General features: G+C 43.0%; 33 protein-coding genes. 24 read left to right on the forward strand and 9 right to left on the reverse strand.

The features are described 5' to 3' along the window. Positions 1-183 precede the first annotated feature (183 nt). Positions 184-1,329 carry a TRAP transporter substrate-binding protein DctP gene (gene dctP / locus RDO37_RS05920; protein WP_308498433.1) on the reverse strand — a complete coding sequence of 382 codons (1,146 nt, stop codon included), beginning with the start codon at positions 1,327-1,329 and terminating at the stop codon, positions 184-186. Between the two features lie 1,272 nt (positions 1,330-2,601). Between dctP and RDO37_RS05925 the strand changes: the two genes are divergently transcribed. After that, on the forward strand, positions 2,602-3,453 hold the full coding sequence (locus RDO37_RS05925) for a hypothetical protein (RefSeq protein ID WP_273319648.1): 852 nt from the start codon (positions 2,602-2,604) through the stop codon (positions 3,451-3,453). 621 nt (positions 3,454-4,074) lie between these two features. Here RDO37_RS05925 and RDO37_RS05930 read toward each other — a convergent pair. Further along, positions 4,075-5,517 (reverse strand): carbon starvation protein A, encoded by a 1,443-nt coding sequence (locus RDO37_RS05930; RefSeq protein WP_308498434.1) that lies wholly within the window; start codon positions 5,515-5,517, stop codon positions 4,075-4,077. Between the two features lie 1,790 nt (positions 5,518-7,307). On the opposite strand from RDO37_RS05930, the gene RDO37_RS05935 reads away from it, so the two are divergent. The 14 genes from RDO37_RS05935 (at position 7,308) to pyrF (ending at position 30,221) form a co-directional block, all read left to right on the forward strand. Continuing rightward, entirely contained in the window at positions 7,308-7,535 is a 228-nt protein-coding gene (locus RDO37_RS05935; protein WP_044121528.1) for a FeoA family protein, read from the forward strand. Between the two features lie 21 nt (positions 7,536-7,556). Continuing rightward, on the forward strand, positions 7,557-9,692 hold the full coding sequence (gene feoB / locus RDO37_RS05940; protein WP_308498435.1) for a ferrous iron transport protein B: 2,136 nt from the start codon (positions 7,557-7,559) through the stop codon (positions 9,690-9,692). 419 nt (positions 9,693-10,111) lie between these two features. Further along, positions 10,112-10,438: a YbaB/EbfC family nucleoid-associated protein gene (locus RDO37_RS05945; protein WP_027939434.1), complete on the forward strand. Its 327-nt coding sequence runs from the start codon at positions 10,112-10,114 to the stop codon at positions 10,436-10,438. A 124-nt stretch (positions 10,439-10,562) separates the two neighbouring features. Further along, on the forward strand, positions 10,563-11,171 hold the full coding sequence (gene recR / locus RDO37_RS05950) for a recombination mediator RecR (protein ID WP_027939433.1): 609 nt from the start codon (positions 10,563-10,565) through the stop codon (positions 11,169-11,171). Positions 11,172-11,871: 700 nt separating this feature from the next. Continuing rightward, a complete protein-coding gene (gene htpG, locus RDO37_RS05955; RefSeq protein WP_308498436.1) occupies positions 11,872-13,824 on the forward strand; it encodes a molecular chaperone HtpG in 1,953 nt (650 codons plus the stop codon). Positions 13,825-14,231: 407 nt separating this feature from the next. Continuing rightward, positions 14,232-14,891: an adenylate kinase gene (gene adk / locus RDO37_RS05960; RefSeq protein WP_027939431.1), complete on the forward strand. Its 660-nt coding sequence runs from the start codon at positions 14,232-14,234 to the stop codon at positions 14,889-14,891. Between the two features lie 273 nt (positions 14,892-15,164). Continuing rightward, positions 15,165-15,680: a hypothetical protein gene (locus RDO37_RS05965; RefSeq protein WP_273324192.1), complete on the forward strand. Its 516-nt coding sequence runs from the start codon at positions 15,165-15,167 to the stop codon at positions 15,678-15,680. 1,162 nt (positions 15,681-16,842) lie between these two features. Then, positions 16,843-17,622: a response regulator gene (locus tag RDO37_RS05970; protein ID WP_308498437.1), complete on the forward strand. Its 780-nt coding sequence runs from the start codon at positions 16,843-16,845 to the stop codon at positions 17,620-17,622. Between the two features lie 1,188 nt (positions 17,623-18,810). Next, on the forward strand, positions 18,811-20,904 hold the full coding sequence (locus RDO37_RS05975; protein ID WP_308498438.1) for a fructose-1,6-bisphosphatase: 2,094 nt from the start codon (positions 18,811-18,813) through the stop codon (positions 20,902-20,904). Positions 20,905-22,931: 2,027 nt separating this feature from the next. Then, the gene (pflB, locus tag RDO37_RS05980; RefSeq protein WP_308498439.1) at positions 22,932-25,178 is read left to right on the forward strand and encodes a formate C-acetyltransferase; all 2,247 of its coding nucleotides are present in this window, start codon (positions 22,932-22,934) and stop codon (positions 25,176-25,178) included. 726 nt (positions 25,179-25,904) lie between these two features. Then, a complete protein-coding gene (gene pflA / locus RDO37_RS05985; protein WP_027939425.1) occupies positions 25,905-26,669 on the forward strand; it encodes a pyruvate formate-lyase-activating protein in 765 nt (254 codons plus the stop codon). Between the two features lie 358 nt (positions 26,670-27,027). Continuing rightward, positions 27,028-27,381, forward strand: coding sequence for a LapA family protein (locus tag RDO37_RS05990; RefSeq protein ID WP_281710198.1), 354 nt, complete (start codon positions 27,028-27,030; stop codon positions 27,379-27,381). 353 nt (positions 27,382-27,734) lie between these two features. Beyond that, the gene (locus RDO37_RS05995) at positions 27,735-28,856 is read left to right on the forward strand and encodes a hypothetical protein (RefSeq protein WP_027939423.1); all 1,122 of its coding nucleotides are present in this window, start codon (positions 27,735-27,737) and stop codon (positions 28,854-28,856) included. Positions 28,857-29,480: 624 nt separating this feature from the next. Continuing rightward, on the forward strand, positions 29,481-30,221 hold the full coding sequence (gene pyrF / locus RDO37_RS06000; RefSeq protein WP_044121526.1) for an orotidine-5'-phosphate decarboxylase: 741 nt from the start codon (positions 29,481-29,483) through the stop codon (positions 30,219-30,221). Positions 30,222-30,466: 245 nt separating this feature from the next. Here pyrF and RDO37_RS06005 read toward each other — a convergent pair whose 3' ends face one another. Next, the gene (locus tag RDO37_RS06005) at positions 30,467-31,654 is read right to left on the reverse strand and encodes an H-NS family nucleoid-associated regulatory protein (RefSeq protein WP_308498440.1); all 1,188 of its coding nucleotides are present in this window, start codon (positions 31,652-31,654) and stop codon (positions 30,467-30,469) included. A gap of 442 nt (positions 31,655-32,096) precedes the next feature. Here RDO37_RS06005 and RDO37_RS06010 point away from each other — a divergent pair, with 442 nt between their 5' ends. From RDO37_RS06010 to nfsA, 5 genes are all read left to right on the forward strand, one after another. After that, entirely contained in the window at positions 32,097-32,552 is a 456-nt protein-coding gene (locus RDO37_RS06010; protein WP_027939421.1) for a histidine phosphatase family protein, read from the forward strand. A 1,655-nt stretch (positions 32,553-34,207) separates the two neighbouring features. Next, positions 34,208-34,438 (forward strand): DUF1107 family protein, encoded by a 231-nt coding sequence (locus RDO37_RS06015; protein ID WP_052338920.1) that lies wholly within the window; start codon positions 34,208-34,210, stop codon positions 34,436-34,438. 772 nt (positions 34,439-35,210) lie between these two features. After that, positions 35,211-36,125 carry a 50S ribosomal protein L3 N(5)-glutamine methyltransferase gene (prmB, locus tag RDO37_RS06020; RefSeq protein ID WP_044121531.1) on the forward strand — a complete coding sequence of 305 codons (915 nt, stop codon included), beginning with the start codon at positions 35,211-35,213 and terminating at the stop codon, positions 36,123-36,125. A 338-nt stretch (positions 36,126-36,463) separates the two neighbouring features. Next, positions 36,464-37,567, forward strand: a complete 1,104-nt coding sequence (aroC, locus tag RDO37_RS06025) for a chorismate synthase (RefSeq protein ID WP_273323474.1) — start codon at positions 36,464-36,466, stop codon at positions 37,565-37,567. Positions 37,568-37,896: 329 nt separating this feature from the next. Then, the gene (gene nfsA, locus RDO37_RS06030) at positions 37,897-38,631 is read left to right on the forward strand and encodes an oxygen-insensitive NADPH nitroreductase (RefSeq protein ID WP_044121523.1); all 735 of its coding nucleotides are present in this window, start codon (positions 37,897-37,899) and stop codon (positions 38,629-38,631) included. Positions 38,632-39,142: 511 nt separating this feature from the next. Here the strand turns inward: nfsA and RDO37_RS06035 are convergent. After that, on the reverse strand, positions 39,143-39,910 hold the full coding sequence (locus tag RDO37_RS06035) for a hypothetical protein (protein ID WP_027939415.1): 768 nt from the start codon (positions 39,908-39,910) through the stop codon (positions 39,143-39,145). 1,407 nt (positions 39,911-41,317) lie between these two features. Between RDO37_RS06035 and RDO37_RS06040 the strand changes: the two genes are divergently transcribed. Continuing rightward, positions 41,318-42,841 carry a fumarate hydratase gene (locus tag RDO37_RS06040; protein ID WP_308498441.1) on the forward strand — a complete coding sequence of 508 codons (1,524 nt, stop codon included), beginning with the start codon at positions 41,318-41,320 and terminating at the stop codon, positions 42,839-42,841. 114 nt (positions 42,842-42,955) lie between these two features. On the opposite strand, the gene RDO37_RS06045 is transcribed toward RDO37_RS06040, so the two are convergent. The 4 genes from RDO37_RS06045 to RDO37_RS06060 all read right to left on the reverse strand — a co-directional run bounded on the left by RDO37_RS06045 (position 42,956) and on the right by RDO37_RS06060 (position 48,456). Next, a complete protein-coding gene (locus tag RDO37_RS06045) occupies positions 42,956-44,113 on the reverse strand; it encodes a ZIP family metal transporter (protein ID WP_308498442.1) in 1,158 nt (385 codons plus the stop codon). A gap of 424 nt (positions 44,114-44,537) precedes the next feature. Then, on the reverse strand, positions 44,538-45,386 hold the full coding sequence (gene folP / locus RDO37_RS06050) for a dihydropteroate synthase (RefSeq protein WP_308498443.1): 849 nt from the start codon (positions 45,384-45,386) through the stop codon (positions 44,538-44,540). A 125-nt stretch (positions 45,387-45,511) separates the two neighbouring features. After that, a complete protein-coding gene (locus RDO37_RS06055; RefSeq protein ID WP_308498444.1) occupies positions 45,512-47,089 on the reverse strand; it encodes a DnaT-like ssDNA-binding domain-containing protein in 1,578 nt (525 codons plus the stop codon). A gap of 410 nt (positions 47,090-47,499) precedes the next feature. Further along, on the reverse strand, positions 47,500-48,456 hold the full coding sequence (locus tag RDO37_RS06060) for a 2-hydroxyacid dehydrogenase (RefSeq protein ID WP_308498445.1): 957 nt from the start codon (positions 48,454-48,456) through the stop codon (positions 47,500-47,502). 600 nt (positions 48,457-49,056) lie between these two features. On the opposite strand from RDO37_RS06060, the gene RDO37_RS06065 reads away from it, so the two are divergent. The 3 genes from RDO37_RS06065 (at position 49,057) to RDO37_RS06075 (ending at position 55,703) form a co-directional block, all read left to right on the forward strand. Further along, positions 49,057-49,284 carry a cation transporter gene (locus RDO37_RS06065; RefSeq protein WP_281709464.1) on the forward strand — a complete coding sequence of 76 codons (228 nt, stop codon included), beginning with the start codon at positions 49,057-49,059 and terminating at the stop codon, positions 49,282-49,284. 95 nt (positions 49,285-49,379) lie between these two features. Further along, entirely contained in the window at positions 49,380-51,293 is a 1,914-nt protein-coding gene (locus RDO37_RS06070; protein ID WP_308498446.1) for a heavy metal translocating P-type ATPase, read from the forward strand. Between the two features lie 1,332 nt (positions 51,294-52,625). After that, positions 52,626-55,703 carry a heavy metal translocating P-type ATPase gene (locus tag RDO37_RS06075; protein WP_308498447.1) on the forward strand — a complete coding sequence of 1,026 codons (3,078 nt, stop codon included), beginning with the start codon at positions 52,626-52,628 and terminating at the stop codon, positions 55,701-55,703. Positions 55,704-55,804: 101 nt separating this feature from the next. On the opposite strand, the gene RDO37_RS06080 is transcribed toward RDO37_RS06075, so the two are convergent. Next, positions 55,805-57,019 (reverse strand): ATP-binding protein, encoded by a 1,215-nt coding sequence (locus tag RDO37_RS06080; protein WP_308498448.1) that lies wholly within the window; start codon positions 57,017-57,019, stop codon positions 55,805-55,807. Between the last annotated feature and the right edge of the window lie 255 nt (positions 57,020-57,274).

Raw genomic sequence — 57,274 nt, forward strand, 5'->3', positions numbered from 1 at the left:
ACATACTTAAAATACATACTATTCGAGCATCCTGTTTTCATATTGAATGCGATTAATAGGCTGTTTCTTAATTACTTAGGCAACTCCCCAATGTCAGTGAAATGCTTAAAAATGGAAGGTATCAAACAAAAAGGCCTTGCTAAAGGAAGGCCTGAGTTTGTTAAAAGGAAAGATTGAGATTTGTTATTTCTTTAGGCTGCCAGTTTCAGGGTCTAAGCCGTTACCGGTGTAGTAAGACCAAGGCACGGTCTTAGCGTTAACAGTTTGGTAGTAAAGACCAGGAGTCCAGTGCTCAGAAACGTCACGACGAGCATAGAAAGATCTTGCTGCAGTGTTGATATCTCTAAAGAACTGTGGAGATGGCTCGGTCACAGTTACACCAGCAGCAATCAGATGTTTAAGTGCAGCATGCTCCTCAGCCATTTGAACCACATTAAAGAATTTTGCAGCACGATCGCAGCTTTGTTTGAAGATCTCCTGATCTGAGGTGCTTAGTGACTGCCAGAATGCATTGGAAACAGCTACACCACTAAGATCATATACGTGGGCAGTTTTTAACAAATATGAAGCTGCTTTGTAAAAGCCACCTGCATAAATAGTAGCGATAGGTCGCTCTACAGCATCGATCTCTTTATTGCGCAGTGCGGCTAAAACCTTAGTTGCTGGCATCTTAGTAGGCTCAGTACCAAAGGTTTGCCAAGTCCTGTACTGAATGTCATTCATTGGGGTACGAATGCGCAGACCTTGTAATTCAGAGAATTTGGTAATTGGTCGAGTAGTTAAAAGATGGCGCACACCATAGCACCAGTCAAAGGATATAACTCTGATGTTGTGTTCTCTAGATAACTTATCAAATTGTGCTTTAGTCCACTTGCTGTCTACAAGACGTAAAGCTTCATCCCAGTTATTGAACAGATATGGGCCATACAGAACACCTAAGTCATAGGCCCCCATGGCATAGAGGCTGGCACCATCTACAACAGTAGCGAGATGCTCACCTTGCTGCATACGCTCTAAAATTGAGTTCTTTTCACCTAAAGATGCACTTGGATAAAGCTCAAGAGAAATTCTGCCATGAGTGCGGTTTTCAAGTTCTTCTTTCCAGCGCTGCATGCCGAGATCTAGAGGCTCACCAGCAACACCGTCGTAACCTACCTTAAGGACAATTTGAGCTTTAACTACATTAGTGCTACCGCTTTTGCCATCAACCTTAGCCACTTTTGATTCGTCAGAGCATGCGCTCAGACCGATAATCATGGCTAATGAAGCGAAAACCATAATTGCTCTACGTATTAAGTTACGTATAGAGCTATTGTGAGTGTAGAACATGATTACGTCCCAACTTGATCCAAGTCTTATTGGCTTACGCAGTTATCAATGCTACAGCTGAGCAGATACGTTAGTCCTGCATTCTTTAAAACATTTGAGTCTAGGTTTACCTTGTTCATGACAAGATCAATATAGGTTACTCACTTCAAAGTGCATGACTAATTAAGGTGCTTTGTAAATAGACTTCTAAGCTTGTTAGCTCGATGCCTGAACTTATGTGTTTGATTGATGCGCTGCTAAGTGAACAAGACGGATGCTTGATTCGACTTTAGACAAAACAAGAATATGCACATATGCATCTTGCCTTTGGCAAGTGCAATACACTTCATTAATAAAGGTTACTTGGACTTGTGTATAAACACGGTGTCTCTTAGGAGTATCCAAACTTTGGTTTTAAGCAAGATTACATCTCCTAACCACTATAAAATGAAGCATACCGAGGACTTGCTTATCAATCACTGCTACATTTTGTATTCAATTAATATAGAACTGATTGAGAAGCTATGTGAGTGTCTATATCTTCAATCTTTCATAGGCCAAGATAAAGCATGGCATGTGAATAATTAAAGCAGCGGCGTGCATGAAAAATAATATCAGTTTAAACAGCCCTGTGCACGTCAATCTTGATACAGCATACAACTCAGTTGATAGTTTTGCCATACTAGTCACATTAGTAACCAATATCTAAGAAAGAAATCAGATTTGTTTACATCATTACGGCAAAGTCGATCATCAAATAATCGAGCAAAAGTCGATCATTTTTTAGTGGAAATTACGACCAACTTCTCTAACCTTGATCGTCATTTTTAAGAAAAGTGTTAGTACATATCATAGATTACAGATACACATGTTTAATGTGTGGGCTTTTTTAGTCTGTCCCTAGATACTCTCAAACACATTAATATTGGCAGTTTAGAGTAAAAAATATTCGTTTTTACTGACAAACAAACTAATTTGGTAAAGTTTGAAAAATTATTACGTTGCTATAATCCCGCCGCTCATTAAGACATAAAACGCAGCATACATATATCTAACAAGCTTAGCGCTTTGTGTCCTTTCTTCTTTGTAGTCCATTGAGCTTTACTAATATTTGGTGCCCAAGGCAGTGTACTCAATTAATTGGTATGCAAAGAAGAAAGAGCAATGTCATAGCTAAGCAAGTAATTAAAGAGGTGCACCTCTTTATATGCAGTGCCATGCTGTATCTTGATGAGATTTTACATGCACTGTCATATACGTTAATTTGTGTTTTATCTTGAGGTAGATTCTTTTATGAAGCGTTCTTTAATATCTGCTGCATTAGCTACTGTAGCTGCCTGCGCTATTTCATCAGCTGCTATTGCTGCTCCTTTCTTTGTAAACCTGGATCTCGTTGGTACTGCTGATGCTGATATCAAGGGCTCAAATGCAGAGATGAAGACCACCAGCTATGGCATTAATGGTGGTACTGATTGGATTTCTGTTGGTGTAACTCGTACTGATTACGATTTTTCCAACCTCAACAACGCTCCATTTGATTCTCTTAACAAGGTATATGTAGACTTACGTTACGATGGCTACATTTCTTCCAACATCCGTTACTATGCAGGTTTAAACCTCGCTGCTTTATACGAGAGCGATCTGGATATCGGTAACAGCTACAACATTTCCCCACGTATTGCTGTAGGTTGGGAGTTCATGAACGGCATTACCGCATTTGCTGGTGCCTTTGCTAGTCTTAACGAAGCTGATAACATCTTCGAGCCTATCTTTGGTCTTGAGGTTGGCAAAAATCATGAGCTTGGCTGGACTGGTTCTATTGCTTACCCAAGCACCCGTATTCAGTATCGTTTCAACCCAACTTGGGCTGTTGATGCTAGCTTCATGACTGTACGTGATACCTACAACTTAGATGATGACTCATCAAAGCCAGCTAAGCTTAAGAATGGCTACATGCGTGAAGAGTCTTACGGTTTAGGTCTTGGCGTTTCATACACCCCAGTGCAGATGGTTACCATTTCTGCTGGCTTAGTTTCCTACTTCGACCGTGAGTTCAAGTTCTACGACCAAGGTGGCAACTCCATCGGTACCGTTGAGACTGACAACTCCAATGGCGCTTACGTACGCGCTGCTATCAACTTCTAAGATAGCTAAGCGGCTACGCTTCTTATGCCACGTTGAGTGAATGCAGCGATTACAAAGATCGCAGTGTCCCTCAGCTAAAAGAAAAGGTCGGTTACCCTATAAAAGGTGGCCGGCCTTTTCTTTTATCTACGCCCAAATGCAGTATGACTTTCCGTCAATGTACGCCTGAAAGTAGCATGGCTATCCGTATATCTACGCCTGAAAATGGCATTACTGTCCATCTGTCAACGCCCAAAGGCAGTAGGCCCTTTCGTTTATCTGTACCAAATAAGCAGACCTTTTGCTTGTATGGCTAAAAGTTAGCAAAAGTGTGAATGCTTGGTAAATCGCTAGTAGATTCTTTGTTTTATGCAGCCTATGTACACTCAAGCGCGGGCAATTAAGGCTAAACTGCTCTTTAACAAGGCAATGATGCGGGAAGTGGCAATTGCAGGGCAATTAACAGTATAGCTATGAGCTAGCTAAGATTGAGGTGGGGTTAGAGAGCTTGTGATGTTTTGGCAGACGAGGTATGGATAGGTTTTGTTGTAGCGCAGAAATAAAAATACCGCATCAAGTGCGGCATTTTTAAACTGGTAGCTAGTGTGCTACCAGCTTTAAGAAATATATTTAGGCTATGGATTAAACATCCATTGGAGCGCCTTCGATTTCGCTCTTGCCTAACATTAAGAAGACTACGAACATACCAACGGCTGCAACAAGACCGATAATCTGAGCGATAAAGATGTCAACGCCTAAGCCCATGTTTGGCTCGTAGATAATGTAGGTTACACATGCTGCAGAGATGAATGCTGCTGGAATAGAGCAGATTAAGTGCAGCTTGTTACGACGGTAGAGGTATGCAGCTGCAGTCCAGAGCATAATACCGGCGAGTACCTGGTTGGAGAAGCCGAAGTATCTCCAAATGATGTTGAAGTCGATGAATGACAGAGCAATACCAAGTGCGAATAATGGCACTGCAATGTACAGACGCTTAATTGGCTGGGTCTGGTCTAAGTTGAATACTTCAGCAATGGTAAGACGTGCAGCACGGAAAGCGGTATCACCAGAGGTAACTGGCAGAACAATAACACCTAAGATAGCTAAAAGACCACCGAATGAACCCATCAGAACGATAGATGCATCGTAAACAACGGCAGAAGCGGTACCGGCATTAATGGTTGCGCTTAATTCTTCTGGAGATACGTAGAAGGTCATACCTACGGTTGCCCATACGAGACCGATGAAGCCTTCAGCAATCATACCACCGTAGAATACCATGCGACCTTCGTTCTCAGACTCGATGCAGCGTGCCATCAGAGGAGACTGGGTTGCGTGGAAGCCAGATAATGCACCACAAGCAATGGTGATGAACATTAAAGGCCATAATGGCAGATCAGCAGGATGTGGATTTACGCCCCACTCAGCCCATGAGTAGAACTGCTCTGGCATCTTTAAGAATAATGCTGCAGTTACGCCCACGGCCATAACGATAAGGAGTGCACCGAAGATTGGGTAGATTCGGCCAATTAACTTATCGATTGGTACTAAGGTAGCAATGAAGTAGTAAACGAAGATAACGCCAAGCCAGAATAAGAAGTCCAGTGACTCAGGGGTCAGCTTAGCAAGCAGGTTTGCAGGAGAAGTTGCGAATACCACACCTACTAATAAGAGCAGGATAATGGCGAATACGCGCATCAGTTGCTTGAAGAACTTACCTAAGTTGTAGCCTACGATCTGAGGAACGTTAGCGCCCTGGTAACGGACGGATAACATACCACCGAAGTAATCGTGCACTGCACCGGCAAAGATGGAACCTAATACGATCCATAACAGAGCCTGTGGGCCGTATAAAGCACCCATGATAGGGCCGAATACAGGGCCTACGCCTGCAATGTTAAGCAGCTGAATTAACCACAGCTTCCACTTTGGCATGGAAACATAGTCAACACCGTCGAACTTGGTAACAGCTGGTGTCTTACGATTAGGATCAGGTTGGAAAACCTTTTCAACGAACTTGCCGTACAGCCAATAGCCTACTAAAAGGCCAATGGTTGCAATGATAAACCACATATACCTAGGCATTTGTGACTCCTTCCTTAACAAACCTCAACAAACCACAGTCAGGACATAGCAAGATGGTGGTGAGTGTTATATGAGCACTCTTGCCAAAGAAACACTTTGTATATCTTTGGTAAATTACTAAACAAGCGAGTAAAAGTACGCCTTAACTAAGGCGCTTTTAAAAGCTTGATAGCTGACTGTCATTGTTTTGTTTTGGATAGATACGAGATCATCTTATGGAGGGCAACTAAATAATTAACTGCGCTCTTGCCACAAGATCAAACTGTTCTTCTCTCACCATAGATTAACGCTTAGGTGCAAGCTGTACGCTAGATAGTGAGCAAAGAGCTCCTAAACGGAGGCTAGTCTTTGCTAGACAAAAGATCACCTAATGTCAGTCTAAACCGCATACGATTGTACTGGTTTAAGGAAGATTTGATGCTAAGTTTCTAAGCAAAATGAGTGTTCGCTCTCATTGCTAAAAAATTATCTGGATGTAGATCCCATTTTTCGCACCGTAATTGTCTGATTTGAGGAAATTTGTCAGACAAGCAAGAGTACGTTTTATGTTAACTATATCTCTCGAAAATTGGCATAAAAATCAGCATTTCTCTTTTGCTTGTACTGTAAAACTATCGCTCACAACATAATATGGTGCCAATGCAAAATTAGCAGTTTTAGAGACTTGGCTTATGTCTACACATATATGTATGCAAAAGGAAAAGAAACATATGCGCAGCCTTGCCACTATTGGGCAAATAAAAACTTAGGCATCATCTTGTCTGTATTGGGAAAACAAAACGTATTCATGGCCTTGCCTGTATTGGGCAAATAAATCATAGGCATGGCCTTGCCTGTATTGGGCAAACAAAACTTAGGCATCACCTTGTCTGTATTGGGTAAAAACTTAAGAGCTGCAAATGTTTGAGTTGAGATCTAAGAGGTTGTAGTTCAGCGTATGAAGCTATCAAATTGTGACGACAAGGTATTAATTGAGTAGTGCTATGAGGTTGTTATGAGCTATGGCCTGTTATAGCTATAGATAGTGGGTAAAAGTCTCTATCTGAAAGCTACAGTTTTATTCGTTGATCTGATTACTTGTGAGACAAGTTAAGTGTTTATTTTTATGTCCTCTTCGCAAAACTAGATACGTAAAGGGATTTATCAAAAATCCCATGGTTTAAGCATTTTGCTGTGGTTCATTTGTGATCAAAACTTAAGAAAGTCGTTGCAAATTCGTGTCAGTAAGCATAGACTAATTTGTGCAAGTGTAGGGTAACTATTGTTAGTCACTTCTAGCTTTGTAAGCTTGACCACAAAACTTAAGCAAGGTCAGGTGCAATCATGGTAGAAGAAACATTTATTTACAGTGCGCTTGTAAAGCCGAATGGCAAGAAGACCTGAACATATGGAGCTGCTAGTTACTTTTTCTTAGCAGTGTCATACATGAGGCTAGTCACAATAGGTTGAAGAAGCTCAAGTTAATACCACTTCTTTGGTGACTACTTTTTAACAAAATTGAACGCTCTACATCCTCAGGTAGTCATACAACCATGATATATACCTGATACAAATGGTTTTTTCTATCTCATTTGTCAGCTTAAGGTGATGTTTGGCGTACAATACTCAGACACATTTGGTGTAGCGCAGCACGCCGCTATAAGCGCAGTGCTACCTCGACAACAAGTCAGCTTGAACAAAGATAGTTAAAACATCTCTTTGCTCTGTTTTTAACTCTCTTGTGTCGTGTCAACCAGGTTTCTGGGTTTCTGCGGATTCTTTTGAGAAGCCAAAGCGCTTAAATACATATTATGAGTAAGACTTTAGATACTTTAGAGGTTGGTCAGAGTGGTACTGTGAGTGCAGTTAATGGCCATAATACCTCCCTGCGTCGCAGATTGCTTGATATGGGCTTGACCCCAAACACTCAGGTCAAGATTATGCGCCTTGCTCCTTTGGGTGACCCAATGGAGCTTGAGGTGCGCGGTTATGCCTTAACCATCCGTAAGGATGACGCTAAGCTGATTGAAATCGCCTAGTATCAAGGAGCACGAAAACAAATGAGCAAGACTATTGCTTTGATTGGCAATCAAAACTGCGGTAAGACTACCCTGTTTAATTGCATCACCGGTTCTAATCAGTATGTTGGCAACTGGCCTGGTGTAACCCTTGATAAGGTTGCTGGTTTCGTTTCATCACAGAATTTGAAGGTTGTTGACCTTCCTGGTCTTTACTCTCTTTCTCCATATTCACCAGAGGAAATTGTCTCCCGTAATTTCCTTATCGATGGTGATTATGATGTCATCGTTAACTTAGTCGATGCCACCCACCTTGAGCGTTCCTTATCTTTAACTTGTGAAGTCATGACCTTTAAAAGACCAATGGTTATTGCACTGAACATGATTGATAAGGCTGAAAAGTCGAGCATCAAGATAGATACTGCAGCTATGTCCAAGCGTTTTGGCGTACCTGTAGTTGCCATCTCAGCAGCTAATAGCTTTGGTATTGATAAGCTCTTTGAAGCTATTGAAAACGCCACTGTTCCATCAGCCATGATTTATGATGAGGCTTTAGAGCAGTCTATTGCGTCAGTTGCCTCAGAGCTTAAGAATGAATCTAATGAAGGTAACAGCCGCTTTGCTGCTATGTCTTTACTGCAAAATGATAAAGCCTTTATGCAGCAGTATAAGAACAATGAAGCTGAGCTAGGCATCATCAATCGTGAGATCTTAAACCTTGAGAAGAAGTATTCTACTGATGTTGAGTCTCTGATTGCTCAAGAGCGCTATAGCTTTATTGATAGCGTAATTGCTCAGTGCGTAGTAAAGGGTAAGGGTATCTACAATGACATCTCACGTAAGATCGATAATGTAGTAACTCACCGTTATTTAGGTATCCCAATCTTCATCGGCGTAGTATGGATGGTTTACTACTTAGCAGTAAGCACCATTGGTACTATGGGTACTGATTACGCCAACGACGTGCTCTTTGGAACTTATGCTACTGAAGCAGCTACTTCCTTGATGGAGAGTATCTCAGCTCCAGAATGGCTCTCTGGTTTAGTAGTTGACGGCATTATCGGTGGTGTTGGCGCTGTTTTAGGTTTCGTACCTCAAATGATCGTTCTCTTTGCTCTTTTATCTATTCTTGAGCAAAGCGGTTATATGACTCGTGTGGCATTCGTTCTTGACCGTGTCTTCCGTCACTTCGGTCTTTCTGGTCGTTGCTTCATTCCAATGGTAGTTGCCTCTGGTTGCGGTGTGCCAGCTATTATGGCTACTAATAACATTGATAATATCAATGAGAAGCGCATTACCATTATTACCACTACCTTTGTACCATGCTCAGCTAAGCTCCCAATCTTAGCTATGATTGCAGCTGCATTCTTCCCTGAGTCAACCTTCGTTGCTCCTGCAGTTTACTTCTTAGCTATCTTCAGCATTGGCTTTACTGCATACATCTTAAAGAAAGATACTGCTTTTAAAGAGGAAGTATCTCCATTTGTTCTTGAGATGCCAAACTACAATATGCCAAAGCTGCGTAACGTATTTCGTTCAACTTACGAGCGCTGCCGTGCATTCGTTATCAAGGCCGGTACCGTAATTTTTGCAACCGTAGTAGTAATCTGGTTCCTATCTAACTTCAACTTCACCTCTGAAGGTTTCGGTATGGTTGAGGTTAATGATTCCATTCTGGCTGCTATCGGTTCAGCTATCGCTTTTATCTTTATTCCACTTGGCTTTGCATCCTGGCAGGCTTCAGTATCCGTTATCACTGGTCTTCTTGCTAAGGAGAACGTGGTTGGTACTTTAGCTGTGCTGCTTGGCTTAGGCGAGGTTGCTGAGGATGATGCTTCATTAGGCGCTGCATTAAATGCTGAGTTCTCAACTTCAGCTGCAGCTATGGCTTTCTTAGCTTTTAACCTGTTCTCAACTCCATGTATCGCAGCTTTAGGTGCAATGCGTCGTCAGCTTAAGAGCCCACGTCTGTTTACCTTTGCTGTTGTTTACATGCTTGCCTTCGCTTATGGCCTTGCCATGGTAATCTACCAGCTTGGTGGCTTTATCACTGGTCAGGTAGGCTTTGGCCCAGGTACTGTGGTAGCAGGTGTGATTGTGCTACTTGCTCTGTATTTAGTGTTCCGTCCAGAGCGTAAGGCACGTACCTCCATTCAGATTCCTGTAAAGCAGATCTAGATGTTTAGGTAGTAAGCAAAAAACTGTTAGCTACCTAAAACAAAATTTAATCCCTCAGTAGAGTTTTTAATCAAAAGCTCATTGCTTAGGTTCCTCAAATGCCAGTACAGCACTAGGTTGTCCTGGCATTTTTTATGTGCAGTATCTTAGGTTTAAATGCTAAGAGCTATTAACAGATAGAGGCAACTAAATTTGGTGTGTACCACACAGCACGAGGGTAAGCTTGAGTAGTCTCATATGTAACCTCAAGCTTTGTTTTTAGACCACATACACAACATAAAGACTACCAATCTATCTTTGCAATTTGCCTTTTTATCTCATGCGTTTGTTGAGATTGTTCGTCGCTTTTATCTAAGACCCTTGTGTTTTGGTTCTAGCTTAGTCAAAATAGCAGCATTGAATTATTGGGAGTCGATTACATGTTTAACATGAACAATATGATGAAGCAGGCTCAAATGCTTCAGGAGCGTATGGCCAAGGCTCAAGAAGAGGCAGCAGCCTTAGAGTGCACCGGTGAGTCAGGAGCTGGTTTAGTTAAGGTTACCGTTAACGGTCGTCACGAAGTTCGTCGTGTTGAAATCGCCGATTCTTTATTTGAAGGCGAAATCGACAAGGAAATGATCGAAGATCTGATTGCTGCAGCTTGCAACGATGCTAGCCGTCGTGTTGAGGAAGAGAGCAAGGCTGTTATGTCAAAGGTTACCGCTGGTATCCCTCTGCCACCAGGCATGAAGCTTCCTTTCTAAAGTTTCGTCCATCATTTGATGTACGTACGGATACTGTTGTCATATAAGTAGACAGCATTGAGTATCATCAAGCCCGGTGATCCGTAATCAGGAAACCGGGTTTTGTTTTTTAAGAAGTTACAAGATGTCATCATCCGCTCAATTGGACAAACTGATCAAAGCACTGCAAATACAGCCAGGCATTGGTCATCGTTCAGCCACACGTATTGCCTATAATCTTCTCGACAGACGTAGACAGGCCGCAGTTGAATTAGGCCAGGTACTAATCGAGTCAATGAACAATATCAAGCTCTGTAGCTGTTGCCGTAATTACTCAGATAATGATCTGTGTAATTTATGCGCATCAGAGGAGCGTCATAAGGCAAGATCTCTGTGCGTGGTTGAAAGTCCATCTGATGTTGAGGCCATTGAGAATAGTAATAACTTCTTTGGTCTGTACTTCGTATTACACGGCCATTTATCTCCAATCGATGGAGTTGGTGCTAAAGAGTTAGGCTTATATCAGCTCGATCAGCTGCTTGCGCAAAACAAGTTTGATGAGATGATTTTAGCTACTAATCCAACTGTTGAGGGTGATGCAACTGCATCCTTTATTGCCTCGATGGCTAAGCACCACAACATACAAAAGATCTCCAAGATCGCATCAGGCGTTCCATTAGGCGGTGATCTTGATAACGTCGACCAAAAGACTCTCGGCTCAGCTCTTATGAACCGCCGCCCATACGAGTCCTAAAGATCGCACACGAGCCATGGCGATCTCATGCCATGGCCATAGCCATGCCATGCCATGATCTAGGCACATTCTCACTCCACTTATATGCTACAGCTATGCTGCGATCTTAAATAGACTATCAATGCATACACTAGCACTTGCTTAAGTCATGATCTTGCATAGGCAAATGCTCATGTCATGATCTTGCAAAGGCATATGCTCAAGTCATGATCTTTTGAGCTAGCAACACAATCAACTAGCTCATGTAAACTCAAGATCGTAGACACCTCGCCTGTTAATTGCTCTGCATGCGCCAAAGCATGCTTGTCTACAAAAGCCTAATAGCTACCTTAATCTATTAGCATGACTGCACATACAGTAGATCCGCGATCATTAGCTGAGCGGTGCGATTTTTGAATAAGATCAGACATTGGCCGCTCACCACCTTTAAGTTAATTGTTATTGGCATTAATTACTTCTATGAGGTGCTCGTCCATTTGATAAATTTGGCTGAAGGTGGGTATTTTGTGTGGCGTGAAGTGAAAAAAGTTTAGTGATGCACTTGAAAGTATAACAAGCTGTCCCCATATATCTTTCAAACAGCAAGAAACCGTTTGTTGATGGCGTTTGATGAGCGTTTTGCTGGTCTTTATGACACAAAAGCCGATCTTAAAAAACTAACGCTTATGACGGTTAGATGTGCTTTGGGAGAATTTTTTAAATGTCAGCTACTGTACACGGCTTTCAGACCGAAGTTACCAAGCTTTTAAACTTACTGGCCCACTCTCTTTACTCAAACAAAGAGGTATTCCTGCGCGAGCTTATTTCTAATGCATCTGATGCTATCGATAAGCTGCACTTCATGTCCCTGACAAATCCAGATCTCATCAAGGAAGATCCAGATTTTAAGATCCGTCTGCGTGCTGACAAGGACACCGGTACTTTAACCATTTCTGACAATGGTTTAGGTATGACCTTAGAAGAGGCTAATGCCAACTTAGGTACCATTGCTAAGTCTGGTACTGAAGAGTTCGTCAAGAACCTCTCTGGCGATCAAGCTAAGGACTCACAGTTAATCGGCCAGTTCGGTGTTGGTTTCTACTCTGCTTTCATCGTTGCAGATCAGGTTACCGTAATTTCACGTAGCGCTAATGCCTCTGCTGATGAGGGTGTTCGCTGGTTCTCTACTGGTAATGGCAGCTTTGAGTCAGAGAACATTAATGTACCTAACCGTGGTACCTCTATCGTTCTGCACTTAAAGGATAGCGAGAAAGAGTTCTTAGACTCTTGGACCTTACGTCAGGCTATCACTAAGTACTCTGACCACATCTCTACTCCTGTTGAGCTTTATGACAGTGTTTATGAAGAGAACAAGGATGAGGGTGAGAGCGCAGAGGGTGAGAAGAAAGAGCCTACTCAGACTTTCAAGTATGTTCAGGTTAATGATGCAAAGGCTCTGTGGACTCGTACTCCAAAAGACATCACTGATGAAGAGTATCAGAACTTCTACAAGCACTCCTTTACTGACTATGCAGATGCTTTAACCTGGTCTCACAACAAGGTAGAAGGTGAGCTTGAGTACACCTCATTACTCTACATCCCATCAGTAGCTCCAATGAACCTGATGATGCGTGACAATCACAGCTCCATCAAGCTGTATGTACAGCGTGTATTCATCATGGATGAGGATGAGCAGTTTATTCCTCAGTACTTACGCTTTATGCGCGGCTTAGTTGATACTAATGCACTGCCATTAAACGTAAGCCGTGAGCTCTTACAAGAGAGCAAGGTATCTCGCAAGTTAAAGAGCGCTATTACTAAGCGTTCCTTAAGCCTCATCGAGAAGTTAAGTGCAGACAAAGATAAGTATGCAAAGTTTGTTGCTGCTTTCAATGACGTACTTAAAGAGGGTGTTTCTGACGATCACGAGAACCGCAACAAGGTCTTAAAGCTGATTCGTTTTGCTTCTACCCATGACACTGCAGCAAGTTGCAATGTTTCCTTAGACGAGTACATCTCTCGTATGAAGGAAGGTCAGAAGAACATCTACTACCTGTGCGCTGATGATTATGATAAGGCCGTAAACTCTTCATACTTAGAGCGTTTAAAGGCTAAGGATATCGAAGTTCTGCTCTTATGGAAGCAGCCTATCGATCAGTGGATGTGCTCATTCTTAAATGAGTACGAGGGCAAGAAGTTCATCTCCGTAACTGCCGCCGATCTCGAGCTTGGCGATCTTGAAGATGCCGCTGAGAAGGAGAAGCAAGAGCAGTTCCGTAAGGACAACGAGGATCTCGTAAAGCGCTTTAAGGAAGCTTTAGGCGATAGCGTTGAAGATGTGCGTGTTGCTAGCTCCTTAACTGAGTCTCCTGCTTGCTTAGTTCAGTCTGCAGCCGGTGCTGGCTTTAGCCGTCAGATGCGTTTCATTGCTAAGATGCAGGGCACTGAGTTACCTGACGAGAAGTACATCATGGAGATCAATCCAGATCACGAGATCGTTAAGGAAGCTTATAGCGAGATTGATGAGACTGTATTTAAGGATTGGGCAAAGCTCATCTTTATGCAGGCAACTCTTGCTGATGAGGGCACCTTAAAGAACCCACGCGAGTTCGTATCTTTAATGAATAAGATGATGCTCAAGCGCAAGACTGTAGCTACTGGCTTAGAGGCTTAATGACTAGCTTAAGCTAAATACAGTTGCCTTTTGGCATCAAAAAATAAAGGCCATAAGTACCAATCTACTTATGGCCTTTGTCGTATTTATGGCCGCACTTGCCTCATCAAGCTCAAGCTATAGCGCTAGCGTCTGCTACGCTAATGGCTCAACGCTCTTATTTATAGACCAGCTTTGGGTATACAGCTATAAAGCCGCCATGCTTGTGCGGCTAAGATCTAGCAGGCCTCCATACTTTAGTGGCTAAGATCTAGCAAGCCGCCATACTCTAGCTGCTAAGAGCCAGCGGGCCTTCATGTTATTAGCTAGTGGCGTACGTATAGCGATGCAAGTTTCGTTTTGGTGCGTATGCAAGATATCTTGTATAATGCATGACTATCAGATTACTTTTAACAGCAGGAGCTATCATGCGCATTATTCTGTTAGGCCCACCAGGCGCTGGTAAGGGTACCCAAGCTCAGACTTTAACCAAGGCATTCTCCATTCCACAGATCTCCACTGGCGATATGCTGCGTGCTGCTATCAAGGAAGGCACTCCATTAGGTTTACAAGCTAAGGCTGTAATGGATGCAGGCAAGCTTGTATCTGATGAGATCATCATTGGCCTGGTAAAAGAGCGTATTGCTGCTGATGATTGCAAGAACGGTTTCTTATTTGACGGCTTCCCACGTACCATCCCACAGGCTGAGGCTTTAGTTGAGGCTGGCATCGAGATTGATGGCGTTGTAGAGCTGCAGGTTCCTGATGAGAAGATCGTTAAGCGTATGTCAGGCCGTCGCGTACACTTAGCCTCTGGCCGTACCTACCACATCGTCTACAACCCACCAAAGGTTGAGGGCAAGGATGACGTAACTGGTGAAGACCTCGTAATCCGTGCTGATGACGAAGAGGCAACTGTACGTTCACGTCTTGAGGTTTACCACAACCAGACCGAGCCTCTCGTAGCTTTTTACAAGAAGCTTGCATCTGAGGGTAAGACTTATTACTTAGCTTTAGACGGTGATCGCCCAGTTGAGACCATCGCTCAGGAAATGGTTGACTCTCTGAACGCTAACGCCAAGAAGTAATTGGTAATTAACGTTTTGTGCTCAAAGGTGATTACAAATAGCGCTGCTATATAAGAAAGTACTTAAGGTACAGCTTAATAGCGCATTATCGCCGACTTAAGAGCCATAAAATAGGGCTGCCACTATGGCAGCCTTATTGTTGCAAGCAGCTAATGTAAGTTTTACTAAAGTATTTAACGGCAGCCATGTTTATATTTGAGTATTGCTGCCGTTAGGTATTTGGCCATCGTACACAGCAAAGTTAAGATGTGTATGGGCAAAAGGAGTTTTTAGATGCATCACTCTCTATCATTATGGCGCTCTATTTGCGCAGCATCCGTATTAGCTACTGTTTGTGCAGGTGTATCCTATGCTGATGACAACTTAGATAAAGTGGCTGTTCATGCAGAGAAAGCTGATGTTACTGCACAAGATTACTCCCAAAACATTCCATGCCCACCATTTTGGAGTGTTCAGCCTAATCCAAGCATGGATAACTCATTATCTTATGTACACGAGTCTGGTTCTATTGCAGTAAGCGTTACTTATATTGCTGATAAGTCTGGCTCTCAAGTAAGTGCTGAGACTTTCTCACGCGTAGCAGCTGAGCAGATGAATTGCACTTTGCCAGTAAGATCCAACATCTTAAAGAAAGCTTGGGCCTTTAATTGCGATGATGATATCGAAGCCCTTGTTTATGGTGAGCCTGGCAACTTAGTACTCCTTAGCATCTCAGGACGTAATGACGATACCGAAAGCTATTTCGAGTCTTTTATCTCATTCCTGTCTTATCAAGCTAGTTCACGCTAATGTAGCTAGAAGCATATGCTTAGCTTGCACTAGCGCTTACAAGCATATGCTTAGCTTGAGCAACTTATTAGCTTATGAGCATATGCTTAGCTTGAGCGAGAGCTTATAAGCATTCACATGAGTACCTGCCTTAGCAGATGAGTGATTTCCTTTATGGGACTTTGACTATCGACGCTAAGAGCATGGGTTCCCTCCTTTTATAAACGAATCTGCTGCGAGCGTTAAGACAAGGACAGCAGATGCGTGCACCTCTATTCAAGCAAATCTCATTTAGCACTATCTAAAGGATTAACGTAATAGCTTACTTAGCTATCCTTAATCGGCATATGCATGATGGGCTATATATGCACGTGCAAGAGATTCTTCAAAAGCATTAGTACACTATTGTGCCTTAAGTAATCTATCAAAACTAAAGTACAGTGGATACATAATGATTTGTGTTTAGACAGATCGCTTGTATTGATATGCATGCACTCTTTAGTGCCAGAAAAGAATAGGGAATCCTATTTTTAGGCAGTTATGTTTGAAAAAGCGCTTAAAATGGGCATATATCTATCATATAGCTCACAGAAAAAGGCCATATCCTGCATGCTGTGCTAAGATAACAGTGAACTAGTATTTTTGGTAATAAAGTATGTGAGAGATTTTTTAGCTCTCAAAACCTTTAGATCAAAATATTGTTAGACAAAGATAGCTTTAAGCTTATTGAAAGCTTTATCTAAGCCTAACTATGGATTGGTATATTTTGTTTGAGTCTTGCTAGGCTCGTAGGCTTGTTTTAATACCTTAATTGAGTACTTGGTAGCTTGCGTGTTTTGCTCGTCTCTAGCGATTTATACATGGTTTGATTTTATAACAGTATCTTCAGCATAAGGGGAATACATTCAAACATACTCGTTAGCTTCATAAGTACATGGTTCTCAATTACTGCATGCTAAAAAGTGCTCTTACGTAAAGCTGTTAATTAAGCGGAGCTTATAAGTATTTTCTAAGTCAAGTTGTCAATTTGAGATGTAGATGTAGCGAGCAAAAGTTACGTTCCTGTCATGTTCTATGATGAATTTTCAATCTCTTAAAGTGCAGAGTAATTAAAGAAGAACTTACGAAGGAGTGAAGCGCTTGCAAGCTCATCTTTAAAGTAGCTTAATTGCGCCAATAGTGTATGGCTTCATCGAACGGTATTACTAATACAGCGTCTCTATTTGCTTCTGATGATAATGACAATCAGAAAGCTAAGGGTTCATTGTATTCTGCTAAGCGCAGTACAGTACTACTCATCGACAATGATGAGTTGGTATGTATTAGTTTTCGCCGTAAGCTAGTCAATGAAGGTTACAAGTGCTTTGAGGCTAGCAATACCAAGCAAGCACTTAGAACTGCAGCTTCTACACAGCCTGATGTTATCCTCTTTAACATCGATATCACCGAAGACAACGGTATGGAGATCTTAGCCACCATCCGTGCATACTCTAAGGTTCCAGTAATTGTTCTTTCAAGCAAAGATGATGAAAAAGCAAAGCTAGCCATCCTTGAGGCTGGTGCTGACGATTTTGTAAAGAAGCCTTTTGGCGATCGCGAGCTCATGGCGCGCATTCGCGCATGTTTGAGAAGACGAGTTATTCCTAAAGATCACAGTGATATTACCAATGAGATTGTGCTTGGTAATGTCCACATTGATTTGCATACTGGTGAGCTGTTAAAAAATGGCAACCCTGTCCACTTAACTAAGCTTGAAAAGCGCCTCTTCCACATCCTCTTAAATGAGCGAGGTAAGGTCTTATCTACTAAGTACTTAACTGAGCAGGTATGGGGCCCTAACAGCGATAATGGCAATCACCTGCGTATCGTTATCTATAACCTGCGTCTTAAGCTCGAAGACGAGCCCAAGGCTCCTCAGCTCATCATTACTGAAACTGGTGAAGGCTATCGCCTCAATGGCTAGCATCTCAATGACTGCGGCTAATTGGCAGCAATTCAATGCCTACAGCTAATGGCTAGCAATTCAATGCCTGCGGCTAATGGGTAGCAATTCCATGCATGCAGCTAATAGCTAGCAATTCAATGCCTACAGCTAATAGCTAGCAATTCAATGTCTACAGCTAATAGCTAGCGGCTAAGATTTAGCAGCATAGCCAATAATCTTAGGCTCACGATCGCGTGTGCCATTTAGCTTTCAAAACCATTCAAATCAACAAACACTATCCCAACCAAGTAGTGCATAGCATCCGGCCACTCCTAAGCATTCGTAAGCCTCTGTTGTCTTCGGATGCGCTGCAGTTTGGTTCGAACCTTTTCTTACTGATTCTTGCTTTGTGATCTTTCGTTAAGTCAGAAAGCGGTGATATAGCAATGTGCTTGTTGGGATGCGCAAAGTGATTTACATGCAAATGTGTTTTGACACATGTAAATGTTTCATTGCAGTTACATAAGCGCATCTTATCAACGTAAACGCGCAAAGCCTTATTCGACGTGGACTTACGCATTAATATGTAGCTTTTTGTAAAGATGATAATCTGTATCATATTGTGAAAACGTTTACATTTTGCGCATCGTCGCATTTTCAAAACATAAGGTCTTTTTGCAATATCTCTCTTTGCTAAACTCTAGCGCGTCATCAGCGGACAGCACTTTATGTTACGTCACTTTAGATAGTGACTCCTAGTAATTAAGTTCTTTCCGACGTAGTTGTTAATCGACTACGCACTGGTAAATCTGTAGAGAACAAAACCTATAGCATCTAGTTCAATCTAGCACCACTGAGTGTGAAACAATCTCAACTCTTCTTGTCTTTGCTTCTTCTTTCAGTAGCGTCCACAGGCTATTTCTTTTGCTATCTGGTATGAGCTTTAGTGCACTAGCTATATCTATCTAATTCATTATTTTGTGTGGTTTGGCTTATTAAAGTATGAATTATGTAGATACCTAAAACTAATGGCGCTTATCTATCTTTGCAGAATGGTTTACTGATGATTTAAAACAGGATTTTGGTGTGTGGGCTGTACTCAAGTCACTATAGCTACCACTCGCATTTAGCATTAAAACTAGGTAGATACCTCCTTAATGCTTAAAGCTTTATTGATAACACTGTAGCTACATACATGAGTGTAGAAGTACATGTAAGGAGTTTTAGGTGAGCACTTTTGATTCAGGCTTAGACGTCTTGGGTGAGGCTCAACAATTCGTCGATGATTTATCTCCTGATGGTCACGGCGTTCTTATTGACCAGCATTATTTAGAGCTGCTAGCAGTACAGTATCCAACACGCGTTGACGCATTCTCTGAGATCATCAACTTACAGGCTATCTTAAATCTGCCTAAAGGTACTGAGCACTTCATTAGTGACCTGCATGGTGAGTACGAGGCATTCTGCCACATCATCAATAGCTGCTCAGGCGTTATTCACGATAAGGTTGAAGAGCTCTTTGATATGAGCAAAGAAGAAAAAGCAGCCTTATGCTCCCTTATCTACTACCCACGTGAAGTTCTGCGTTTAAAGCGCTCCCGTAACGAGCTTAACGAGCAGTGGTACCGCGAGACACTCTTAAAGCTTATCAAGCTGTGTAAGTACATGTCTGCAAAGTACACCCGTTCAAAGGTTAGAAAGGCTATTAATCAGAACTACAGCTACATCATCGATGAGCTCTTACACGCCCAGAATGATGAAGAACATAGCCGTTCTATCTACCACAAAGCGATTATTAACACTATCTTACAGACTCGCTCTGCACGCCACTTCTTATACTCATTATGTGCACTGTCAAAGCGTCTTGCTGTTGACCATCTGCACGTAGTTGGTGACGTATACGACCGTGGTCCAAACCCAGATCGCATCATGTCCATGTTAATGGATTACCACAGCATCGACATTCAGTGGGGTAACCACGATATCCTGTGGATGGGTGCAGCTTTAGGCTCTGAGGTCTGTATCGCTACAGTTTTACGTAACAACGTTAACTACTTCAACTATGGCCTGCTTGAGTCTGCATACTCAATCTCTTTACGTAAGCTTGCCGACTTTGCTCAGAAGACTTACTCCTATCCTGTCAAGGAGAGATCAAATGGTGCTGCTTGCTCATTAGTTGGCAACGTCCATGTTGATAATAGCCACTGCGATGGCCGTGGTGCAGATAGCGATGAAGAATATGAGCAGATGGTAAATGCTGTTGAGGACGAAACTCGTGCCAAGATGGTTAAGGCCATTACCGTTATTGCACTGAAGTTACAAGGTCAGCTCATTAAGCGTAATCCTGAGTTCCATATGGAAGATCGTCTCCTTATGGACAAGATGGATCTTAAGAATGGCACTGTGACTATTGAGGGTAAGGTATACGATCTCAACACTACTGAGCTGCCAACAATCAATCCTGATGATCCTTTTGCTTTAAGCCGTGAAGAGGCTTACTTAATGGAGTCCATTAAGGAGTCTTTTGCTAAGTCTAAAGAATTACAGCGTGAGGTTGCATTCCTCTTTAACGTTGGCTCTATGTACAAGTGCTACAACGGTAACTTACTCTTCCATGGCTGCGTACCAATGACTGAGGATGGTAACTTCCGTCCAGTTGATGTTGGTGGTAAGACTCTGCAGGGTAAGGCTTACTTCGATCACTGCGATAAGGTAGCTCGTCGTGCTTTTGCACTGCGCGATCGTAAGAGCTTAGACTTCATGTATTACATGTGGTGTGGCTTTAACAGCCCATTATCTGGCCGTACTATGAAGCCATTTGAGCGTTACTTTATTGATGACAAGACTTCCCACAAGGAGCCAAAAGATCCGTACTACACCCACTATCACAAGGAAGAAGTAGCACGCATGATCTTAGAAGAGTTTGGTCTTGATCCAAACACTGGTCACATCATTAATGGTCACACTCCAATTCGTGTTAACAAGGGTGAAAGCCCAGTACGTGCCAATGGTCGTGTGTTCGTAATCGATGGTGGTCTGTGCAAGGCTTACCATAACACCACTGGTATTGCAGGCTACACTTTGATCTCTACTAGCCGTGGTATTACCTTCAAGGCTCACACTCCATTTGAAAGCTGTGAGAAGGCAGTAGCTGAGAACGTAGACATTAACTCAGATGTAACTTTAGTTGAGAAGTTTGATGAGCGTCGTTTAGTTGCAGATACTGATAATGGCATCAAGATCCGCACTACCATCAAGGAACTTGAGGCTCTGTTACATGCCTACGTAACTGGCACCATTGCTGAAAAACAACAGCACTAAACAAACATACTCACTTACTCAATACTGCTGCAGCTTAGCAGCAGTATCACCAAGCGCTAGAGCTTGATATCAAGCATCCACGATCTCTTAGATGCGGTGAGCGGTGATCTTATAAAACAGCATTCAGAGATCTTTATCGGCTGCATACCTACTGATCTTGGGTCATGATAGCGAGCTAAATGAGCAGCATGAGAGTGCTATTAGAATGCATCTCAAGCATGCTATGGGCTAGCACCTCAAGCGTGCTATCAGAAGGTAGCACAAACATGCTTTTGAAAAGCATCACAAGCTCTGATCTAGGTAGCTTTGATAGCTTTGAGTAAGTTAAGCGATTTTCGGCAAAGTATCGCAGCAGCATCGAATACTTCTGCAACCGTGTTTGCGGCTGTTAGATACTTTGCAACCTAAGTTTAAGCGTCAAGCAATTCTCCAGGCTTGCGCAGATTTTTAGGAGCTCTCGCTTCTATTAATCGCACCTCTTTTAGCTGCGAAATGCAGCTTTACTGATTACAGTGTTATGTAGACCAGCGGGAAGATATCACCGCTGGTTCTTCTTTACATAACAGCGCTCTATCTTCCCCTCTACCGCTACACGCAATAGCGCTCTATCTTCCCCTCTACCGCTACACTCAATAGCTTATATATCGTCATCGATAATGTATGCATTGCAGCTGATATCTGCAGTAGACGCTGCAGTTGCTCTGAGTGCGGTGCTGCATTCCCAAGCTATCCATACATTATTCTCTCTTTGCAAAAGCATTTAACAGTGATTTTTCTCTTGGTCAGCTGCAAGATTCCGCAAGAACTCAACATCTTGTGGCTTAGTAGTCAGTGCCATTGCAGCGCAAAAAAGTATTTAGGCTTATTTATCGAGCTTTTGAGGGCGTTGCTTAGTGTCGTTGCACGGCATGTTGTCACGATCTGGTGGAGGAATTATTTTGGTTGTAGCAATTTGTGGAGTAAATTTTCATACTGTGGCTCTCTTTGAGAGGAAGATTCTGATCGATTGAAGAGGCTATTTTGAGCCAAATTGCTAATGATGTATAAGTAAAACTTATGGAATTTATGTAACAATAGTTAGTTTAGACTAACTTGGATATTTTGCAAAAATTGCTCACTTTTAATCATAAATGAAAGTCAGCTTAACTGTGTAGCAAGATTAATCATCAAAAGCATATATAAGGGAAATATTTGCAAAGTGTGTACTTGTACACTTGTATACATGATGTTTTTAGCGCCATCGGTGTTTGTAATCAAAAATGATAGCTAAGGAGAAATTATTTAATTGGCTTTTGTGTTCAATTTGTTAAGGATGATGGCTATTTGAGGCATCGCATTATGTTGTTTAAAAGTGTAACAAATGCGATAAATATCAGCTTTATGGATAGTGTTAGCTACAAGTAATTATTAAACTTAATTTATTAAAGGAGTTACTTAATTAAAAGATTTCTCAAAGAGGGGGTTTTGAGGGTGAAATGTGCTGATCTTTGATGCTGATAAGTGGTGAAAAATATTTTCACGAAGTGCTTATATCCGCCATTTGTTAGAGGATTGGGCTTGCGGAGTAGGGCTCAAGAATAAGTTTACAAACAGCTAGAAGAGGTCTCTTGTTAAGATCTTGTGATCTTACTGAAAATTATAGTTAAAAGCTGATGTAAATGCGATTTGTGAGGTGTTTTGAGGCTTTTGCACAAGTAACTAAAAAAATGCTTGATTTGCATGTTTTTGATTGTTTTTTGTCAAGTACAGGAGAATAATGAACCCATAGTTTTGATTTGGTTCACAAAATTTTTGACGTTAGTTGAGAGTCTTTAGCAAATTGCTCCAAATGGATGCAAAACCTCAAGCTAAGTGCTTGAGTCTCAACAGTCAGGTTTTCGTGTTTAAAGTTGACCGATACGATGGTGTGAAATTGCACACTACAACTTGCAAGCTACCAAGGTTGCTAGTGTAGGTCGCTAAATTGTCGCAACACTTTGTGAACTGTTAAAAGATCTAAGTTTCTGTACTTCTCACAGGAGATTTTTATGAGAACAGAATGGCGTGGTTTTAAGGGCACTCACTGGGTTGACGAGATTGATGTTCGTGACTTTATCCAGAACAACTACACTCAGTACAACGGCGATGAGTCCTTCTTAGCTCCAGCTACCGATAACACCGATAAGCTCTGGGGCCTGTTACAGGATCTGCAGAAGCAAGAGCGTGCAAAGGGTGGCGTTCTCGATATGGAAACTGAGATCGTTTCAAGCATCAACGCTTACGGTCCTGGCTACATTGGCGAAGGCACCAAGGATCTTGAGAAGGTTGTTGGTTTACAGACTGACAAGCCTTTAAAGCGTGCTTTCATGCCATACGGTGGTATCAAGATGGCCCAGGAGGCTTGCACCACCTACGGTTACACCCCAAATCCAAAGTACGACCAAATCTTCAACGAGTACCGTAAGACCCACAACCAGGGTGTATTCGATGCTTACACTCCAGAGATGCGTGCTGCTCGTAAGAACAAGATCATTACTGGTCTTCCAGATACTTATGGCCGTGGCCGTATCGTTGGTGACTACCGTCGTGTTGCTTTATACGGTATCGACTTCTTAATCGCTAAGAAGAAGGAAGACTTATCTATCTGCGGTTGCGGCATCATGACCGACGACATCATTCGTCAGCGTGAAGAGATCTCCGAGCAGATCCGTGCTTTAGCTGCAATGAAGGAGATGGCTGCTACTTACGGTTACGACATTTCTGGCCCAGCTCAGAATGCTCGTGAGGCCTTCCAGTGGTTATACTTCGGCTACTTAGCTGCTATCAAGACCCAGAACGGCGCTGCTATGTCCGTAGGTCGTATCGCTACCTTCCTGGACATCTACATTGAGCGTGATCTCAACGAGGGTACCTTAACTGAGTCTGAGGCTCAGGAGCTCGTTGACCACATCGTTATGAAGTTCCGTATGGTCAAGTTTGCCCGTATCCCTTCATACAACCAGCTCTTCTCAGGCGATCCAGTATGGGCTACCTTAGAGATGGCAGGCTTAGGCATGGACGGCCGTTCAATGGTTACCAAGAACGACTTCCGCTTCCTGCACACCTTAGAGAACATGGGCCCAGCTCCGGAGCCTAACTTAACTGTTCTGTACTCCAAGAACCTGCCACAGGGCTTCCGCGATTACTCAGCTAAGATCTCTATCCTGACCTCTTCTGTTCAGTACGAGAACGACGACGTAATGCGTCCAATCTGGGGCGATGATTACTCCATCTGCTGCTGCGTATCTGCAACTGAGACCGGTAAGGAAATGCAGTTCTTCGGTGCACGTGCTAACCTCGCTAAGTGCATGCTGTACGCAATCAACGGCGGTGTTGACGAGAAGTCATTAGTTCAGGTTGGTCCTAAGTACCGTCCAATCACCTCCGAGTACCTCGACTTTGATGAGGTTATGGAGCGTTACGATGTCATGATGGATTGGCTTGCAGGCCTGTACGTAAACGTACTGAACCTCATCCACTTCATGCACGACAAGTACTTCTACGAGGCTGCTGAGATGGCCCTCATCGATACCGATGTACGTCGTACCTTTGCAACTGGTATCGCTGGCTTCTCACACGTGGTTGACTCCCTGTGCGCTATCAAGTACGCCAAGGTTAAGTGCATCCGCAACGAGCAGGGCATTGTAGTTGACTACGAGACCACCGGTGACTTCCCACGCTACGGTAACGATGATGACCGTGCTGATGAGATGGCAGTTTGGTTATTAAAGACCTTCTTAAACAAGATCAAGAAGTACCACACTTACCGTAACTCTGAGCCAACCACCTCTATCTTAACCATTACTTCAAACGTGGTTTATGGTAAGGCAACTGGTTCATTACCTGATGGCCGTAAGGCTGGCGAGCCTTTAGCTCCAGGTGCTAACCCATCATACGGTGCTGAGAAGTCTGGCTTATTAGCTTCCTTAAACTCTGTAGCTAAGCTCCCATACGAGTACGCTTTAGACGGTATCTCTAACACCCAGACCATCTCTCCAGATGCTTTAGGTCACGACTTAGGCGAGCGTACCAACAAGCTCGTACAGGTAATGGACGGCTACTTCGAGCAGGGTGCACACCACCTGAACGTTAACGTATTCGGTACTGAGAAGCTCATCGACGCTATGGAGCACCCAGAGAAGCCTGAGTACGCAAACTTCACCATCCGTGTTTCTGGCTACGCTGTTAAGTTCATCGACTTAACTCATGAGCAGCAGTTAGACGTTATTGCACGTACTTGCCATAAGAGCATGTAATTCAACATTATGTTGATTTAGTGCAAGCAAGGCTTAATTTAGCCTAAAAAAAGGCGGCCACTTGGCCGCCTTTTTTATGGCTAGCGCAAAAGCAAAATAAGCCTACTGAATTACTCACAAGACAATGACACGCTCAGTACACGTAGGCCGGCAAGCGGCTAGTAACTAGCAAGCCCAAAGAGCAAGACAGGCATTAGCCTAACCATGCACTTACTTGCTTGATGCAAGTAATGCTAAGATAAGTTTTTCTTGATTTGCCCGTACTTAGGCAGTAGTTATTGATATCTTCATCGCCGAAGCTGGATAACTCCATATCCGATGTTGGTATCACCATAGTCGAAGTTGGATAACTCCATATCCGATGTGGGATAACTTCATCGCCGATGGGTAATAACTCCATATCCGATGATGGATAACACCCTTGCCGCAGTTTTGGTAAATCAAGACGAATTTGCATTACAGCAGTTCTTTAGATCTGGATTTGTTCACGCTACTTATTTCATGCAAACTACTTAAAGTTAGTGCAAAGAGATTTATCAAGGGTCTTTTTGCTTTGCGTGCAATATTATTTCAAGAGGCTAATGTCGCTATGGCATTGGTCCATGTTTTGGCCGTTGGATGCATATATTAGTGTAGTGCACCTTCATGGCTTCATCTATTTATCTGCAGTTAGACATAGTTCAGATAGGTTCTCTTTACTTGTCTTCCACATTTTAAGGTAAGGTTATGACCACAGCACGAGTTCACTCTTTCGAAACCTTTGGTTCCGTAGATGGCCCAGGTATTCGCTTTGTAGTCTTTATGCAAGGCTGCAAGATGCGCTGTCTATACTGTCACAATCCTGATACTTGGAAGATTCATGATGCAGGTGAAGAGTACACTGTAGATCAAATTATCAAGCGTGCCCTGCGTTACAAGACTTACTGGGGTGAGCAAGGTGGCGTTACTGTTTCAGGTGGCGAGCCTTTAGTGCAGATCGAGTTCTTAGTTGAGTTCTTCAAGGCTTTAAAGGCAGAAGGTATTAACACCTGTCTGGATACTTGTGCAGCTCCATTTACTCGTGAAGAGCCTTTCTTCTCTCAGTTTAATGAGCTCATGAAGTATACCGATCTGGTCATGCTCGATATCAAGCATATCGATAACGAAAAGCACGTTGAGCTCACTAAGCTGGAGAACACCAACATCTTAGATTGTGCCCGTTACTTAAGTGAGATTGGCAAGGATGTCTGGATTCGCCATGTTTTAGTTCCTGGCTACACCGATAATGATGTATATCTGCAAAAGACTGCAGACTTCATCAAGGAACTTAAGAACGTTAAGCGTGTTGAAGTACTGCCATACCACAGCTTTGGCTCCTTCAAGTACGAAGAGATGGGCATTCCTTACAAGCTCAAGGATGTTGAGACTCCATCACAGGAGCGTGTGGACAATGCCAAACGCATCTTAGGCGTACAGTCTTATGCTGAGTACGAGGCTTCTTTAAAGAAGTAGGCCAACACTTACCAAATAAGTTGACCAAAGCGCGTTGGCTTTAAATAAGTTGGCAAAGTGCGTTGGCTTTACATAAGTTGGCAAAGCGCGTTGGCTTTAAATAAGTTGACCAAAGCTTGTTAGCTTTAGAGGTGGGCAAGCTAAGTTGTCTTTTTGCTAGACTTTTTTCTCATGGGGTCTACAGCATTGCAATTTTGCAGATAGTTTGGATGTTTCATTGAGCAAAAAGATGCTTAATGTCGCAAAAAGCGTGACTTAAGGCTGCAAGCTTAGTTTCTCAAACTAGGGAATGTAGATTATTTTGCTATAATGCGGCATGCTTTTTTGAGCAAATGGATAACTATAATTGGGTGTCACTATGCTGAAGTTTTGGCTTTACGTCATCGTACTTATTTTGTTCTGCATCTTAGGTTTAACCATCGGTTCTGCTAATGAGTCAATCGTTACTTTCGATTTCCTCTTTGTTAAGGCAGACCTGTCACTGGCAATGGTGATGGTTATTGGCCTGATTGTCGGCATTATTGTTGGTCTGTACATCTCTTTAGTCTTCACCATGAAGATGTGGGCTCGTGCTCATAACGCTAAGAGCGAAGCTAAGAAAGTGAAGAAAGAGGCAGCCAAGGCAATCGACAAGGCTAAGCACGACGCTGAGGCCAATGCTGCAAATGACAAGAAAGCAGCTGATGCTAAGGTAGAAGCACCTGCAAAGTAAGAATTATCTTGTCAGCATAAGCTAAGAAAAGTTACAAGTTTTAAGCTTGAAGCCGTCTCCTGTCGCGCATTTGTTGCAGACAGGTGACGGCTTTTGTCATTTACACAAGCAAGTGATTTTTGATATTACTAAGTATGTTCAGCTGAGCAGAAGATAGATATCTACTTGCAATAAAGCGTAAGAACTTAAATCAGCTGACAATTGGAATTATTATTACTATTGCTTGTACAATGTAATTATCATGGCGTATACCATTGAGTATATGCTGCTTTCTAATTCGCTCTACGAGCTAGGCGTGCATGTTTGAACTACTCTTTTTACTTTTGCCTATAGCTGCAGCATACGGATACTATATGGGCCGCAACTCATATAACGTAAAGCGAGCAGGTGAAAAGACCGAGCAGACTAAGAACTACCTGCGCGGCGTGGACTTCTTTATCAATAATGATAAAGACCAGGCTGTAGATCAGTTCATTGCATACTTAGACTCAGGCAATCCTTCCTTTGAATCTTCTTTAGCTCTTGGTAATCTCTTCAGACAACGTGGTGAGGTAGATAGAGCTATCTCCTTGCATACTTCCCTTGCTAACAATGACAGCGCCGAGCCTTTTGAAAGTGAAATGGCTCAGCTTGAGCTAGCAACTGACTTTATCAGTGCTGGTCTTTTAGACCGTGCTGAGGCTATTTTGCTTGAGTTAGTTGAAATCCCAAGACAGCATAAAAGCTCTGTGCGTATGCTCATTAAGCTGTATGAGCAGGTGCGTGACTTTGAAAAAGCCATTGAGTTAGGTAGCGAGCATAAAGATGTGCTCGGACCATCTGAGCTTAATAGCTTATCTCACTACTACTGTGAACTTGCACTGCAGGATATTGATTCAGGACGAATCAAAGAGGCTACTAAGCGTCTTAACAGTGCTCAAGAGTTCTCTGAGAATGCTATCCGTCCTTTGATCATGCTCTGTGAGATTAAGATTAAAGAGGGTGGACCGGACGTAAGCAGCAAGGTGGTCGAGATTATTGAAAAGATCGCCTCTAAAGATAAAAACTCAGGTATGTTCTGCCTTGAGCTTTTAAGCAAGTGCGGTTTAGAAAAAACAGACCCACTGTACAAGAGCACCTTAGAGTCATTAGCTAAGAAGACTAGTTCAGCAGCTGTTTTAGCAGAGCTTTGCGATGTGGTTTATAAGACTCAAGGCAATGAAGAGGCTCAGAAACTGTACTTAAGCTTCATCAATGAAAGACCAAATATCAAGCTGTTCTCTGCCTATATGGGCTTTAGAACTAATTGTCAGAGCACCCAAGGTGAAAGCGAAACCGTGATGCAGCTTAAGAGCATTATCGACGCTCGTATTGCATCTAACCATAAGTTCTCATGCTCCTCATGTGGCTTTGAATCGAGCATGATGTTCTGGCAATGTCCATCTTGCCGCCGCTTCGATACCATTCGTCCAAAGCACTCACTCGACGGCGACTAAACTTCAAGCCATAGTTAATCTCACCTTCCATCTACTCACGGATGCAGCAGTGGCAGCTGCCGCCATCAAAAAATCAGCTAACCATCTGTTACTTGCTCTTGCTAGCTGCAAAGCCATTAAGCACTTTTGCTACAAAGAATCTAATTACAGATTGCCGCCAATGATTCAATGGATAATCACAAAGTAGCTAATAAAGAATTAGCACAAAGCAGCTTATTAATGATTGCAGTTAATAGATCCAAAGGCTTCATGAGCGCTGAGCGCTATAGATACAAGGCACGAATTTAACAAAATTTTGTCCTTAAGGCTGTAAGTTGTTGTATTATCGAGTGATCCCTCAGCACAAATTCCCATATTTTATGAGCCATCAAGCGTTTTGTGGCGGATTAGTGCTGTGCTTGTGAGCTATTCTTCAGGGACTAGATGATTTTAAAAGCTGTGATAGATTTTTCTTTGCAGCTTGAGTAACAAGGCTATATCAATGCCACATTAAGCTAGCTGTAATAATGAGGCTAGCTTAAAGAACTGCGAGCTATCCAAAAAGAAGGAGCTAAGTGATGGCAAGCTTAACCATGCTTGCGTTATTGCACTTAGATATCCTGCCTGTAAGCTAAGGAATTAAACATGTTTGATCCAAAGGTCATTGTCGCACTCGACTACGATAACGATGCAGCTGCTTTAGATTTCGTATCCAGACTTGATCCAAGCTCCTGCAACCTTAAAGTAGGTAAAGAGCTGTTTACTATTGCAGGCCCTCAGTTCGTATCTAAGTTAGTAGACTTAAACTTCCGTGTCTTCTTAGACTTAAAATTCCACGACATCCCAAACACCACTGCTATGGCCGTACGAGCAGCTGCTAGCTTAGGTGTATGGATGGTAAACGTACATGCCTCTGGTGGTAAAGTCATGATGGAGACAGTACGCAATGAGCTTGATAAGCTTCCAAGCAGTGCCTCTAAGCCAATTGTTATTGGCGTGACTGTACTTACCTCAATGGATCAAGAGCAGCTAAACGGTATTGGTATCGACTGTAGCCCAGAAGAGCAGGTATTACGTTTAGCTACCTTAACTAAAGAGGCTGGCTTAGATGGTGTTGTTTCATCAGCACGTGAAGTTAGCCTGATTAAAGAGAAGTTAGGCTCTAAGTTTATTACTGTAACTCCAGGTATTCGTCCAGCTGGTTCCGATGTAGGCGATCAAAAGCGCATCATGACTCCAGTTGATGCAATTAAGGCTGGCTCTGACTACTTAGTAATTGGCCGTCCAGTAACCCGTGCAACTGATCCTTGCGCTGTGCTCAAGAGCATCAACAAGGAAATCTACCAAGTAATGGCAGAGCGTGATAGCGCAATCACTGGCAAATAAGCTTAGCTCTTAAAGCTCACAAAAAAAAGCCTTGCTATCGTACAGATCGCAAGGCTTTTTTCATTGTAGGCAACACCTTTATAAATAGCACTTTTCTCAAATGCACTTGCCCAACGTCACTTTGGTCAATTGTCGCTATCTCAAAGCAAAAAGCATTAGTGTGCATAAAATGCAGCTTGCCTACAGCAAGGCTATAAGTCTGATGGTGCTTGCATAAAGCAAGGCTGTGAGTCTGATGCGGCTGCCTAGAGTAATGGGCGGTGAGTCTTGTTGGCCTTATCTGCAGCATAGTCTCTACCATGAACGAGATCTTCTGTGCGTTTAAGCAAGGTCATCTTGGCAACTAAGGCAGAGATTTGGCTAATCTCATCGTGGTCAACATCTTTAGCATGGAGAGGAGTATCTTCTTTTGCTAAGAATGCTTCTTTAGGTTTGCCGGTAGCAGCCATAATGGCTTTAAGTCGTTTTGGCTCACGCCCTTGACCAGTCCACTCACAGACTTTGCCATCTAAATCAATAAAGCGATACTTAAATCTGTTTGTGTGGGTAGTACTTTGAACACAGCCAATACGCTGTGCTATGCCTTCAATGAGAGACTGAGGATCAACTAAGGCATAATCATCTTCCTTGCTGTCATTGCGATAGAGTTTGACAAAGGCTTGATGTAAGTACTCTTTGCGTTGGCGCTCTTGCTCTTCATTGATCTTTTCGACCTTGAGCCTTTCAAGCTGCAGCTGTATATCGTCGATATCTTGAGGGCTAAGATCTTTAAACCATGCTCTGAGGTTTCTTAAGCTTTTGAGCGCTGATACACGAATATCGCCAAGGTGTAGCAGCTTTATTGAGTTGTCATGATGCTCATCAGCTCCCTCTTCAATGTCAGCTACATGTCCATTGTTAAATGTCTGATAGCGATAAGATGATTGGTCGCTAACAGCTGCACTATGAGCCTTAACAGAAGATTGGCTACTCGTAGCAGTGCTATGAGTGTTAGCAGTGGTTTGGCTACTCGTAGCAGTGCTATGAGTGTTAGCAGTGGTTTGGCTACTCATATCTGCGCTCTGATTGAGAGCAGATGATTGGCCACTAATGGCAGGTGGTTGATTTAGATGTTGATGGCGATGGGATGCATGTCTTGAAAAGCCGTTGGTAGAGCTAGAAATTGACTCAACCGAGCTGTCCATGAAGCGACTAGAGTTGTCAGCCGTTAGCTGCGTTTGATCTGAGCTAAAGCTGGTGTGATTGCGCCTACCCAAATATGTAGCATCAGATCGAGCATATTGTTCAGTATTATGGTGTTCTTCTTCTAATTGCAGCGTAAAACGTGAGGCTGCATTAGCATGGGAGCGGTCAGATTCGTCAGCAGAGCGAATAGGCCTATGTATAGTGCTATTATCTCTAAGAGCACTTTGAGTTTCATACTTTTTGACCATGGCTCTTTTCCTTGTCTTAACCGCGTTATACACCACTAAAGTGCCAAGTAGCGACAGAATAGCTTAAACCGAATCTTGTCTAAGAGAGTTATCTGTTGCGCCTCTAGCAAATGTTAGCTTTTGAACTTGCCTTAAGCAAGCTTAGCGTCCTGCTATTAAGCCAGCTCAACTGCCAGCCCTTATGCAAGCTCAGCGGCCTGCTATTAAGCAAGCTCAACTGCCAGCCCTTATGCAAGCTCAGCGGCCTGCTATTAAGCAAGCTCAACTGTCTGCCCTTAAGCAAAGCAAACCAAGACTCATTTTACTTAGTACGTCAAATTATATGGCATAGCACTATATCGTGTGCTATAAAGTATGCATAAGCGAAATGAAGAGCAATTAACAGAAAATTAGTGTTTTCTTGTGGGTTCACTAAAGAGAGGCTGCTGTGAAAGTCATAATTATGCGACATGGAGATGCTGTGTTTAGCGGTGGAGATCGAGTGCTCTCTGAGCGTGGTGTTCAAGAGGCTAAGATTACTGGTATGAAGCTAGTTAGCTCCTTACAGATTACTCGCATCTTTAGCTCACCAAAGCAGCGAGCAATGGCTACAGCAGCACAAGTAAAAGATCTCTTAAGAGGCCGATCCATTCCAGAGATTGAGATTATTCCAGAGCTCAGTCCCACAGGTAACACCGACATGGCTGTAGAGTATGTGATGGCCTCCTGCTCTAATGATGATACCGTCTTACTCGTATCTCATATCCCTCAGGTGGTTAATCTCTCTATTGCTTTTGCAGGTTATGGCTTTAACGTGCCTTCATTCTATACAGCTGCAGCATTAGTACTACAGCAAGATGAGTCTGGTAAGTTTGTACCGCAGGATTTCTACACGCCTAGCAAAGAAAACAGCTTCTAACACCAAGCTTTACTTTAGCAACAAGCCATTTGATCGCTAGGCCTTGGGATCTAGCGATCTCACACAACTCTCATTTTCCACATCCTGCTCACCTCCATTCAATTGCTCTGATCTTTACACTTCTCAAGTATTTTGATGTATTAGCGGTAAATCGTCTATGCATCTGAAGGCCATGCCCATCTACTTAAGATGAGTTAAAAGACGTCCTTTAATATCAACGTTCTAGCTCGTTCTCCTTAGCACAAGTATCCCAAGATCACAGGATCGTAGCGTCTTGTGCATAGTTGCGAATGCACGGGATCCTGGTTATCGGACGCTTGCTGCCTAAGATCATGGGATCGTGGCGGTGTTATTTTTAATGCAGGGATCATGGGGCGTGAGATCGTCAGGGGTCTTGCTCGCTTGTTCATAAGCTCTTCAGTATGTGCGGGCGCTTACTTATAAGATCGTGGCTAGAGATCAGGGAGCTCGGAGTAAGTCAGAGGTGCTCGTGGATTTTTGTCTTGGTTTGCCTGCTATTGGCTGGACGGTTGGTGATTTTTTGAGTCAGTTTGTTAAATAGCGAGTGATTCTTTGTTAGGCAAACAAGCCTTCATGGGGTGTTTTTTTAGGGTTAAAAGGCTTATATATCTGGTTTTGTGACTTTACTAATTGAGGCGAAACTTTTTTTATTTTTTACAATTGGCTGATTTGCCTTTGATTTAGCAGGATTAAAGTATGCGCCGTAGTCTAAAGGAGAAGAAACAAGGCAAATGGGGCGGCCAAATTAGTGCTTAAGCCCTGTTATTTGACCCAAAACAAGGCTGATCAAGCGAAACGTTTCACTAATGTTTCGTTTGGAAAATATCAACATTAGCACCCAGTTTGTTAAGAACCTTTATTAATTATCTTGAACAATGGTGAAGTGTTAAGTGAGTAAAAATGCTCACAAAGCCTTATTTAATGCGGTTTTGAAGAGGTGAGACGGTGTGTGTTGCAAGATCTTGCCTTTGCAAAGTCTAAGTTAATTCGTTTTGGCTATGACACAAACGTTTGCTTGCATAGTTTCAACTTGTATACAAGTCTTATCTTTAATAAAGATTGTTTACAAGGGATCGAACCATGAGTCTACTAGGATACAAGTGCTACAGAGAATTACTCCACTAATCGTAGGATGGTGGAGATTTGCTTCAAATGGGTACTTGTATTAGGTGCAAATGCGATAAATATCGAATTTGAAGTGTAGTTTGCTGGCATGTATAAAAATATGTGCCAAGATATCAAAGATCTATTCTTATCTTAAATCACATGTGTAAATACTGCTGTTTATAGATAAGACATTCTGTATCTAGCTTTTTGTGATCCTCTCAACATTGTTGTAAGAATAGTGGTTAAATCTTCAAAATTGAGGCCTTTATACAGGCTTTTAGTGAAGTTTTTATCCATAATGTAAACACAGTCAAGAGGAAGCAAACCGACCGCCTGTACACAAAATGATTGAACTATACAGGTGATTGTTGTAATGCCATCTCTGTGAGCACAAACAGTTTAATCTTTGGTCTATTGTCCAGCGAAAAACACTTTGAATCAGGGGTTCTCATATGCACCTGATTGATGCAAAGAACTTTTGTCTAGTAAAAATGTGAATACACAGACTAAAGCAGAGGATTACAGCTATGATGCGCACTTTTAACAAATACTCCCCACTGATGATTGCTAAGCATGTTTCATCTTTCTTTAAGGGTCGTTTTGTCATTGCCGAGCAAGGTACTTTTATCTTTGATGGCGGCAAGGTTGTCATTGATGACAATTTAAGTGAGCACCAAAAGAAGATTGGTCGTGAAGTTAATGACATTATTTCAGACTTCATTAAGGCCTCTCGTCCAGTAGACCTTCACTACAGCTAAAACAATCAAGACAAACATAAGGTACGGTGTCATCTTGAAGTTGGCTCCGTATATGCTCAAATGGATATAAGGTCAGGCATTAAGTTGCAACCTAAGATCTTAAGCATGTTTGAACAAGTCCATTGAGCGTGTATGGCTCTGACACAAAACAAACAGCCTCTGTAAATCCAATCCATACGATTACTAAGTTCGTAATCATGGATAGGCATGGATTATTCGAGTGGATACTTAATCTAGTGTCGTATGTATGTGCTGCTTGCAGATGATAGTCTTTGTCTTCTGCGAGCAAATATCGTAGCTAATATGAAGCCCTTGAAGATACATATCTTCCGGGGCTTTTTATTTTTGAGCAATTAACAGATGATAAAGCCGACCTCATTGATAAATGCGCCACATATTCATGTCTATGCACTCATGCTAAGAACCATGTGTACAGCACCATCTTTAATCTGCATCCAAGGTTACGAAGCCTGGGCATAGTGTCAGCTTTGTATCGATTTTATGAGATGCACTTGTTGTTGTGATAACATACTGAATCTAGGTGACATGGGGCTAAAAGCTGATAGCATTCAGGCTTGCTAGCAAGCAGTTCTAGCTTCTGCGTGAACAGCACTTCCCTGTGTCTATGTGTATGTTTAATTGAAAGTTTTGTATGACAGACATTGATTTATGTACCAGCGTCGAAGATAACGACGACGTAATTGATCAGACTATCGCCGCACTTGATGAGGAGTTTTACACTCTGCCAAGTGATGAGCAAGTAATTGAGGCTATGTCCGAGGAACTGAGCACTGTTCAAGACGTGGTTCGTTACCTGGTTTCAATGTTTGCGATGCATTCAGTTTATGTAGGTCATGGCACTGGCAACTACTGGGATGAGGCTATTGAGCTCGTTCAGTCAGTCATGTTCTTGCAGCCTCCTTGCGATGAATCAACCTTAAACTCACGTTTAACTCGTCGTGAGCGTATCCATATTGCTAAGATGGCAATTGCGCGTACTAAGTACCGCATCCCAACTCCATACTTAACTCACCGTGCATTCTTTGCAGGTCATCAGTTCTATGTTGACCGTCGCGTTATCATTCCGCGCTCACCAATTGCTGAGCTGATTGAAAATGAGTTCCACCCATATATCACCAAGCGTCCTGAGCGTGTATTAGATATGTGCACTGGCTCTGGCTGTATTGCAATTGCTATTGCACTGCAGTTTGATGGCGAGTGTGAGGTAGATGCTGTAGATATCTCTGCAGATGCCTTAGATGTTGCTCAGCGTAATATCGAAGAGTATGGCCTTGAGTATGTGGTAACCCCAATTCAGTCTGATCTCTTTGACAATCTGCCTGAGGGTGACAAGTACGATCTCATCGTAGCTAACCCACCATATGTAAATGCTGAAGATCTTGAGTCTATGCCAGATGAGTATCAGCGCGAGCCTGAGATCGCTTTAGGCTCTGGTGATGATGGTCTTGATTGCGTACGTAAGATCCTTATTAAGGCTCGTGACTTCTTAACTGATGATGGTGTGCTCATCGTTGAGGTTGGCAATACTGAAGAAAACCTCATGGAGACATATCCAAACGTTCCATTCCGCTTTATCGACTTTAAGCGTGGTGGCAGCGGTGTATTCATGCTCACTGCTGATCAGCTTGAGGTTTGTGCTGAGTACTTCAAAGAGCAAGCCAAATAGTCTTTAAGCGTAAGCCACAAGAGCAGCGATAACTGCAGCTCATAATCTTGAAGCTGCAGCGAGCGTGGCTATCTAAAATGACCGACACATGGGGCCAATATGGTTGGCGCTGTGGTCGGTCTTTTTGTTTTTCAACGCGAGAGTGAGCATCTTTCTCTGTTGCATTGCTGTGTTTGATGTCTTTTTTGTAGTGTCCAAAACGGGGAGAGCTCATGCAAATGAGTGCGATTATCTGCAAAGAGTGCCTTTTGCTGCTATGCCTGATAATATGGAGCATTGCAAAGGTGGCTACCTAAGCCATCTAATGGCTTTATATTGGTTAATGGATACAAGGGACTATGGGTGCTAATACTTTTGGACAGATCTTCACTGTAACTACTTGTGGTGAGTCGCATGGACTTGCCTTAGCTTGTATCATTGATAACTGCCCGCCAGGGGTAGAAATCAATGAACAGATGATTCAGCACGATCTCGATCGTCGTCGTCCAGGTAGCACTCGTTTTGGTACTCCTCGCAATGAGGCTGATGCTGTAAAAATTATCTCAGGTGTCTTTGAGGGCAAGACCACTGGCACACCAATTGGCCTTATCATCGAGAACACTTCACAACGTTCTGGTGACTACTCTGAGATCATGAACTCCTACCGTCCAGGTCATGCCGATTACACTTACTTCATGAAGTACGGTATTCGTGACTATCGTGGTGGCGGCAGATCTTCTGCCCGTGAAACAGCTATGCGTGTAGCTGCAGGTGCGGTAGCCAAAGCTGTATTAAAGAAGCTCTTTAATGTTGAGGTAGAAGGTTGCGTGACTGCAATTGGACCTCACAGTACTACATCTTTTGATGCTCAGGCGGCTTTAAATAATGCCTTCAACTTTGCTACCTCTGATGAGCAAGAGCTTCAAAAGCTTACTGACTACATGGATAAGCTGCGTTTAGAGCAAGACTCATGTGGTGCGGTGATTGAGGTTAGAGCTAAACATGTGCCTGTTGGTACTGGCTCTCCAGTGTTTAGCCGTTTAGATGCAACCTTAGCCCATGCCATGATGTCGATTAATGCAGTCAAGGGTGTAGAAGTAGGCGACGGTTTTGCTATGGCTGCAATGCGTGGCTCCGAGGCTCGTGATGAGATCACTCCTGAGGGATTTAAGTCCAATCACGCTGGCGGTATCTTAGGCGGCATTGCTACTGGTCAGGATATTAAGGTGCGTTTAGCATTCAAGCCAACCTCGTCTATCATGACTCCAGGTGAGTCTATTGATAAGCAAGGTAACTCCATCAGTGGTTTAGTTACCAAAGGTCGCCATGATCCATGTGTAGGTATTCGTGCTGTGCCGATTGCCGAGGCTATGATGGCAATGACTATCTTAGATGCCATTATGCTTGATCGTGCTCAGTGTGCGAGCGTTGATCGTGAGGCTATCTTCCATATCCCAGTCTAAAGATAGGATATGCTGCATAAGTTGCTAGCATCGCAAGCTGCTATCTGCTTGTTAGGCGCAGGTAGTGACATCACACTCTAATTGTTAGGCGCAGATAGTGACATCACACTGTAAGTGTCAACTCATTATGGTGCCTTAGACGAGTAATTACCTAGCAAGATGGGAGCTATATGCTCCCTTTTTTCATATTGAGCCATAGGCGCAATTGTAGGTATTATTATTAGCTAAAAATAGAGATAGTTTATTCATAGCATCGTAACTCAGTGTATCGCTGAGCAGGTGGTGCAAGCTACTCTTGCTATTGTGATAGTTCTTTGAGGAAATTAACCATGGACGCCATTGAGACTATTAAGTCCCATCAGTCAATCCGTAAGTTTACTGATGAGAAGATTTCAGACGAGCAGATGCGCCTCATTGAGGATGCAATTATTCAAACCTCTAGTACTTGCTTTTTCCAATACGTAACCACTATCAAGGTTACTGATAAAGCAAAGCTCGAGCGCATTGCCACTATCTCAGGCGATCAAGACCATATTGCTAAGTGCTCTCACTTCCTCGTTTTCTGCCTGGATATGACCAAGTTACAGCAGGTCACCGATGTTAAACCTCCATACAATTTCCGTATGCTCATTGGCGGTTTTAACGACTGCTCTTTATGCTGTCAGAATGCTTTAACTGCTGCTGAGTCTTTAGGCTTAGGTGGCGTTATTATTGGCGGTTTCAAGGCTGGTATCGCTGAGATTTCAGAGATGCTCAAGCTGCCTTATGGTGTAGTGCCACTCCTTTGCTTATGCTTAGGCGTTCCTGACAAAGAGTATATTGAGGATCAAAAGCCTCGTCTGCCACGCCATTGGCTCATTATGGATGAGGAGTATCGCGATGCTTTCAATACCCCAGAGCTTGAGGCATATGACAAGGAAGTTGATCAGTACTTCCAAAATCGTAAGTACAATCAGCGCTCTGATACCTGGTCAAACTCTGCCAACACTATGATGCAGCGTACTAAGTTACCTGCGACTCCTATCATCGTTTACTTAAAGTCTCAGGGCTTTGAGTTTGAATAAGAGCAATAACAGCTAGATCAACGCTAGCAAATCTAAACTCCAGCTTAAGTACTACTAACAAGCGTCACTTTAGTAGTACCACAATTGCCTCATGGGTTTGTCCAAGGTCTTGGGCTGGGCCATGGGGCTTTTTTGTGTTTAGAGCTCATATAATCGTTTAATAGAATTTGGGCTAGGCTAAGCCTCTATTGGGACTACATTTCTGTTTATGCACATGTATGCCATGACTATGCTCATATGCGTATACGCTTATAAGCGTACTGTAATTAATATAACGTGCGGTAAAGAGCGTGCAGCCCAAAGTGCAATTAACAACAAAGAGAGGTTGCAGCTGCTTAGCTGTCTGCATCATATGTTTTGGCAGCAACTGTAGCTCTAAGCAATGAGAAAGCAGGGGCGGCCTTCTGGAAAGTCGATTAATGAGGATGATACTGTTTGGCAGTTTCGGGTTTGATACAAATGAAAATGCCCTCAAAAGAGGGCATTGTTTGGGCTCAGAGAGTGGCGGTTATTACCACTTCTTCTTGTCTCCGAAAATCTCGTCAAGCTCTGCATCAGTCTCGGACTTCTCGTTGACGCGCTCGACTTCTTCCTTGCTCTTTTCACGAACCTGATTTTCAAGGTCGTGAAGCATATTGGTTAAGACATCAGACTTATCCATGAGCCAGTTATCCTTGATGCCAGAGCGGCGGATAACATCAAGGCCCTTGGTAATCAGGGTACGGCATGAACCAACCTGATGAGCCTCTCTCATGATAGTAACGTTCTGAATTAAAGAAGAGATGTTGATCTTTAAGACTAAGAGCTTAAGACGACGGTCTTCTTTTTGGCAGAGGTTTACGTCAACAGGAGTACCTGAACGTAACTCTGACTGAATAATCTTTCTTAAACGACGAATGGTACGTAACTGTAAAACAGCGATGTTGTCGTTCTCTGGGGTTCTAAAGGCCAGATCCTCACGATAGTTCTTCTGAATATCGTTGATGAGGTTGGTCTGCTCAGCAATGCGGTCTTCGATACCACGTGCGGTAGGGTCACCCTTGAGATGTTTTAAAGCTGTAAGAATACGGTTACGCATAATCAGAACGATAGTCTTTGAGTATGGCAACTGGTTCTGATTGATGAGTAATTCTTCAGTCTCGGTGACGATATTGCGGCAGCGTGTGTAGATAATACGCATGTCTTCTTCGCGCTTGGTCATGTAATCAGAATACATGTTGTAAATGATAAGCATGAACGTAGCAAGCACGATGATAATCACAGCGATCGTTACTAGCATACTGAGAGCCCTTATTACTATTGCTATTAGATGCAAGTGTGGTCTTACAAAAGTAAGTGATGATAGCCCTTACTTTAGCCTAAGCTCAATAGAGTTTATTGTCTTATGCTAAGGCTGTCACATGCCACTTAGTGCATCCTTAATTTATCTAAACTGTATGAGTTGCAAAGTGCATCATCTAGAGGTGGTTCAAACAAAGCATTGGCAATCTTGGGACAAAACGATTTAGAACCAAGAATTAAGCTCTTATCTTGTGTGTAAACCTACACTACTCATACACTTGTCTAATTATGCAACAAAACACTGTAAAAAGCATAAGAGTGCGGATAACTAGTCAGGATTTGCACCATCCTAAAACGCTCTTATGTCGACAGATAGTTATTTTTTCTCTTCCTGAGCGAACTGATGAGACCCATCAGCCATTTTGCACCACGTATTGTAAGGCATTTTGGACTACATAAAGTTGAATAAAGCTTGCAAAACGAGGCGCACGTCGGAAAAAGACGTTGCAATGACTCATATCAGGGCAAAGTGCAATTGGTGTGCCATGCAACTTGGCTCTTACACATAAGACAAGCAGCTATGCAAACTTTGCAAAAGCTTAAAGCCTAGATATTTGGGATAGAGCTGCTTGAGGTAGGGTTTATGATTTTGCCAAAACGCTTTACTTTTACGATAGCAAAAAGCAAGAGCTATACGTAAAATCGCGCTAATCTGTCAGGTACTTGTACATCAAGAAAGGTAAGAGATTTGACAAAGTTTCTTAATCTTTCATTCTAAAGTGACTGTTTTTGTACCAATTATGGTGAAAAATTTCAAAAAATGATGAGTGTAATCGCTCGGAGGCTACCAAATCGTAGTTAAGTGACATCAGCAGTGAGTATCTGCAGTAACCACCTTTTGCAAAAATTGCAGTGAGTAGTGCAATTAATGATGTGTATGGAATAGGGGGATTGCAATTTTTGCATCAAGTGCTGTTTTTGGTGCAGTTTTTGGGTAAATCTTTATGGTGATGAAAGTACCGTCTCATAGCTAAGTTAGGTACAGATAAAGGTAATTTCTAGTACCTTCACAGCATTAGATATAAGCGTACAAAGCTTGTGCTGACGGGATTTGAGCAGGTACTTTAACAACTTAGGGCAATGACTTTGGCTATTAAGATGTGGTTGTATCTTGGCAAGTTAAAGAAAACTATATGAAATGCTTTAGTGACTTCACAGTCACAATTCATAATTGATGCTTTACTTTTTCGCTTGCGAGTATAATCATGAGTTAGGCAATTAGGCAGCATCAGTCATTAAGCTATCTGTCTTTTGGGCAGTTAATTTGCTGTATTAGGCTTAAGACGACTAATTGTCTCCTAGGAGATACACCTCCGAAGTTTAAAAATGGAAAAGGATGCCCGGCATGACATTAATTAAGAATCAGGACTTCATTGACTCCATTTACGAGGCATTGCAGTTCATTTCCTACTACCATCCTCATGACTTCCTTGAGGCCATGAAGCACGCCTATGACATTGAGCAGAACCCATCTGCTAAGGCTGCTATCGCTCAGATCTTAAAGAATTCCAAGATGTGTGCAATTGGCCATCGTCCATTATGTCAGGACACTGGTGCCGTAACCTGCTTCGTTAAGATCGGTATGAACGTTCAGTTCGAGGGCGACATGACCGTTCAGGAGATGGTTGATGAGGGTACCCGTCGTGCATACTGCTCAGAGACCAACCCTCTGCGTAAGTCTGTTCTCACTGACCCAGTAGGCAAGCGTTTAAACACTAAGGACAATGCTCCTGCTGTTGTTCACATTGAAATGGTAAAGGGTGATAAGGTTACCGTTTCTATCGCTGCTAAGGGCGGTGGTTCTGAGAACAAGACCCACATGAAGATGCTCAACCCATCTGACTCTATCGTTGATTGGATTCTTGGCGAAATCCCTAAGATGGGTGCTGGCTGGTGCCCACCAGGTATTTTAGGCGTTGGCGTTGGCGGTACTCCAGAAAAGTCTGCTCTGCTTGCTAAGGAAGCTTTAAACGAGCACATCGACATTCAGGACCTCATCAAGCGCGGCCCACAGAATGCTGATGAGGAGCTCCGTCTTGAGCTTTATGAGAAGATCAACAAGCTCGGTATCGGTGCTCAGGGCTTAGGCGGTCTTACCACTGTATTAGACGTTAAGGTAAAGACCTATCCTTGCCACGCTGTGTCAAAGGCAACCACCATCATCCCTAACTGTGCTGCTACCCGTCACATCGACTTCACCTTAGACGGTTCAGGTCCAGCTACCTTCACTCCTCCATCATTAGACGACTACCCAGAGATTGAGCTCGGAGGTAACGATAATGTTAAGAAGGTAAATCTCGACACCTTAACTAAGGAAGAGGTTGCTACCTGGAAGATGGGTGACACCCTGTTATTAACAGGCACCATCCTCACTGGTCGTGACGCTGCCCACAAGCGTATTTGCGACATGATTGCTAAGGGTGAGCCTTTACCTGATGGCGTTGATTTCAAGGGTAAGTTCATTTACTACGTTGGCCCAGTTCCAGCTGTCGGCGATGAGGTTGTAGGCCCAGCTGGCCCAACCACTTCAACTCGTATGGACAAGTTCGTTGAGACCATGCTCTCCGAGACCGGCCTCTTTGGCATGATCGGTAAGTCCGAGCGCGGCCCTGCTGCAGTTGAGTCCATTAAGAAGCACAAGGCTGCTTACCTGATGGCTGTTGGTGGCGCTGCTTACTTAGTTTCCAAGGCTATTAAGTCTGCTAAGGTATTAGCATTCGAAGATCTCGGCATGGAAGCTATCTACGAGTTCAAGGTAGAAGATATGCCTGTAACCGTAGCTGTTGACGCTGAGGGTAATAACATCCACGCTGTTGGCCCACAGGTTTGGTCACAGAAGATTAAAGAGCTTGACTTCAAGTACGTTTAATCTAAGCGCATAAGCTATTAAGTAAGGTGCGGCTCTTTTGATGCCGTATCTTGCTCTACTAAAAAGGCCCCGATCATTAACTTTGATCGGGGCCTTTTTAGTTTGATTTTTATCTTAGTGATGGTGGCTTAGCATCATCGCAATGGCTGCGCCAATGACTAGATAGCTGTAGCTTATGACCATCATGCGCTTGTTATCTGGTCGATTAATACGAGGCAAGATGTCTGAGAGCGCTACATAGATGAATGAACCGCCAGCAACTGCAAGGGCAAATGGCAAGATATTCTCGGCTTTATCTAAGATGTTATAGAAAACGATAGCGCCAATAAGCGAGCCTAACATAGCAGTTAGATTGACAATAAAGCCTTGCTTGCGGCTCATGCCAAAGTTAAGCATCAATACATAGTTACTAAGCTGCTGAGGCATCTCGTGAGCAATAATGGCTGCAGTAACAGCCACGCCGACATTAAAATCGACCATGAAGGATGATGCGAGCACAATACCATCGCAAATAGAGTGGAACAGTGCGCCAGCTAAGATAGGAGCACCGCCATTGCTCAGACCTTCCTTAATTGAGCCCTTGCCTAAAGCGGCGTTTTCATCAGCACGTCTTGTGGCATCAACAAAGTCTCTACCTCTAAGATCAAATCCATGTGAATGACCTAGATGATGGAGAGTTGAGCGCTTATCTGGATGCTCTGGATCGATAGTGTGTACCTGACCGCAACTGCATACGCTAGCAGGTGCATGCTGATGGTCGTGGTAATGCTCATGGTGGCAAGAGCAGTTTGGATCGGTGCAGCTTGCCTTATGAGCAGCATCAAAAGCTGCTGATTTTGACAGAGTATCGTTAGCTGTATTGAGTGGCTTAACGATGCTAGTAATCATTGAGTTAGCTACTGACTTGTCCTTAGCGTTGGTATCAACCTTGTCATTTGGATGGAAATTATGCTCTTTTGCGTAGGTCTTAGTCTGCTCATTGGCAGCACAGACAGGACAAGTTTGGCTGTGATGATTTGAGTTAAAGAACATCTCTATGGCCACTAATACCATAATGGTAATTAAGATAGTAAGACCGATATCGTGGATATCAGAGCCCTCTTCAATGGCCTCAGGTAACAGATGGGTAAGAGAGAGAGTCAAAAGAAGGCCAGTGGCCACAAGACTTAAAGCCTTGCCTGTGATGCCTAAGATACGTGGCGGAATCAGTGAGATGACTAAAGCAGCTGCTGCGGCAGGAAATAGTGCAGCTACGACAATGCTTCCCAACATGTTAAGCTCCCCATCAGTTAATCAATTCTAGCTATTAGATAGCCATCTAAAGTTTTTAGCCTACCTGAGTATTTAGTAAGGTGTCGCTAACTACAGGCCAACAGAATACAACAAAAATAATAGTAGTGCTTAAAAAATTTAGAAGTTGATCAAATTTTACATCTTAGTTTGTGTTTGCACGGCTGATTAACATGTAGCACAAAACTTAAGCAACAAGGAGCAATTAACAGTAGAGAGTATGTGGATAGGCACAAGCTAAAGACATGAAAGGATGCGATCGGCCAAGCTAAAGCCATAAAGGGCGTGATAGGCGTAAGCTAGAGCGATGAAAGGATGCGATAGGCCAAGCTAAAGCCATGAAAGGGCGAGATATGCACAAGCTAAAGCCCTTAACGAGCTTTAGCTTTGAAGGAAAAAGGGGTGTTTAGTTGTACTGCTTAATAGCGTTAAATACCTGCAAAGCCTCTTTAGTCTCCTTAACATCATGTACGCGCACCATATGTGCACCCTGCATGAAGGAGTAGAAAGCAGCAGTAACTGAGGCAACTACACGCTCAGCTGGTACGGTAATACCGGTCACAGCAACACCAACCATGGACTTGCGAGAAAGAGCTGAGAGCAGGTGGAAGTTAGTGCCATCGATGAGCTTTGGTAAGTGATTTAACAGTTGGTAGTTCTCTTTAAGAGTCTTACCGAAACCAAAGCCTGGATCTAAGATGATTTTATCTTCTGAGATGCCAGCATCGGTACATGCCTTAGCGCGTTCACGTAAGAACTCAGTAACCTCTTTAACCACATCAGTGTAAACCGGGTTAATCTGCATGGTCTTTGGATCGCCTTGCATGTGCATTAAACAAACGCCTACATCAAGCTTGGCAGCCATATCTACAGCGCCATCACGCTGCAGGGCACGGATGTCATTCCAAAGATGAGCACCTGCCTCAACGCATTGCTCCATGACCTCAGGAGTAGAAGTGTCTACAGAAATCATTACGTCTAGCTCTGAGGCAATAGCTTTTACTACAGGAACGACACGGCGTAATTCTTCTTCAACAGGTACCAAATCAGCACCAGGGCGAGTTGACTCACCGCCGATATCGATAATGTCAGCGCCTTCATTGACCATACGACGGGCTTGTTCGATAGCACTTTCTAAACCTACAAACTTACCGCCATCAGAAAAAGAGTCAGGGGTGACATTTAAAATACCCATGATCTTTGGACTGCTCAGGTCTAAGGTGCGACCTCTTGCAGACAGAATGCGAGCTGCCATTTCATCTCCTTAACAGACATCAACCAAAACCTGCCCGATCATACTACAAAAGCATAGTATGAATAGTAAGCAGCTCAAGACATGCAAAAAGCACTCACTGCTAGTAGAGCTAACGTTAAAGTAAATTAATCGAGCTTGAGTTTGCTTCTATCAATGGGAATGTACTTATCAGTGCGTGTTGATGGATTAGGTGACTGATTATAAAAAGGCACATCCTCATCCTCGTTTGAACTCGTCTTCCCATGTGATGCCGGTACATAACCACTTGCATGGGGCTGCTGTTTAGATGGGGCATTCATTGTTGCCCTTGAATTTGCAACTGACGTTGCCATCGAGGACTCACTAGCAGTTGCTGCGTTGGCTGCAACTTGTTGCTGATAGGCAGCATCTAATGCAGGATCATATGTATGAGAAGAGTTGCTGCCAAATTCATGTTTAAGTTGCTGCAGAAAGTCAGCATTAAACTGCGATGGCTGATTTAACTGTGAAGATAAGTCACCAGCTGTCTGATCTCTTGGAGCTTGTTGCGGATAAAAAGATGAATCAGAGCTTTGTTGTGGAGCAATTGGCTGCGCAGCTTCTGGCATTGAATAACCATTTGTAGCGTACTGAGATCCAGCTTCATTAGGATTGTCGCTACTTTGAATAGGAATATACTGCTCAGTAGCGCCAGGATACATCATGGCATTGTCGCTAGGTCCGTAGTTTTGTCCTTGCTTACTAAATTGGCCGTTATTTTGACCAAGGTGTCCATATGGGCCATTATTTTGAACTGGGTTGCCATATGGTCCATTGTTTTGAACTGGGTTGCCATATGGGCCATTGTTTGGTGGCAGCTGCTCGCTTGGATTACCAAAGTTACTTGGCCCCATATAGTTTGAATTTGATGAGGCGGGCGCTGTTTGGCCAGAGTAGCCTTGGGCTGCAGTATAGGTTTCATAGCCACTATGTCCAGCTTGCTTATAAGCATCAGCAGTATAGCCAGGAGCGGTGATCTCATAATCCTCTTTGCCAGTCATGATGGACTTTAAAGTCACACGTTTGGTAAGAGACGAGGTGGTGTACGGTGCGTGTCGTTCTGGTATGGACTGCATCGCAGGTGAAAAGCCACCATTCAAGCCGTCGCCATTAAAGTTACCGTGGTTAAAGTTTCCGTTATTAAAACTTGCGTTGCTATTGTTGGCGTTGCGGCCTCGGTCTTTATAGTCTTTTACATAGCTACGACGACGTTGATGCATGGAGCCCATTTCGGCAGCTGAGCGCATCTTGAGCAGACGTTTTATGAAGGCTCTTTCCCATGCGCTTTGAGTGCGCATAGTGGTGGTGCCCATCCAATAATTGATAAATGAACGTAGCTCTTGCTCTTGGTAGGAAAAGTCAGCTAAGCCAGCAAGTAGTGCCGCATCCTTAAAACCTGGTCCTGGTTGCCATGAAGCTACCATGGTAAATGGTGGCTGCGGTACAAAAGCTAGTTCACGGGCAAAAAGAGGCAGAATAATCGAAGCATTTTGCCATGACTGTGCTTGATTAAGACGATGAATGAGCCCATGTTGCTCAAGCTCGTTTAAAGCAATCTCAATATCATAGATAGTTGGATTGCAAGGCATTGCCATACTGCTAGAGATAAGCTTGCGGCTTAAATCAACAGGGTCGATAAGCGAGTGTCCTTGGCGCACTTGCGGCTGAATATAAAAGACATACATGCTACGCGCCATATGCGATAGCGTCTGGCTTTGCAATTGGTTAAATTCGGCGCGGTTGAGCATATATCTATCCAGTTATGAATATAAAACACACTAAGGTCACAGTAAGTAAAAATCACATCTACCAATGGCTCATGCATAAGCCTAAGATCATGGTGATCCCGTTACAGCTTGCCTGAGACCATGGTGATCCTGTTATAGCTAGCTGAGACCAGGGGGATCCTGTTATACCTAGCTGAGACCATGGTGATGAGGGTATTGCTTGCCTGATACCATGGGCGAGCCTCTAACAGAATGCTTGGTAGTGATTTTAAAGGGCACATGTTGCGCTAAAGATAGCACAGGGATGAGCGCATAGATCAACTAGTGCAATTTAGTTGATCTATGGCTGAGTAGAACTAGTGGCGTGTTTAGATGGTGCGGGTGCCAGGAACAGGTGTGATAACTTTTTGACCTGCAATGATGGCGTCTAAGTTTTGTAAGACCAAATCAGCCATAGCTTTGCGGGTATCATGAGTGCCTGAGGCTGCATGAGGCTGCAGTGCTACATTTGGCAGGCCCATTAAGCCCTCAGGAGCGCATGGCTCAGTTTCATAAACATCAAGACCAGCACCTGCAATAGTATGATTCTTGAGAGCCTCGACTAGATCTTCAGTGTTAACGATAGAGCCACGAGCAATGTTAATTAGATAGCCATCCTTGCCTAAAGCCTCGAGGATTTCCTTGTTAACACAGTGGCGGTTATCTGCAGTAGCTGGCATTGCAAGCATCAGAACATCAGACCATGCAGCCATGTCTTTGAGGGTAGCAAAGTAGTGATAAGGCACATCTTTTTGCTCATGGCGTCCGTAGTATCCAATCTCCATCTTGAATGCTAATGCGCGAGAGGCGATCTCCTTGCCAATACGGCCAAGACCTGCAATGCCCATCTTCTTATGACCAATAGAAGTGGTTAGAGGAAATGGCTTTTTAGCAACCCACAGCTTGTTTTCAATATGTTCTTGAGCAAACTTTGCTAGGCGGGTGCAGTCAAGCAAGAGCATCATGGCTGTATTGGCCACATCGTCATTAAGCACATCAGGAGTATGGGTTACAAAGATATTGCGGCTAATGGCCTCGTTAACGTCGATTTGATCGTAGCCCACGGAGAAACACACGATGCCTTTGAGATTTGGAGTAGTCTCATAGTCACTTGGAGCAAACTTTGAGATGCCAGATGCGATGACAAAGTCAGTTTTGGCTCTAACCTCTGCTCTTTGAGCTTCATCTAATTTGCTATCTACAAAGAGTTCACCACGCTTTTTAAGCTCTTCCTCTAAATATGAAGGCATGTCGAAAGCGCCCACCTTGAGTAATGTCAGTCCCATAGCATGCTCCTGTATAAAACAAGTGACTTAAGCGCCTGAGCGCCTATAACCGTAGCAACACTGCCATCAATTAATGACTAGCAACTCATTAAGCTTACTACTTTAAGAGCTAGATGCCAGTTTTGTTACTCAGTTTTGCCATGAACTTAACAAGCGTGAAGTAGTTCCGCGATTTGTACGCCAAATGCGTATATGTTCAAACTATGTCATTCCAAAAGCTAATTGCTTACAAACACCATTTATTGCATGGCAAGAGGTCAGTATCTTCAAAACAAGTTCACAAACACTACTCTTTGATGAAAAGGCTGGCTCATAGCCCTGAGTATAGGCGGTTTTAGGCTTGTTTTGGCTTGCTTTGGTGTATATGACTTTGTTCAGACAAAAGAATTTTTTGTTAAGCAATGTTGCAAAAGCTAAATGCTAGGTTATACTGTTATTGTATTTGAACAGTTGTTCAAATAGTAATCTAAGGTTAAGTGTTAGATATGGTGCTGCACTCTTAGATTTAACGTGTTGTCTTACTTACTGTCCTTTAGGCAAAGATAGGCTCAAACAATGATACTTTCTTAAGCCTGAAGGCGATATTAAAAGGGTTTTCTTATGAAGGTACGTTGCGATATTAACGGTTTAGATTGTCCTCACTGTGCAGCTAAGTTAGAAGGCTTATTAAAGCAGCATGCTGAGATTGACGAGGCTAGCATCAACTTCCCAATGAAGTCTTTGGTCTTAGATGTTGCTGATGATGCCGATGAGGACCACATTGTTGAGTGCGCACAGAAGATCGCCGATGACATGGAAGATGGCATCGAGATCAACATACGCGACTAGTGTTGTGGGTGTAAGCGCCATTTGGTTTTTAAGCTGTTTGGTATTGCTTTGGGGCACATAAGTGCCCTTTAGCTAAGGAATGACGGACTAATATCATGTTACAGACCATGAATACTCAGTTAAAGGTGAGGCTGTTGCTTGGCCTTTTAACTATTGGCATTTTGCTAACTGGCATGATTGACAACTTGTATATGCAGATCGCTTTATGTGTTCCGGTGTACTTGTTTGTTTCATATCCAGTGTTGATTGCTGCCTTTAAAGATCTCTTCATGCGTCGTCGCATGTCCGAGAAATTCTTGATGTCAGTTGCTACCTTCGGTGCATATGGCTTAGGCGATTTTGCAGAGGCCTTAGCGGTTATGGTTTTCTACTTAATCGGTGAGGCATTCGAGGAGTATGCAGCAGCTCGTTCTCACAATGAGATCTCATCTTTAATTAAGCTCAAGCCAAGTAAGGTGCGGGTGATTAATGAGGATGGCAGTGAGGAGATCTTACGTCCACGTAAGGTCAAAATTGGCTCACGTATTCGTGTACTAGCTGGTGAGTCGGTAGCTTTAGACGGTACTTTAGTTGATGCAGCTGCCTCCGTAGATATGAGTGCTCTGACTGGTGAAAGTGAGCCAGCATTATTTACCAAGGGTCAAGAAGTACCATCAGGTGTTATTAATACTGGTAAGGTCTTTGAGCTTATCGTTACTAAGGATAGTAAGAATAGCTCCATTACTCGTCTTCTCAACCTGATTGAAGATGCTGCAGCTAACAAATCACGCCCAGAGGCGCTCATCACTCGCTTTAGTGTCTACTACACTCCAATTGTCGTAAGCTGTGCAGTCTTAATGGCATTAGTTCCATTAGTAATGCCAAATGAGGACTATGCAAACTGGATTACCCGTGCTTTAGTGTTCCTGGTAGTATCCTGTCCTTGCGCTTTAGTACTGTCAGTTCCTTTATCTTTCTTTGGTGGCTTAGGCGCGATCTCCAAGATCGGCGTTATGGTCAAAGGCTCTATTCATATTGAGTCCTTGTCTAAGCTTAAATCTATTGCTTTTGACAAGACCGGTACTATCACTAAAGGTAAGTTCTCCGTCATCGATATTAAGATCTTTGGTGATGATGCTGCCGCTAATGACAGCTTAAAGCGCCAGAGTGTACTTGAAAAGCTCTATGCACTAGAGAGTCTAACTACTCATCCAATTGGTGCGGCCATTGTTAATTACTGCCAAGAGCAGGGTATTGAGCTTAAAAAAGCCGATGACGTGCATGAGATTACTGGTTACGGCATTAAAGGCATCGTGGATGGCAGTGAAGTTTATGTAGGCAAAGAGCAGCTCTTAACTGAAAAGCTCGGACTTAGCGTACAAAAGAGCGAGCTTACTGGCACTGAGGTGTATGTTGTAGAGAATAATGTAGCTTTAGGACGCATTATTCTTGCTGATGAGATTAAGGAGTCAGCAGCTGTAGCATGTCAGGAGCTTAATAACTTAGGCATTAAAACTTACATGATTACTGGCGATAAGAACGCTGTTGCTGCAGATATCGCCAAGCGTTGCAATATCAGTGCTTTCTATGCTCAGCAATTACCAGAGGATAAGCTTAGCACCTTACAAAAGATTAAAAGCAATGATGAAACTGTCGGCTTCGTTGGCGACGGTATCAATGATGCTCCGGTACTGGCATCTTCAGATGTAGGTTTTGCCATGGGTCAGTTTGGCTCTGCATCAGCAGTTGAAGCTGCAGACATCGTAGTTATGAACGACGATCTTAAAAAGATTCCAATGACTGTGGAACTAGCTCGTCGAACCTATGCTTTAGCCAAACAAAATATGGCCTTAGTGATTGCAGTTAAAGCGATTATTTTGATCTTAGGCGCTTTAGGTATTGCCAATATTTGGCTAGCTATTCTTGGTGACGTGGGCTTATGTATCATTGCTGTGCTCAACGCCATGCGCCCACTATATTGGGTTAAGTCTAAACAATACGACATCAAAGAGATCGCACAAGCATCCTAAGTAGCACCAAGATCTTGGCTACATGCACAAGCATCCTAAGTAGCACCAAGATCTTGGCTACATGCACAAGCATCCTAAGTCGCCCCATGATCTTGGCTACATGCACAAACAACCTAAGTAGCTCGAGGATCTTAGCTTATGCATGAGCATGCGCTCATGATCTTGGCTACATATACGCTCAAAAGCCCTGCAAGCTCATCCTTGTGGGGCTTTGTCTTTTTGGGCGGGTGGCAACCAAAAAGCTAAACAGCGAGGCATACAACCGAGATTGGCCAATGATCTTGCACGGCTGGCAAATGCACCTGATCTCCACGCGATCATCAAGTGAATGCTACAAAGACAGAAAGGCAGAGCGACTAAACACTGAGGAAAGCATGCTTGCAAAATAACTTGCAAACAAGATCAACAGGAGTCGATGCAGTTGCTAATTAGGATGTTGAGATCAGGATTGCAAAGTTAATAAAGTGATGGCTAATGTAGCGAAAGATTATTGGTAATGAGCATGGTGATTAATACAAAATATGATAAAAAAACCATCAACAACTGATGCAAAATGGTGCGTATTTGGAAACTTATTTGGGGCAAAGATGGTTGATGTTTTGTGAGTAAAATAGCTTATATATCAATGTTAGATAGTGAGTCGGGGTTTGTTGTTTTGTGATAACTTTAGTTAGTCTGAAATAATTTTAGTAACCTATTGCTAACTGTAGTTAAAAGTTTGCTATTATCTACCTCGACAGATCCTAACGTTTAACGCCAAGGTCCTCCACATGCCTTGGCGATCCTTCTTAGATCTTCACTTTCCAACCAAGCTTAGTTGCTGCATAGCGAGCATATGTGGTTCAGATACTTATCAAACTTTGCTCATACATGCCAAAGCGAATATTTAGCACCTCACAAAAGTTCTCTTCATCTTGATGCAACAGCTTGTTTTTAGCTACAGACGCATTAAGCAAAACTATTTATCCCATTGAGTCTCAACTCTAAACATGGTTCCATTCCATCAAGCGATCGCATAGAGTATAGGCTTTCATAGCTACAGATATTTGCATGCAGTAAGTAGAGCTAAAGCGTAGTTATCTCTTAGCGCATAATTGGTCGCTGTTCGCTTATTTAAAGGGTTACAAGAAGTCAAACTTTTACAAAGAGTTATATAAACTGCAGCGTTGCTTAGTATATAATTGTGACCTAGGTCACATGTATTTTTGTAATAAGCAGATTGTGCAATATCTGCATGAAGCTTTTGGCAAAACACAAATAATAGTGACGCTTTGTATAGTTGTAGCAGTCAATTAGACTGCATTTATTTGAATTAAGGCGATAGGTTCAGTCATGAGTCTTGTGCACAAAGAGCGTTTTTCGATTAAAGGTATGTCCTGCGCAGCATGCCAAGCGCGAATTGAGAGGGCCGTAAGTCAGCTTGAAGGAGTTGATGAGGTTAGCGTGCAATTATTGCAAAACACGATGACGGTAACCTATCAAGATAACCTGAGCTCTGATGATATTTTAACTGCAGTTAAAGGTGCTGGTTATGAGGCAGCTCTCATCGATTTATCCATCGGCACCAAGCAGCAAAGCGCTTACACTCAAGAAGTTGTGCAGCGTGAGGCAGCCTTCTTTAAAATCCTAATTGCCTCCATTGCCGTTACTATCGTGCTCATGTGCATTTCCATGGCTCCGATGTTTGGCATTATTTTCATAGACTCTGCTCATGACAATGCTTACATACAATTAGTGCTGAGCTTGATCGTCATTGCCCTTAATTACAATTACTTCAATTCAGGCTTTAAAGGCTTAGTAAAGTTCTCTCCAAACATGGACTCCTTAGTCTCCATCAGTGTGGGTGCATCATTTATCTACTCATGCGCGGCATTGGCACATATGCCAGAAGGACTTAATGTTGACCATGCACATGACTATGCTCTGTACTTTGAGTCTTGTGCCACCATCCTTACCTTAGTTAGTGTCGGTCGTTATCTTGAGAGCAAGGCCAAGCTTAAGGCTTTAGATGCCAATAATGCCTTGTTAGAACTTGCTCCAACCACCGTTACCGTGCGTCGAATTAAGAACCTGGCAAGTGCTTGCTGCAGCGCTGATACAGACAATGGCTGCTGCGACACATCCGATCATGAGCTTGCAAGTTCTTCTAATGCTTCAAAAGCTAACTTACTTAGTGCTAAGGAAGGTAAAGATCTTGCCTCTGAGCCACAATATGACGCATCTAAGTACTATGAGGAGAGCATTCCTTTAAGCGAGGTTAAGGTAGGCGATGAGATCGTGGTGCGTCTTGGCGATCGCATCGGTGCAGATGGCATTGTTATTGAGGGCTCTGCTTATGTAGATGAGTCTGCTTTAACTGGCGAGCCTATGCCTGTAAAGAAAGAGAATGGATCTCAAGTTCAAAGTGCTACTTTCTTAACTAGCGGCTATATGATTTACCGCGTACAGAAAGTGGGTAAAGATACCACCTTATCTAAGATCATCGAGCTTGTTAACGAAGCCAATAGCCAAAAAGCTCCGATTGCTCGTCTTGCAGATAAGGTAGCATATTACTTTGTTCCAGCTGTGATCTTAATTGCCATTATCACTGGTGCAATTTGGATCTTATCTGGTTACCCTGGCAATGTAGCATTAACCTTTGCAGTAAGCGTTTTAGTGATCTCTTGCCCTTGTGCTTTAGGCTTAGCAACTCCAACTGCTATTACTGTAGCCACCGGACGTGCTGCATCTGTAGGCGTACTCTTTAAGAGCCCTCAGGCTTTAGAGAATCTTCACCGCATCAATACCTTAATCTTTGATAAGACAGGTACTGTCACTGTAGGCAAGATGGATGTGATGGCAGTTAATGCCCTGCATGAAGATGAGCTTAGTGTTAGTGAAGTTTTAAGAGTAGCCCATGCTTTAGAAACTCGTAGTGAACATCCAATTGCTAAGGCCATTACTTCATATGCAAACAATGTCGCAGAGAAGGTAGGCTTCCAAAGTTCTGCTGTTAATGGCGAACACGTTGCCACTGTAAGCTTTAATGCTGCAGCAGATCTTAGTGTAGAGCACTTTAATAATCTTGAGGGTAAGGGTGTCACTGCTCTTATTAATGGCCATCGTTACTACATGGGCTCCAAGAAGTTCTTATGCGACACTATTGCACAAGCACATGCAATGTTGCCAACTGATCCTGTGGATGATCGTCCATATGATCCTGACATCAAAGAAGAGCGTAAGCATATTGGTAAGAAATACATTAGCGTTTATCTGTTCGATGATACTAAGTGCTACGCTATTTTCGAGCTTGGCGATCAGATCAAGGACAGCGCATATGGTGCTGCTAGCGATGTTAAGCTCTTAGGCGTTTGCCCTGTGATGGTATCAGGTGATAGCGAAGAGGTTGTCTCTTATGTAGCATCACAGCTTGATATCAAGTCTTATTTAGGCAGCTGTATGCCAGAGGATAAAGCTCAATATATCAAGATGCTTAGCTATGAAGGTGCTGTTACTGCCATGCTCGGTGATGGTGTAAATGATGCCCCTTCATTGCGTGCTGCAGATGTTGGTATCTCTCTGACTGGTGCTACTGATATTGCTACTTCTTGTGCTGATGTAATCTTAGTACGCAATGACTTAACCAAGGTTGTTGATGCTATTGCTCTGTCCCGTTTAACTATTCGCAACATCAAGGAAAACTTATTCTGGGCATTCATCTATAACATCATTTGTATTCCGCTTGCAGCCGGTGTCTTATTTATACCTTTAGGCTTGCAGCTCAATCCAATGATCGCCGCTTTACTTATGTCATTAAGCTCCCTGTGCGTGGTGACTAACGCGCTGCGTTTACGTAACATGCCACTTGCTGATGCCTTAAAGTATTTTGATGCCAACAATATTCGAGTTGGCCTTGCCGCACATGAGTCTGTCTTCTCTATCATCAAGGCTCATGCCACCGTCGCAGCTTTGTCAACTCGTGCATCTAAGAGTGAGCCTTCTGTAACCGAAGTTGCTTGCAAGTACAATCGCAACAAGGATATGCTAAGCCCATCAGCATCCCAATCTCTAGTGTATGCACAAGAGACTGTAGTAACTGAGCACAATACCAATCAAGATCACGAGCCATCTGCAAGCGATCCGTTGCAAGCGCAAGCAACACAAATGCAAGCAGCACAAGTGCAAGGATCTGGCGATGCAAAAGGAGAAAAGTCGATTGAAAAGATCATCAAGATCGAGGGCATGAGCTGTCAGCACTGCGTCAAGAGCGTCACCAAGGCCTTAAATGCAGTTGCGGGGTGCTCAGTAGTCGAGGTCTCACTTGAGAACAAGTGTGCTCGTGTGAGTGTAGATAAAAGTGTAACTGACGAGGCTTTATCTCAGGCAGTTACAGATGATGGCTTTGAGGTTTTAGGTGTAGAGCAAGCCTAAAAGCATCAATGCTAATTAGCTGCTGCGACCAACGCGGCGGCTTGAAACAAGCCAAAAAAGGGGGCGACCACATGGTCGCCCTTTTTCATAATTGAGCAAAGTTAAATTTGCCAAATGCTATGCGCAATAACATTGTCACTTAGATAGCGGTGCGAAGGACAATTACAGATAACAGCACCAAATCCTCTCTTAACTCCCAAGTTATCGAGCTCACTAAAGTGTCGCGTCATGGAAATATTTGGCTGTTCTGACTTTTTGATTTCAACAGGGTAGTACATGCCATTAGCATGAATTAAAAGATCGATTTCTATTTGTTTCTTGGCATCTCGGTAATAGTACAAGTCTGGCTCTAGACCATTATGTCGCCAGCTTTTTAGAATCTCCGTGATGACGAATGTTTCGAAAAAAGCACCTGCACTTGTATATCGTTGCATTTCTTCAGCCGTTGTGAATCCACATAGGTAGGCCGCTAATCCAGTATCGCAAAAATAAATTTTAGGAGATTTTGTGAGTGTCTTTGTAGCATTTGTTGAAAACGGCTTGAGTTGGTAGATTAAGCCGCTTGCTTCTGCAATGCCTAGCCATCTTTTTACCGTTGGCTCTGTCACTCCAGTTAGTTCAGATATTTTGTTAATTCTAAGTTCTTGACCAGTGCGTATGGCAAGAGCTTTAATGAATTTTTTGAACTCAGCTAGTTTCTCAACGTTTCCAAGTGTTCTTATATCTCTCTCAAGAAAAGTTTGTATAAAAGACTCTAAGAACTGACTCCGCCCTTTAGAATTCATATTGGTTAGCTTAGGCCAAGCACCTTGCCAAATTACGTCCCATGTTTCAGAAGGCGATCTTGGGTCTAAATGGTTTTTGAGATCCTCAGAGGGGATATAGATTGACTGCACTAGGCCTTTTCCTTCGCGCTCATAGATACTTAGTGGCATCAAATGAACCTCGAAGATCCTTCCGGCCAAAGAGTCTCCAACATTTTGCATTAGTGAAAAACGTTGAGATCCAGAAATCCACACTTGACCGCATACATCGCTTTTGTCGATTTCGGCTTTAACTTGTCTAAATAATTGCGGTACTCTTTGAATTTCATCGATGATTAGAGGTAGCTGATGCTGCCTAAAAAACGCACTTGGTGCATTTGAGGCAAGTTCATAGTCTTCAGAATTATCTAAGTTGACGTAGTTACGCTCTTCCGTAACTAATTTTTGCAAAAGAGTACTTTTGCCTACTTGTCGCATCCCGCTAACAAGTATAACTTTGAAGTTATTGCAGAGAGAATCGAATTCGTTCTCTGCAGTTCTATGAATATACATTACGATATTCTCCATCCATGAGTAAATTATAAACAAGTGATATCATTTTAAATATGATTTAAGAATAATTCTGATATGCATATCAGAAAAAATCTAAAGTGCATGTTGGAAAATTCATATATGCATGTTAGAAAAATCCGAAAGTGTATGTTAGAAAAATTCTAACACGGCTTTTGAAAAATCCGAAAGTGTATGTTAGAAAAATTCTAACACGGCTTTTGAAAAATCCGAAAGTGTATGTTAGAAAAATTCTAA

Origin of the sequence: uncultured Anaerobiospirillum sp. (assembly GCF_902485895.1) — a bacterium.
GTDB lineage: Bacteria > Pseudomonadota > Gammaproteobacteria > Enterobacterales > Succinivibrionaceae > Anaerobiospirillum > Anaerobiospirillum succiniciproducens.

Excerpts from the sequence above, each read along its gene's own strand:
- dctP (WP_308498433.1), bottom strand. The coding sequence starts at position 1,329 with ATGTTCTACACTCACAATAGCTCTATACGTAACTTAATACGTAGAGCA.
- RDO37_RS05925 (WP_273319648.1), top strand. The coding sequence starts at position 2,602 with ATGAAGCGTTCTTTAATATCTGCTGCATTAGCTACTGTAGCTGCCTGC.
- RDO37_RS05930 (WP_308498434.1), bottom strand. The coding sequence starts at position 5,517 with ATGCCTAGGTATATGTGGTTTATCATTGCAACCATTGGCCTTTTAGTA.
- RDO37_RS05935 (WP_044121528.1), top strand. The coding sequence starts at position 7,308 with ATGAGTAAGACTTTAGATACTTTAGAGGTTGGTCAGAGTGGTACTGTG.
- feoB (WP_308498435.1), top strand. The coding sequence starts at position 7,557 with ATGAGCAAGACTATTGCTTTGATTGGCAATCAAAACTGCGGTAAGACT.
- RDO37_RS05945 (WP_027939434.1), top strand. The coding sequence starts at position 10,112 with ATGTTTAACATGAACAATATGATGAAGCAGGCTCAAATGCTTCAGGAG.
- recR (WP_027939433.1), top strand. The coding sequence starts at position 10,563 with ATGTCATCATCCGCTCAATTGGACAAACTGATCAAAGCACTGCAAATA.
- htpG (WP_308498436.1), top strand. The coding sequence starts at position 11,872 with ATGTCAGCTACTGTACACGGCTTTCAGACCGAAGTTACCAAGCTTTTA.
- adk (WP_027939431.1), top strand. The coding sequence starts at position 14,232 with ATGCGCATTATTCTGTTAGGCCCACCAGGCGCTGGTAAGGGTACCCAA.
- RDO37_RS05965 (WP_273324192.1), top strand. The coding sequence starts at position 15,165 with ATGCATCACTCTCTATCATTATGGCGCTCTATTTGCGCAGCATCCGTA.
- RDO37_RS05970 (WP_308498437.1), top strand. The coding sequence starts at position 16,843 with ATGGCTTCATCGAACGGTATTACTAATACAGCGTCTCTATTTGCTTCT.
- pflB (WP_308498439.1), top strand. The coding sequence starts at position 22,932 with ATGAGAACAGAATGGCGTGGTTTTAAGGGCACTCACTGGGTTGACGAG.
- pflA (WP_027939425.1), top strand. The coding sequence starts at position 25,905 with ATGACCACAGCACGAGTTCACTCTTTCGAAACCTTTGGTTCCGTAGAT.
- RDO37_RS05990 (WP_281710198.1), top strand. The coding sequence starts at position 27,028 with ATGCTGAAGTTTTGGCTTTACGTCATCGTACTTATTTTGTTCTGCATC.
- RDO37_RS05995 (WP_027939423.1), top strand. The coding sequence starts at position 27,735 with ATGGGCCGCAACTCATATAACGTAAAGCGAGCAGGTGAAAAGACCGAG.
- pyrF (WP_044121526.1), top strand. The coding sequence starts at position 29,481 with ATGTTTGATCCAAAGGTCATTGTCGCACTCGACTACGATAACGATGCA.
- RDO37_RS06005 (WP_308498440.1), bottom strand. The coding sequence starts at position 31,654 with ATGGTCAAAAAGTATGAAACTCAAAGTGCTCTTAGAGATAATAGCACT.
- RDO37_RS06010 (WP_027939421.1), top strand. The coding sequence starts at position 32,097 with ATGCGACATGGAGATGCTGTGTTTAGCGGTGGAGATCGAGTGCTCTCT.
- RDO37_RS06015 (WP_052338920.1), top strand. The coding sequence starts at position 34,208 with ATGATGCGCACTTTTAACAAATACTCCCCACTGATGATTGCTAAGCAT.
- prmB (WP_044121531.1), top strand. The coding sequence starts at position 35,211 with ATGTCCGAGGAACTGAGCACTGTTCAAGACGTGGTTCGTTACCTGGTT.
- aroC (WP_273323474.1), top strand. The coding sequence starts at position 36,464 with ATGGGTGCTAATACTTTTGGACAGATCTTCACTGTAACTACTTGTGGT.
- nfsA (WP_044121523.1), top strand. The coding sequence starts at position 37,897 with ATGGACGCCATTGAGACTATTAAGTCCCATCAGTCAATCCGTAAGTTT.
- RDO37_RS06035 (WP_027939415.1), bottom strand. The coding sequence starts at position 39,910 with ATGCTAGTAACGATCGCTGTGATTATCATCGTGCTTGCTACGTTCATG.
- RDO37_RS06040 (WP_308498441.1), top strand. The coding sequence starts at position 41,318 with ATGACATTAATTAAGAATCAGGACTTCATTGACTCCATTTACGAGGCA.
- RDO37_RS06045 (WP_308498442.1), bottom strand. The coding sequence starts at position 44,113 with ATGTTGGGAAGCATTGTCGTAGCTGCACTATTTCCTGCCGCAGCAGCT.
- folP (WP_308498443.1), bottom strand. The coding sequence starts at position 45,386 with ATGGCAGCTCGCATTCTGTCTGCAAGAGGTCGCACCTTAGACCTGAGC.
- RDO37_RS06055 (WP_308498444.1), bottom strand. The coding sequence starts at position 47,089 with ATGTATGTCTTTTATATTCAGCCGCAAGTGCGCCAAGGACACTCGCTT.
- RDO37_RS06060 (WP_308498445.1), bottom strand. The coding sequence starts at position 48,456 with ATGGGACTGACATTACTCAAGGTGGGCGCTTTCGACATGCCTTCATAT.
- RDO37_RS06065 (WP_281709464.1), top strand. The coding sequence starts at position 49,057 with ATGAAGGTACGTTGCGATATTAACGGTTTAGATTGTCCTCACTGTGCA.
- RDO37_RS06070 (WP_308498446.1), top strand. The coding sequence starts at position 49,380 with ATGTTACAGACCATGAATACTCAGTTAAAGGTGAGGCTGTTGCTTGGC.
- RDO37_RS06075 (WP_308498447.1), top strand. The coding sequence starts at position 52,626 with ATGAGTCTTGTGCACAAAGAGCGTTTTTCGATTAAAGGTATGTCCTGC.
- RDO37_RS06080 (WP_308498448.1), bottom strand. The coding sequence starts at position 57,019 with ATGTATATTCATAGAACTGCAGAGAACGAATTCGATTCTCTCTGCAAT.